This is a genomic window from Pseudanabaena biceps PCC 7429 (assembly GCF_000332215.1).
GTDB classification, from domain to species: domain Bacteria; phylum Cyanobacteriota; class Cyanobacteriia; order Pseudanabaenales; family Pseudanabaenaceae; genus Pseudanabaena; species Pseudanabaena biceps.
The window spans coordinates 1-50,485 of sequence record NZ_ALWB01000011.1; the positions used below are offsets into that span (position 1 = coordinate 1).

General features: G+C 44.0%; 49 protein-coding genes. 18 read left to right on the forward strand and 31 right to left on the reverse strand.

Going from position 1 to position 50,485, the window contains the following annotated elements:
- Positions 1 to 402: 402 nt before the first annotated feature.
- The gene (locus PSE7429_RS02355) at positions 403 to 1,650 is read left to right on the forward strand and encodes a GGDEF/EAL domain-containing response regulator (protein ID WP_009625443.1); all 1,248 of its coding nucleotides are present in this window, start codon (positions 403 to 405) and stop codon (positions 1,648 to 1,650) included.
- An 11-nt stretch (positions 1,651 to 1,661) separates the two neighbouring features.
- Here the strand turns inward: PSE7429_RS02355 and PSE7429_RS02360 are convergent, their stop codons facing one another.
- Positions 1,662 to 2,915 (reverse strand): methionine gamma-lyase family protein, encoded by a 1,254-nt coding sequence (locus PSE7429_RS02360; protein WP_009625444.1) that lies wholly within the window; start codon positions 2,913 to 2,915, stop codon positions 1,662 to 1,664.
- A 192-nt stretch (positions 2,916 to 3,107) separates the two neighbouring features.
- On the opposite strand from PSE7429_RS02360, the gene PSE7429_RS02365 reads away from it, so the two are divergent.
- From PSE7429_RS02365 to gloA2, 9 genes are all read left to right on the forward strand, one after another.
- A complete protein-coding gene (locus PSE7429_RS02365) occupies positions 3,108 to 3,824 on the forward strand; it encodes a pyridoxine 5'-phosphate synthase (protein WP_009625445.1) in 717 nt (238 codons plus the stop codon).
- Between the two features lie 334 nt (positions 3,825 to 4,158).
- On the forward strand, positions 4,159 to 4,602 hold the full coding sequence (locus PSE7429_RS02370; RefSeq protein ID WP_009625446.1) for a GPW/gp25 family protein: 444 nt from the start codon (positions 4,159 to 4,161) through the stop codon (positions 4,600 to 4,602).
- A 127-nt stretch (positions 4,603 to 4,729) separates the two neighbouring features.
- Positions 4,730 to 5,923, forward strand: a complete 1,194-nt coding sequence (locus tag PSE7429_RS02375; RefSeq protein ID WP_009625447.1) for a hypothetical protein — start codon at positions 4,730 to 4,732, stop codon at positions 5,921 to 5,923.
- Positions 5,924 to 6,216: 293 nt separating this feature from the next.
- A complete protein-coding gene (locus tag PSE7429_RS02380) occupies positions 6,217 to 8,424 on the forward strand; it encodes a putative baseplate assembly protein (protein ID WP_009625448.1) in 2,208 nt (735 codons plus the stop codon).
- Between the two features lie 29 nt (positions 8,425 to 8,453).
- Positions 8,454 to 9,524: a phage tail protein gene (locus tag PSE7429_RS02385; RefSeq protein WP_009625449.1), complete on the forward strand. Its 1,071-nt coding sequence runs from the start codon at positions 8,454 to 8,456 to the stop codon at positions 9,522 to 9,524.
- Positions 9,521 to 10,972 carry a DUF4159 domain-containing protein gene (locus PSE7429_RS23250; RefSeq protein WP_009625450.1) on the forward strand — a complete coding sequence of 484 codons (1,452 nt, stop codon included), beginning with the start codon at positions 9,521 to 9,523 and terminating at the stop codon, positions 10,970 to 10,972. Before PSE7429_RS02385 ends, PSE7429_RS23250 begins: the two co-directional genes overlap by 4 nt.
- Positions 10,973 to 11,062: 90 nt before the next feature.
- A complete protein-coding gene (locus PSE7429_RS02395; RefSeq protein ID WP_009625451.1) occupies positions 11,063 to 12,433 on the forward strand; it encodes a HAMP domain-containing protein in 1,371 nt (456 codons plus the stop codon).
- Positions 12,434 to 12,456: 23 nt separating this feature from the next.
- A complete protein-coding gene (locus tag PSE7429_RS02400; protein WP_009625452.1) occupies positions 12,457 to 14,622 on the forward strand; it encodes a WD40 repeat domain-containing protein in 2,166 nt (721 codons plus the stop codon).
- Between the two features lie 113 nt (positions 14,623 to 14,735).
- Positions 14,736 to 15,119, forward strand: a complete 384-nt coding sequence (gene gloA2, locus PSE7429_RS02405) for an SMU1112c/YaeR family gloxylase I-like metalloprotein (protein ID WP_009625453.1) — start codon at positions 14,736 to 14,738, stop codon at positions 15,117 to 15,119.
- 332 nt (positions 15,120 to 15,451) lie between these two features.
- Here gloA2 and PSE7429_RS02410 read toward each other — a convergent pair whose 3' ends face one another.
- The 5 genes from PSE7429_RS02410 to PSE7429_RS02430 all read right to left on the reverse strand — a co-directional run bounded on the left by PSE7429_RS02410 (position 15,452) and on the right by PSE7429_RS02430 (position 23,713).
- Positions 15,452 to 15,697, reverse strand: coding sequence for a hypothetical protein (locus PSE7429_RS02410; protein ID WP_009625454.1), 246 nt, complete (start codon positions 15,695 to 15,697; stop codon positions 15,452 to 15,454).
- A 267-nt stretch (positions 15,698 to 15,964) separates the two neighbouring features.
- Positions 15,965 to 18,478, reverse strand: coding sequence for a glycoside hydrolase family 15 protein (locus PSE7429_RS02415; RefSeq protein ID WP_009625455.1), 2,514 nt, complete (start codon positions 18,476 to 18,478; stop codon positions 15,965 to 15,967).
- A 309-nt stretch (positions 18,479 to 18,787) separates the two neighbouring features.
- Positions 18,788 to 20,104 (reverse strand): CO2 hydration protein, encoded by a 1,317-nt coding sequence (locus PSE7429_RS02420; RefSeq protein ID WP_009625456.1) that lies wholly within the window; start codon positions 20,102 to 20,104, stop codon positions 18,788 to 18,790.
- A gap of 211 nt (positions 20,105 to 20,315) precedes the next feature.
- Positions 20,316 to 21,848 carry an NADH-quinone oxidoreductase subunit M gene (locus tag PSE7429_RS02425; protein WP_009625457.1) on the reverse strand — a complete coding sequence of 511 codons (1,533 nt, stop codon included), beginning with the start codon at positions 21,846 to 21,848 and terminating at the stop codon, positions 20,316 to 20,318.
- A 29-nt stretch (positions 21,849 to 21,877) separates the two neighbouring features.
- Positions 21,878 to 23,713 carry an NAD(P)H-quinone oxidoreductase subunit F gene (locus tag PSE7429_RS02430; RefSeq protein ID WP_009625458.1) on the reverse strand — a complete coding sequence of 612 codons (1,836 nt, stop codon included), beginning with the start codon at positions 23,711 to 23,713 and terminating at the stop codon, positions 21,878 to 21,880.
- 557 nt (positions 23,714 to 24,270) lie between these two features.
- Between PSE7429_RS02430 and PSE7429_RS02435 the strand changes: the two genes are divergently transcribed.
- From PSE7429_RS02435 to PSE7429_RS02450, 4 genes are all read left to right on the forward strand, one after another.
- Positions 24,271 to 25,266 carry a Light dependent period protein LdpA domain-containing protein gene (locus PSE7429_RS02435; protein ID WP_009625459.1) on the forward strand — a complete coding sequence of 332 codons (996 nt, stop codon included), beginning with the start codon at positions 24,271 to 24,273 and terminating at the stop codon, positions 25,264 to 25,266.
- Between the two features lie 238 nt (positions 25,267 to 25,504).
- On the forward strand, positions 25,505 to 27,280 hold the full coding sequence (locus tag PSE7429_RS02440) for a R3H domain-containing nucleic acid-binding protein (protein ID WP_009625460.1): 1,776 nt from the start codon (positions 25,505 to 25,507) through the stop codon (positions 27,278 to 27,280).
- 224 nt (positions 27,281 to 27,504) lie between these two features.
- Positions 27,505 to 29,022: a response regulator transcription factor gene (locus PSE7429_RS02445; protein ID WP_009625461.1), complete on the forward strand. Its 1,518-nt coding sequence runs from the start codon at positions 27,505 to 27,507 to the stop codon at positions 29,020 to 29,022.
- A 267-nt stretch (positions 29,023 to 29,289) separates the two neighbouring features.
- Positions 29,290 to 30,033: a phycocyanobilin:ferredoxin oxidoreductase gene (locus tag PSE7429_RS02450; protein WP_009625462.1), complete on the forward strand. Its 744-nt coding sequence runs from the start codon at positions 29,290 to 29,292 to the stop codon at positions 30,031 to 30,033.
- Between the two features lie 776 nt (positions 30,034 to 30,809).
- Here PSE7429_RS02450 and PSE7429_RS02455 read toward each other — a convergent pair.
- Positions 30,810 to 31,082, reverse strand: a complete 273-nt coding sequence (locus PSE7429_RS02455; RefSeq protein ID WP_009625463.1) for a hypothetical protein — start codon at positions 31,080 to 31,082, stop codon at positions 30,810 to 30,812.
- 148 nt (positions 31,083 to 31,230) lie between these two features.
- Here PSE7429_RS02455 and queA point away from each other — a divergent pair, with 148 nt between their 5' ends.
- Positions 31,231 to 32,286 carry a tRNA preQ1(34) S-adenosylmethionine ribosyltransferase-isomerase QueA gene (gene queA / locus PSE7429_RS02460; RefSeq protein ID WP_009625464.1) on the forward strand — a complete coding sequence of 352 codons (1,056 nt, stop codon included), beginning with the start codon at positions 31,231 to 31,233 and terminating at the stop codon, positions 32,284 to 32,286.
- Between the two features lie 268 nt (positions 32,287 to 32,554).
- Here queA and PSE7429_RS02465 read toward each other — a convergent pair whose 3' ends face one another.
- Together PSE7429_RS02465 and PSE7429_RS02470 are read right to left on the reverse strand one after the other, a co-directional pair.
- The gene (locus PSE7429_RS02465) at positions 32,555 to 33,394 is read right to left on the reverse strand and encodes a DALR anticodon-binding domain-containing protein (protein ID WP_009625465.1); all 840 of its coding nucleotides are present in this window, start codon (positions 33,392 to 33,394) and stop codon (positions 32,555 to 32,557) included.
- Positions 33,395 to 33,512: 118 nt separating this feature from the next.
- Positions 33,513 to 34,616: a potassium channel family protein gene (locus PSE7429_RS02470; protein WP_009625466.1), complete on the reverse strand. Its 1,104-nt coding sequence runs from the start codon at positions 34,614 to 34,616 to the stop codon at positions 33,513 to 33,515.
- 388 nt (positions 34,617 to 35,004) lie between these two features.
- On the opposite strand from PSE7429_RS02470, the gene PSE7429_RS02475 reads away from it, so the two are divergent.
- From PSE7429_RS02475 to PSE7429_RS02485, 3 genes are all read left to right on the forward strand, one after another.
- On the forward strand, positions 35,005 to 35,547 hold the full coding sequence (locus tag PSE7429_RS02475; protein ID WP_009625467.1) for a hypothetical protein: 543 nt from the start codon (positions 35,005 to 35,007) through the stop codon (positions 35,545 to 35,547).
- Positions 35,548 to 35,649: 102 nt separating this feature from the next.
- Positions 35,650 to 36,195 (forward strand): 16S rRNA (guanine(966)-N(2))-methyltransferase RsmD, encoded by a 546-nt coding sequence (gene rsmD / locus PSE7429_RS02480; RefSeq protein ID WP_009625468.1) that lies wholly within the window; start codon positions 35,650 to 35,652, stop codon positions 36,193 to 36,195.
- Positions 36,196 to 36,224: 29 nt separating this feature from the next.
- Complete coding sequence (locus tag PSE7429_RS02485) at positions 36,225 to 37,145, forward strand: alpha/beta fold hydrolase (protein WP_009625469.1); 921 nt, start codon at positions 36,225 to 36,227, stop codon at positions 37,143 to 37,145.
- Between the two features lie 79 nt (positions 37,146 to 37,224).
- Here PSE7429_RS02485 and infA read toward each other — a convergent pair whose 3' ends face one another.
- The 22 genes from infA to PSE7429_RS02600 all read right to left on the reverse strand — a co-directional run bounded on the left by infA (position 37,225) and on the right by PSE7429_RS02600 (position 50,394).
- Positions 37,225 to 37,464, reverse strand: a complete 240-nt coding sequence (gene infA, locus PSE7429_RS02490; protein ID WP_009625470.1) for a translation initiation factor IF-1 — start codon at positions 37,462 to 37,464, stop codon at positions 37,225 to 37,227.
- Positions 37,465 to 37,567: 103 nt separating this feature from the next.
- Positions 37,568 to 38,125: an adenylate kinase gene (locus tag PSE7429_RS02495; protein ID WP_009625471.1), complete on the reverse strand. Its 558-nt coding sequence runs from the start codon at positions 38,123 to 38,125 to the stop codon at positions 37,568 to 37,570.
- Positions 38,125 to 39,465 (reverse strand): preprotein translocase subunit SecY, encoded by a 1,341-nt coding sequence (gene secY, locus PSE7429_RS02500; RefSeq protein WP_009625472.1) that lies wholly within the window; start codon positions 39,463 to 39,465, stop codon positions 38,125 to 38,127. Before secY ends, PSE7429_RS02495 begins: the two co-directional genes overlap by 1 nt.
- Positions 39,466 to 39,649: 184 nt before the next feature.
- Positions 39,650 to 40,096 (reverse strand): 50S ribosomal protein L15, encoded by a 447-nt coding sequence (gene rplO, locus PSE7429_RS02505; protein WP_009625473.1) that lies wholly within the window; start codon positions 40,094 to 40,096, stop codon positions 39,650 to 39,652.
- Positions 40,097 to 40,159: 63 nt separating this feature from the next.
- Positions 40,160 to 40,777, reverse strand: coding sequence for a 30S ribosomal protein S5 (gene rpsE, locus PSE7429_RS02510; protein WP_009625474.1), 618 nt, complete (start codon positions 40,775 to 40,777; stop codon positions 40,160 to 40,162).
- A 56-nt stretch (positions 40,778 to 40,833) separates the two neighbouring features.
- The gene (gene rplR / locus PSE7429_RS02515) at positions 40,834 to 41,196 is read right to left on the reverse strand and encodes a 50S ribosomal protein L18 (protein ID WP_009625475.1); all 363 of its coding nucleotides are present in this window, start codon (positions 41,194 to 41,196) and stop codon (positions 40,834 to 40,836) included.
- Between the two features lie 92 nt (positions 41,197 to 41,288).
- Positions 41,289 to 41,852: a 50S ribosomal protein L6 gene (gene rplF / locus PSE7429_RS02520; RefSeq protein WP_009625476.1), complete on the reverse strand. Its 564-nt coding sequence runs from the start codon at positions 41,850 to 41,852 to the stop codon at positions 41,289 to 41,291.
- A gap of 86 nt (positions 41,853 to 41,938) precedes the next feature.
- Positions 41,939 to 42,340, reverse strand: coding sequence for a 30S ribosomal protein S8 (gene rpsH / locus PSE7429_RS02525; protein ID WP_009625477.1), 402 nt, complete (start codon positions 42,338 to 42,340; stop codon positions 41,939 to 41,941).
- A 23-nt stretch (positions 42,341 to 42,363) separates the two neighbouring features.
- Positions 42,364 to 42,909 carry a 50S ribosomal protein L5 gene (rplE, locus tag PSE7429_RS02530; protein WP_009625478.1) on the reverse strand — a complete coding sequence of 182 codons (546 nt, stop codon included), beginning with the start codon at positions 42,907 to 42,909 and terminating at the stop codon, positions 42,364 to 42,366.
- 48 nt (positions 42,910 to 42,957) lie between these two features.
- On the reverse strand, positions 42,958 to 43,341 hold the full coding sequence (gene rplX / locus PSE7429_RS02535) for a 50S ribosomal protein L24 (RefSeq protein WP_009625479.1): 384 nt from the start codon (positions 43,339 to 43,341) through the stop codon (positions 42,958 to 42,960).
- Positions 43,341 to 43,709, reverse strand: a complete 369-nt coding sequence (gene rplN / locus PSE7429_RS02540) for a 50S ribosomal protein L14 (protein ID WP_009625480.1) — start codon at positions 43,707 to 43,709, stop codon at positions 43,341 to 43,343. The genes rplX and rplN overlap by 1 nt, the downstream gene beginning before the upstream one ends.
- Before the next feature lie 3 nt (positions 43,710 to 43,712).
- A complete protein-coding gene (gene rpsQ, locus PSE7429_RS02545; RefSeq protein WP_009625481.1) occupies positions 43,713 to 43,964 on the reverse strand; it encodes a 30S ribosomal protein S17 in 252 nt (83 codons plus the stop codon).
- A 55-nt stretch (positions 43,965 to 44,019) separates the two neighbouring features.
- Positions 44,020 to 44,223 (reverse strand): 50S ribosomal protein L29, encoded by a 204-nt coding sequence (gene rpmC, locus PSE7429_RS02550; protein WP_009625482.1) that lies wholly within the window; start codon positions 44,221 to 44,223, stop codon positions 44,020 to 44,022.
- A 5-nt stretch (positions 44,224 to 44,228) separates the two neighbouring features.
- Positions 44,229 to 44,642 (reverse strand): 50S ribosomal protein L16, encoded by a 414-nt coding sequence (gene rplP / locus PSE7429_RS02555; protein ID WP_009625483.1) that lies wholly within the window; start codon positions 44,640 to 44,642, stop codon positions 44,229 to 44,231.
- 26 nt (positions 44,643 to 44,668) lie between these two features.
- Positions 44,669 to 45,415, reverse strand: coding sequence for a 30S ribosomal protein S3 (gene rpsC, locus PSE7429_RS02560; RefSeq protein WP_009625484.1), 747 nt, complete (start codon positions 45,413 to 45,415; stop codon positions 44,669 to 44,671).
- Between the two features lie 2 nt (positions 45,416 to 45,417).
- Positions 45,418 to 45,774 (reverse strand): 50S ribosomal protein L22, encoded by a 357-nt coding sequence (rplV, locus tag PSE7429_RS02565; protein ID WP_009625485.1) that lies wholly within the window; start codon positions 45,772 to 45,774, stop codon positions 45,418 to 45,420.
- A gap of 18 nt (positions 45,775 to 45,792) precedes the next feature.
- Entirely contained in the window at positions 45,793 to 46,071 is a 279-nt protein-coding gene (gene rpsS, locus PSE7429_RS02570; RefSeq protein ID WP_009625486.1) for a 30S ribosomal protein S19, read from the reverse strand.
- A gap of 62 nt (positions 46,072 to 46,133) precedes the next feature.
- A complete protein-coding gene (gene rplB, locus PSE7429_RS02575; protein WP_009625487.1) occupies positions 46,134 to 47,000 on the reverse strand; it encodes a 50S ribosomal protein L2 in 867 nt (288 codons plus the stop codon).
- An 83-nt stretch (positions 47,001 to 47,083) separates the two neighbouring features.
- A complete protein-coding gene (locus tag PSE7429_RS02580) occupies positions 47,084 to 47,398 on the reverse strand; it encodes a 50S ribosomal protein L23 (RefSeq protein ID WP_009625488.1) in 315 nt (104 codons plus the stop codon).
- Between the two features lie 28 nt (positions 47,399 to 47,426).
- Positions 47,427 to 48,101, reverse strand: a complete 675-nt coding sequence (rplD, locus tag PSE7429_RS02585) for a 50S ribosomal protein L4 (protein ID WP_009625489.1) — start codon at positions 48,099 to 48,101, stop codon at positions 47,427 to 47,429.
- A gap of 30 nt (positions 48,102 to 48,131) precedes the next feature.
- Positions 48,132 to 48,773, reverse strand: a complete 642-nt coding sequence (gene rplC, locus PSE7429_RS02590; protein WP_009625490.1) for a 50S ribosomal protein L3 — start codon at positions 48,771 to 48,773, stop codon at positions 48,132 to 48,134.
- A gap of 523 nt (positions 48,774 to 49,296) precedes the next feature.
- A complete protein-coding gene (locus PSE7429_RS02600) occupies positions 49,297 to 50,394 on the reverse strand; it encodes an acyltransferase (RefSeq protein WP_009625491.1) in 1,098 nt (365 codons plus the stop codon).
- Positions 50,395 to 50,485: the final 91 nt, after the last annotated feature.

Genomic DNA, 50,485 nt, shown 5'->3' on the forward strand with positions numbered 1-50,485 from the left:
AGATGTTCTTTCAGAACTTTGCTTTCTTCGGGTGTCATCTTTTTAACCTCATTTTTTATTCATTTTCTCATATGTCATCTATAAGTAGAAATACTCATTGCATTAGTGAGATGCTCCCGATCGCTACTTCCACTCTTGTTGTCTCTAATTAACGATGCGGTGATTTAGTATTAATTTAGCTAAACAGAAATAAATGCAAAATCTGAATACCTGTAACGCCTACTGAGCAAGTAGTGCAGACGCTGATTTTATTGTTTAACTATGCTGATGGACATACCATATAATGTTACTAAAGCTTGCAAGAAAGATTTAGTGGGAGTAAAGCTATTGCAGGAGATTCTCTCACATATTATTTGGAATTCTTACGATTCCTACTTTGTTTACTAAATCACCCTATGTCTGATGAATACAAAAGTTAAGATTCTTTTAGTTGATGACACTCGTTACAATCTGCAAATCCTATCAATTATGCTTGTAAACCAGGGGTATGTTGTCTTAGAAGCTACAAATGGAATTAAAGCAATTGAACTAGCTAAAAAATACGTACCAAGCCTGATTTTATTGGATATTAAGATGCCGCAAATGGATGGCTATCAGGTTTGTGCAATTCTTAAAAATAATCCCATTACACAAAATATTCCAATTATTTTTATTAGTGCTATTGAGAATGTAGAAGAAAAAGTTGAGGCATTTGCGATAGGGGGAATTGATTTTATTAATAAACCATTTCATTTGATAGAGGTTTTGGCAAGGGTAGAAACTCATTTAAGGGTGAGCTCATTGCAAGCGCAGTTATTAGAACAAACTAAACTTTTGGAAAACCAAAATATTAGTCTACAAAAGGAGATTTCTAACCTAACAGGATTTAACTGGGATTTATATACAGAGTTAAAAGATGCTATTGAAGCTCGACAAATGCGGTTGTTTTATCAACCTCTGGTTAGTTTAGAGACCAATCTCATCACTGGATTTGAAGCTCTTATTCGTTGGCAGCATCCGCAAAAGGGCATGATTTATCCTGTGGAATTTATTGATATTATCGAAACGACAGATTTAGTATATTTGATTGGAAGATGGGTGATCGAGACTGCCTGTAAACAATTAAAAGAATGGCAGAAAGATTTCCCTAAATATGCTGATTTGACGATGAGTGTAAATGTATCTACGAGACAACTGGCTGAGTTTAACTTAGTAGAATATATCCGCGATATTTTGATGCAATATCAGGTTAATCCCCATTGCCTAAAGTTAGAAATTACGGAATGTACGGTCATGGGCGATCGCGATCGCACTCTCCAGATTCTCCATCAATTAAGAGAACTAAACATTCAGTTTTGCATTGATGATTTTGGTACTGGCTATTCATCCCTAAGAAGGTTAACAGACTTTCCGATTGATATCCTCAAAATTGATCGTTCGTTTATTCAAAACAGGGAATGGATTATTGTCAAGGCAATTGGCACTTTAGCTTTTGCCCTAGGGAAAATCATTGTTGTTGAGGGAATTGAAACCACTACGCAACTAGCAATGTTGAAAAAATTATTTAGTTCTTCTTTGCATGGATGTTATGGGCAAGGATATCTATTCTCTCAACCGCTAGATGCGGATTCTGGCTCCGAATTTCTGGCAAGCGAGCAAGTTTTTGAATAGTTTTTGAATAGTTATAGATTCTCAATCTGGAAATTTTCGATCGCGATCGCTACATGCGTCCAATGGGTTCCGCCTTGGAGAAACACGGTATAGGGTTCTCGTAAAGGACCATCGGCTGAGAGTTCCAATGTACTCCCATCAATAAAAGTTCCGCCAGCCATGACTAGTTGACTAACATAGCCAGGCATTTCTCCAGGTACAGGATCGACGTAGGAATCAATCGGGGAGAAGCGCTGAAGATTGCGGCAGAACTCAATCAACTTTTGGGGACTTCCCAGTTGAATCGCCTGAATGATATCGCATCTCGTCTCGTAGGGGAGTGGTTTGACTTTGTATCCTAACTTGTCAAATACGTAGGCAGCAAGGTGGCTACTTTTCATCGCTTCACCGACCATTTGCGGCGCAAGGAATAAACCTTGAAAGAGCAACCGATTCAGATCGAAGGTTGCACCTCCTTCTCGACCAATCCCTGGTGCAGTGAGGCGTTGGGCGGCTAGTTCTACATATTCGGCTTTACCTGCCACATAGCCACCTGCGGTAGCAATCGTTCCTCCAGGATTTTTGATCAAGGAACCTGCGATAATATCCGCGCCAACCGCAGTTGGTTCGCGATCGCTAATAAATTCGCCATAGCAGTTATCCACAAAGCACACTGTATTGGGATTTTGCTGCTTGACTAATTTGATGATTTTCTCAATATCCTCGATAGAAAGGCTCTGCCGCCATGCATAGCCACAGGATCGCTGAATTAAAACCATTTTAGTTTGTGGTTTCACCGCCTTTGCCAAAGCTTCCCAATTGACATTGCCCTCCGCTGTAAGTTCTACTTGACGATAGGTGATGCCAAAATCCTTGAGCGAACCAGCATAGGCATTTCCTTTACTATCAGAGGTAAGGGGATAGCCGATCACTTCTTCAAGGGTATCGTAGGGGGCTCCGACTACGGATAATAGTTCGTCAAGGGGGCGCAAAATACCGAACAAACAGCAGGCGATCGCATGGGTTCCTGAAACAAATTGCACGCGGACGGCAGCGGCTTCGGCTCCCATCACCTGCGCGAAAACCTCATCGAGAACATCACGTCCCATATCACCATGTCCGTAGCCTGACACGCTGGCAAAATGATGGGCTCCCACTCGGCAATCGCGAAAAGCTTTTAAAACTCGTTCGAGATTGTTTTTTACATGGAGATCAATTTGGGTAAATGTTGGTGCAAGATTGGTAACGGCTTCTGCAACCAGCAGTTTCATTTTGTCAGAGGTCATTGAGCTTTAAGATTTTTTGGCGGTTTAAGATCGTACGCGAATATGAAGGGTTTTGTCTATAGATTCGACAAACTAAAAACAGCCTTAAATCACTGCTTTTGCTCCTTAGACTTGAATTTGTTCTAATATCATAAAGTAAGGAATATAAATACTTTGTAAAATTCACTTTGTAAAATTCTTGAGGACAAAGCTTTGCCTACACTCGGAGTAAATATCGATCATATTGCTACCATTCGCCAAGCTCGTCGAGGTACGGAACCTGATCCCGTAGCTGCGGCCGTAATTGCGGAGTTAGCGGGGGCTGATGGGATCACCGTCCATTTACGTGAAGATCGTCGCCATATCCAAGAACGGGATGTGCGGTTATTGCGGCAAACTGTGCGAACTCGCCTCAATTTGGAAATGGCAGCAACTCCTGAAATGGTAGCGATCGCTCTAGATGTGAAACCCGACTATATTACCCTCGTACCCGAACGCCGTGAAGAAATCACGACGGAAGGTGGCTTAAATGTTAAGGCTCAATGCGATCGGCTAGGTAAATTTGTACATCAATTACAAGGTGCAGGTATTCCTGTAAGTTTATTTGTCGATGCAGAAACCGACCAGATTCAAGCTTCGGCAAGGACTGGCGCAAAATTTGTGGAATTACATACTGGAACTTATGCTAACGCCAAAAATGAAGAAGAGCTTAAACAGGAGTTAGCGGTATTAACTAAGGGAGGAGCCTTAGCAATTGAATTAGGGATAAGGCTGAATTCGGGACATGGTTTAACCTATTGGAATACTAGAGCCATTGCCCAAATTGCAGGAATGGAAGAGTTAAATATAGGTCATAGCATCATTAGTCGGGCGGTACTTGTCGGTTTAGATCGAGCAGTTCGAGAAATGAAAGACTTGATAAATTCATAAACTTGATATAAACATGTCAGCCTTGCTTATACCAATTCCCAAAATGGCAACGCCATTTTGGGAATCTCAAAACTTTACTGGGTTTGTTTTTTACAGCGCTTTGCGCTCAAACCCAAACCAAGGAAATTTTTGAAAGCGTTGCTTTGCAACACTTTCAAAAATTTCCTTGTGGTTCGTTTGATCGATAATTGCTGTAAGTGACTGGCTATAGGTATAAAACCTGAGGCGCACGCTGCACCTCAGGTTTTAGGATTTTATATTTAATTAAGTCCACCTATTTACTTATACATACCCTTTAGATATCCGCTAGACACTAGTAAGATCTTGATCATTAATGATCAACAAATTAGCCGAACAAAGCCAAACGAATATGAGCAATTTAGGACGAGATTATTTAGGCAGGGGGATTTCATTTCCCTTACGGATTAACGTGCAAGGTGAGTTAAAGACCGATAGTGGCGATCGCAACCTTGAGGAGTCCATCAGTACAATTCTAAACACGAAGTTAGGAGAGCGGGTATATCGTCCCAATTTTGGTAGTCGTCTATCGGATCTAACCTTTGCCCCCATGAATCCCCAGACGATTTTACTTGCCCGAATTTATGTTGAAGAAGCCTTGAACCGATGGGAGCCCCGAATTAGGGTCACAGGAGTTTATGCAGAGCCAGATCCGCTAAAAGGACGCTTAGACATGAAAATTTTATATGAGATCAAGGAAACTCATGACAGCCGCAGTATGGTTTATCCCTTCTATTTAATGCCACCTAGCGATACTTAATATTAAGTTTGATATTATTTTTTTAGTTGATTTTAATTTAAAAACCAGAAAAATATCTAAGACATAAAAAAGAAACAATTAAGAGTTAAAATTCTTTCGTTAACCTAGGATTAAATGGGTACTAAGCATGAAGTACACCAATAAAAAACCTCTTAAATCTAGTTTGTCTATATCTCCGACAGAGAAATATCTACAAACTAGACCTTTTGCGCCCCCAGTGAATAACACTTCTCAAGATGATTTGTCACCTAAAGGGTTTGAGGATAATTCCCAACGGCATGGGCAAGAGCATAGATCAGAAAATTTATTAGCAAAGCTCGTCAATATGCCCGAGTCACCTAATGCCCCAACCAATACCCAAATTCAACGAAAGCTTAAAGCCCCTCAGCTCAAATTGCGATCGCCCCAATACCAAACTCCCCCTCATTTCAGCCGCCATAAATCCCCGCCCCTCACCCTAGATAGCAGAGATCGGATGGTGAACCACACAGAATCGGTAATTCAAAGGAAGAGGAGCATAAATCAAGTCCAGACTACTAATCCCAATAAAGAAGATCTAGGATCTAAAGAACAAGACTACAAAAATAGTCTAACTAGGGGAAAAGCACTCCAAGACAAGGGACTAGCTTGGTTTAATAAAAGCCCTGATGCAACGAAACCTGTGACAACAAATACTACCAATGAGAAAATCGAGGCAGCGGGATACAAAACCTTCTGGAAAAAGGGCAAGAAAGGCAAATTTAGAATAGCCACCTCAAGGGGAGCAGAAGTTGAGGGTAAAAAGTCAAGTAAGGTAAAGGATTTCGGGCAAATCTTTAAAGGTTTTGAAGATCTAGGAACTGATGTCATGTATGGAAATACCTTTAATCCTACTACGGGCGAATTTTCGGCAATGGGAAATTGGGGAGACTGGGACGAAGAGATTATGGAAAAAGAAAATCTCCCACCAAGGCTGTCTAATTCTGAAATAATCTGGCATCAGCAAGATGTAGTAAGAAATGCATATAAGAAGAAAATGGGGCAAGAGGCAAAAACTCTAAAATCGATCAAAAGAAGTCAAATAAGTAATAAGCCAACTCTCAATACCTTACTTTTTTGTGACCATTGGAAAACTGCTGAAGATGGTGGTAAAGTTGAGCTTGACGATCCCAGAAAAGATGATGTCTGGGCATTGCTCGGCTCCCCTAATGGGAACTCATCGGTTTACATCCTAATGGAGCATGGGGAAGAGTTTGGCGGAGTTGACATCACCAGCGTATCTTATGAAACTAGCGGTGACGGAGCCCCTCCCGATATGACTATTTCATACAAGACAGAATAGTTTAAGAATAAAAAAGACTTTACCTTGCCGTAACTTTAGTTTTTATAGCTGCTGTCAACTGTTACAGTTGACGGCATAATTTGAAGAGGGCTTTGAGAAAGGGTTTGCATAGTAAACCCTTTCTCAAAGCCCAAAAGTAAAAGCCTTGCGTAGCAAGGCTTTTACTTTTGGGCTTTGAGAATTTGCCAGCTTAACCAGAACTGACGTTAAAATAATTTGATATTTAATCCCGTAAGACAAAGATACCTAGTAAAATCTGAACAATCGCCAAGTTCACCTAAGAGCGCTGTGTAATGACGAAAGAATTTGATTTTCTGCCCAATTTGCCAAAATCAGATCTTGACGATCGCACCTTTGCCGAATTGGTGAATGAATGCCTTCTCAGAATTCCTCGTTACTGTCCAGAATGGACAAACTATAACCCTAGCGATCCTGGGGTTACATTGATCGAGTTATTTGCTTGGCTCACCGATCAGATGTTGATGCGGTTTAACCAAGTGCCCCGTCGCAACTATATTGCGTTTCTAGAATTACTCGGCATTCGCCTCCAGCCCCCTGCCCCAGCGCAAACCGAGGTGACTTTTTATCTAAGTGCTTCTTTGCCAGAAGTCTACACGATTCCTGCGGGGAGCGAAGTTGCAACCGTAAGGACGGAAACGGAAGAAGCAATTATCTTCAGCACCGATCGCCCCTTAGTAATTGGTAAGCCAAGAATTTTAAACCTATTAGCCGCACCTACAGCGGAGACAAATCCTGAATTTTTGCGAGATTTACTCTTAGATGTATGGACAGAAGATCGCGAGGAGGGATGGTCGGGACAAGAAATTGCGTTATTTAGTGATCCTCCTGAACCCAGTAATTGTTTTTATCTAGTTTTTGATGGCGAACAACCTATTAATGGGAACGTAATTGCGCTCAACTTAAAAGGGGAATCCGCTACTGCCACAGGAATTAATCCTAATAATCCCCCGCGTTTTTGGGAAGCATGGGATGGTCATGCGTGGCAATCGGTACTGTTAAAGGAGAGTGACGATCATACTAGGGGATTTAGTTTTAGTGAGCTAGCCGAAGCAGGGATTAATCCCTTGCAGGGGGCTGAGGTAGTTTTTCATCTCCCCATAACATGGGAGGTAGCTCAGTTTTCTACCTATCGAGGTCGATGGTTACGCTGTAGCTACGTCGAGCCAATCGGTAACCAAGCAGGTTACAGCCGATCGCCCCGAATTATTGGGATGGGGGCAAGAGCGATCGGTGGCACTGTCAAAGCAACTCAATGTCATGCCTTGATGAATGAGGTTTTAGGCGAAAGTAATGGGAAATCAGGACAGGTCTTTCAGCTATTACATAGCCCCATCTTGCCCCGACAAGATGATGAATACTTACTGATCACCCCACCCGTAGGACTACCCCAAATCTGGCAGGAGGTTGAAGACTTTTCTGAATCTACCGCTAACGATCTGCATTATGTCATCGATTCCACATCTGGCAACGTACAATTTGGTCCCTTTGTCCAACCACCCAGCTATCAGAGCCAGCATACCTTACAGCGCTTGCGCATTCAGGGGGAACCCATGAAAAGGGTGATACCTGAAGCCTCAAAAGCAAGCGCTGCTATCAAAACCACTGGCACTCAGTATGGCGCAGTCCCCCCCAAAGGCGCAATTATTCAAATGGTGAAATATCGCACGGGGGGAGGTTTTCGCGGCAATGTCCAACGCGGCAGTTTACGGATCGCGAAAAGCGCGATTCCCTACGTGGCGAGTTTAACCAATCACATTTCCGCCAGTAATGGAGCCGATGCCGAATCCCTTGATGATGTTGCCATAAGAGTGCCGAAGATGTTACGTACTCGCGATCGCGCCATCACCCAAACAGATTTTGAATATCTGACCCTGCTCGCAGGCGATGGCGGTGTCGCCCGTGTCATGTGCGCCCCCACCCGTAGGAAAGAGGACGCAGGCATAGTCAAACTACTAGTAGTACCGAAGGTACTCACAGAAAGTATTGATCAAGGGCAGGGGATTGCCCCCGATCGGTTTATTTTGAAGGAACCCTTAAGAGATCGCGTCTTAAACTATCTTGATGAGCGAAAAATGTTAGGAGTCCAGATTCAACTGGAGCAACCTGAGTATGTGGGAGTATGTGTGCAAACGGAAGTCGCCCTTGAGACTGCCTATAGCAACCCACAGGTACAGCAGGACATTATCCAGAAGCTCAAGGTAATGCTCTACCGCTTTCTCAACCCAATCACGGGTGGAGTCAACGGCGAGGGATGGGAGTTTGGTCGTCCTGTCTATCCTTCGGACATCGTCAAACTATTACAAAACTTTCAAGGTGTACGTTTTTTGGGTACAGTACAACTATTCGAGTTGCGTTACGAAAATGGCGAATGGATCAGAAGACTTGCACCCCAACCCACGATCGACCCTGGCGCTTTGGGTTTGATTTGCTCTTGGCGCAGTCCGAGACTGCGTTCTAGCCATGTCATTAATATCGTCTAGTTATTGTTAAGGCAGTATTAAACCCTCCTATGACTCCAAAAAGCAAGCTGCAAGCGCTAAGCATTCGCCTAACATCAATGAAGCATCCTGATGCCAATGCCGAGTCACTGACTAGTGCGGATAGCTTGGTCAACTCGCAGAGTCATCGTTCGTCATCAAATATCGTTAATAATCAGCGATCGCCCAATAATTGCAAACTCCTCATCCATCCTAACGAACCTAGCGAAATTCTCGTTAACCTCAAAAATTCCAGCAACCGAACCCTCTTGACCAATTTGCGAGTGGAGGGAGACTTTCCCACTCAATGGCTTCAAATTGGGATGGAAGGAAACGAGCTGCCTCCCTATGCCGAAATGGAGGCTTTCCTTTATTTTCAAATTCCTGCCGATTTTTTTGAGAATCAAGAAGCGATCGTTAACAATCAACCTCTCACTATTAATTACAATGGACAGTTACAAATCTATGGAGGTTACGCAGGCGCTAACTCCGAAACATCTCCGAAATTAGAACTATTTGATATTGCTTCTTTTCAACTTTACGTCCGCCCACCTAGTCTATACCTAGATTTCTTACCCGATGCTTATCGTGAAGTTGACTTTGTAGGTCGCCTATTAAAGATTTTTGAAGAATGTCTAGAACCCGATGTCCAGATCTTAGATGCACTCTGGGCCTATCTCGACCCCATGCTAGCACCTGAAACAATGTTACCGTTCCTTGCCCATTGGGTAGGCTGGGAAGATACCTCCTCCCTCGGCATTGAGCGTCAGCGGTTCCTGATCAAAAAAGCGATCCAGATCTATCGTTGGCGCGGAACACGCCGAGGACTGCGCTTCTATATCCATCTATTCACAGGAATCCCCCTCGACGATCACCTACCTGAAGCCGAAAAACATATTAGCATTTTTGAAATTAGTGGGCGAGGCTTTGTCCTCGGTGAGGCAATCATTGGTCAAAATGCATCAACAGGGGGCGGGAAACCATTTCATTTTGTGGTCAGGATTCGTAACGATTTACAAAATCAACTTGATTTGCCCCTGATTCATCGGATTATCGAACGTGAAAAACCTGTTGTCTGCACCTACGAGCTAGAAACTATATGAACGAATTTCCCTATCCCGAAGTCCAGCCCTTTGAGCGGTTACAAGTATCTGACGGCTTGATGATTAACAGCCAGCGTTGGCAACTCGCCCATGAATATCACCAGCATCGCCAAAATGTACTGTATCAGTCACTTTTTTTACCTGGAATTATCTGTGGCTTGGGGGTTGCGCCCATTGAGGCTCCTCAAGACCTACCCGCCCAATTTCGCGATGGTCGTTGGGTACAGATTCAACCTGGGCTAGCCATCGATCTACAAGGCAACTTTATTGTCGTACCTACCCCCATCAACTTTCGGATCGCCACGATCGCTTACAACAGGGCAATCGAAATGGTTTATCTAGTGCTGAGCTATGTCGATCCCACGAAACTAAGACAAACCAATAGCAATGAGATCCTTGTAGAGACCTTTCGCATCAATGAAAAAACTGACTTACCCCTGAGTACAGACATTGAGATCTGCCGCCTTGCGATCGCTGAAGGCAAATTAGAAATCCAAAAACCTGTAGATGTCTTTGCTCCTAAAGCATGTCAACTGGATATGCGCTATCGCTTAGCAGCGCAAATTCGCCCCCAAAACTCAATCCGCATCGCCTGCCTGCAATCTCAACTAGGTCAGCCGTCCCCCATTCAACAAAGGTTCCATTTTCTCGGCAGAGCCATGTCTAGTATTGCTCCTAGCCTTTCTATAATTGAGCCGATCGCAAATTTAGATATTCATGCCGAACTAACGATCAAGCATCTCAGTCCCTATACGCTCATCTATCTCACTAACGATCAAGCCATAGAGATCAATGATTCGACCGAACTGGCTTTACGCGAATATATCGCCAAGGGGGGATTAATTCTGATCGAAGCTTCAATCCGCCAGACAAAGTTAGAAAATCTATTGGAAATTCAGCAAGAACTCGAAAATGCCCATCATAATTTGCTTAAAAATACCCAATCTAATACTCAACAAGCTGATCGAGCGCTAATTCAAGCAGAGCTTCAGTCAGAGTTAGAGGCGATCAAGATCGAAACAAATAACACAATTCAAGACTTGCTTAACACATTTAGTAGTCATATCCCGATGGAAACGCCAATGCAGCCTTTTTCTGACTTAGAGCCCGATCATCCCCTACGAAGTCAACCTTTTTTATTTTCCCACCTATCGGCGATCGCCAATTCTCCCATTCAAATACTCACTAATGGTAGTGTCATTATTTTATTAGGTGAATTATCACAGGTCTGGAGCGGACAGTCCGATCTATTCCTACCAAGAGAAAGTATTCGGAACTGTCAAGAATTAGGCATTAACATTCTTAACTATGCCGCCCAACGCTATAGTATCCACCAATCTATGCAGGTCAATGCGCAATATCAAAGCAACACTGCTCTTCCCGATGAAAGCGACCAGCGTCGAATTACAAATATGGTTGATAAACTTGTGGTTGATAAACTTGCATAAAGCATCTAACAGGTATTCACAAATAGAAATAAATAAAAATACAAGTAGAAATTACAAGTAGAAATTACAGGCAATTCCAAGGATCCCTATATGTTTTCAATCCAAAATGTTATTCAGATCGTACTCACTATGCAAATTACCGTAGCAGTGGGAGTCACAAGCTGGGTTTCCTTTCATGGCAGCGAACGAGCAGTACAAAGACTAACTCTCCAACTATGTGAAAACCTGAACTACCGCGTCGAACAGGAAATCAAGAGCTATTTGCAAGAATCGATTCAGATCAATCAAGCCGTAACCATCGCTCTTAGTAATGGAACGGTCAATCCTAATAATATCAGTCAAGTACAGCAGGATATATTTGATAAGGCTAGGGAACTAAATATAAAAAATATCCTATTTTATGGCAATGACAATGGGACAATGGTTGGCATAGAACATATGGGGAACTCAAAATTCCTCCTCCGCATTCGTGAGGATGGCAATAGTCCTAACCGTCCTACCTACGAACTCAATGGTAATGGAGTGAGAGGGAAAATGATCATGAATGAAGTCTATGACCATCGCTCTCGACCTTGGTATATGGGAGCTAAGGAAGCGGGCAAATCCATCTGGAGTTCAGTTTTTGTAAGTACAACTGATGGCGAACTAACAACGACCAGAGCTACCCCCATTTACAATAATAGTGGCGAGTTTCAGGGGGTAGTGGGCATTAACGTCTCGCTCAATCAAATCAAACAATTTATGCTGCGCACCCGTCCTACGGATCAATGGAATGTGTTCTTAGTAGAAAGTGATGGCAGCCTAATGGCATCTACATCTGAATCACCAATATTTGAAAAAGATGGAAACGTTATCAAACGATTTGAAGCTTCTAAAAGCAAAGACATTAGACTCCAAAGTGCTGGGCTAGCAATTCAAAAAAGGTTTGGAGGGTTTGATAAAATTCAGGATTCCCAAGTCGTGGAATTTGATTTTAACGGTCAAACCTATATTGTGAGTACACATAAGTTAAATAAAACAGTGGAATTAGATTGGACGGTGGGCATCATCGTCCCCAAGGCAATTTTTATGCAATATATTGATGCCAACAATCGAGCTACCATTATGATTACCGTTGCAATGTTGAGCGTAAATATCCTCATTGGATTGGCAGTTTCCGCATGGCTATTGCGTCCGATCAAAAACTTAATGACTGCCGCTAAGGAAATTGAAGAAGAATCTTTTAACTCCGATAAATTAGAATCCGTAGCACATCGTAAGGATGAGATCGGGCAAATGGCAAGGGTATTCCAAGAGATGGGTAGTACCATTGTCGAACGCCAAAATGGGATGAAAACTCAACTCAAGCAGCTTAGAGAAGAAAAGGATGAAGCGAAGAAAGCCGCGATCGCTTCACAAATGGGACACAATAATTCTATACAATCAATCCTGAGCCGTTCTCGAGCTGCTCGTGGCAAATAAGATAACAGGAGAAACATACAGCGATGTCAGTAAATCAGATCGGTTTAGAAATCCCCAAAAAGGAACTAAATTTCAAAATTGGTTCGGAGAAGAATTCATTCCCTGTAGTTGTTATTAATAACAGCAATCAATTCTCCAGTTTTCAAATTGAACTAATTGCCGCAGGAGCAGATATTCAAGGAGCTGACTATGAGTGGTATACGATTTCCCCCGACGTGAGTGTCAAAATTCCTCCAGGAGATTTAGTAGAGTTCGTGGTTTCAATTATTGAGCCACCGATCTCAGGTTTCTCAGGGATTATGAATATTACCGTTCGGGCTTTTTCTATTGAACTGCGTGAAGAGAATCGCGAAGTACTCCGCGTTAATATCCAAGAGGGCTCAAGGGGATCTATCTTAAAAGCAGAAATACCTACCCAGAAGATCCAAGCAATACCTCTAGACAATCTAGAAATCACAGTCTTGATTGGTAATCCCAGTCAACAAAATACTAATGTGACCTTAAGTTGCCTCGGTTTACCCGATACATGGTTTCCCACAGGAAACATGCAACAGTTTACTGTCAAAGGAGGATCGCAATATATAGCGACATTTTTATGTACTTTACCATTCGATCTCGATGCGATCGCTAAATCCTATGAATTTACGATCGACATTAGCCATACAAATGGATTGCCATCTCAATTAAAATCTAGCTTAGATGTATTACCTAAAGGATCCCTAGCAGTCGTTTGTTCACCGAAAGCGCAAACCATTCCCGCAAGGCGATCGTGGAAGTTATGGTGGAAATTATGGGCTTCATCTCCCGCCAGATTTGATTTAATTGCCGACAATGCCAGCAATCTTATCCAAAAAATAGATTTTGAGCTAGAAAACGTACGTTCTAGCGATTATAAAGATTTTACCTTTGAAGTATCTCCTAACGATATTGAAATCCCCCCATTTAGCCAACGTGATTTCACTCTACAAATTGATAAAGCGCGCCCTTGGATAGGGAGAGAGAAACGGTTAAACTTACTAATCAAAGCAAATTGGCAAGATATCAGGGTAAACACGATTGATGAAGTGCAACCCATCGAAGTTATCGTTAAACCGATAGTTCCGCTTGCCCCCCTAATCTTACTCTCAATCATTTTTCTCTTGATCTTGTGGTGGTTTTCTCCCTTCAATCCAATTAATCCATTTCCTCCCCATAGAAATACTGTAACCTCAGTCCAATATGATGGCGCTGGTATTCATGCTATTAGTAGCTCTAATGATCGAACGATTCAAACTTGGGATGTATCGGGTTTTGAGAATCCTTTTGTAAACCAAAATTTAGGGATTTTAACGGAAGCCCAAAAAGCAATTCGGACTGTGAGATATCGACCTGTTAACAATGATTTAATTGCAGCAGGATTGGAAAATGGCGAAATTCAGATCTTGGACGCTCAAGGAAAAAAGAAACAGCCGATCGCCACATTCATCTATCAAACTGATGATCGCGTTTTTGGGCTAGATTACACGCTTGATTCGCGGAATTTATTTAGCGGGCATGGGAGTGGAAATCTGCTGCGGTGGGATCTTCAAAATCTATTTACAAACCCACCAAACCAGCCCAGCCAAATTAAAAAGTTTGACTTTGCCATTAATGCGATCGCCCTAGTTGGCAAGGATGACAGCACCTTAGCGATCGCTGGTCGATATAATCAATTAGTGCTTTGGAATTGGGTCACCAACACTGTCAAACCAATTACCTATCCCAATGTCGGCGGGCAAGATGACTACATTCAAAGTATTGCTGTACCCAATAATCAACGCAATTTCTTAGCAACAGCGGATAATCAAGGATTTATTTCAATTTGGGATCTCAACACCTGCTTGCAAAGCGATCGTCCCTGCCAAATAATTGAAGGTTGGAAAGATGCCCACAATGGCAAACCCGTACGCTCAGTCGCATTTAGTGCCGAGGGTTGCTATTTAGTCAGTGGCGGAGACGATGGAGAAACTAAACTATGGACTTTAACCCCGCGAGGGAAACGCACTGGCGATCTTAAGGGCAAAGTCTTAGGAACAAACAGCTATGCTGTGAGTGCTGTTGATACCCACTTAAATTCTCAAGATATCTTAGCCATCAGTGGAACAACCGAAGGAAGAGTAATTAGTCACAAAACAGAACGGCAATTCAGACTAGGATGCGATCAAAAATAATCGTAATCGATAATTACGCCCAAAACTAGGATCATTGCCTAAAAAGACAGCATATTCTAACTCCCAAGTTTTACTTTTACTATCTAGAGAAAAACCTATCCATCAAGAATCCCATGAAAATAGCCAAAATCCACCATATTGCCATTATTTGCTCTAATTATGAAAGATCTAAAGACTTTTACACAAAAAAACTTGGTTTTGCAATAATTAGAGAAACCTTCAGAGAACAAAGAAATTCCTATAAACTAGACTTAAGAGTGGGAAACAACGATTCGATCGAGCTTTTTTCTTTTCCTTCTCCTGCACCAAGAGCGAACCCTGAGAACTGTGGATTAAGACATCTAGCTTTTGAAGTAGAAAATATAGAAGAAACCGTTTCCTATTTAGAGATGAATGGGATCGAGGTTGAAGCCATAAGAACTGATGAATTAACAGACAAACGTTTTACTTTTTTTAAAGATCCTGACGGTCTACCTCTAGAAATCTACGAGCAATAAAAAGCCCAAAGATGAGTGGCGGCGCAAAGCACCACCACTCATCTTTAGGCTTTATTTTTGTCATAATGCAAACAACTACGCATCAATGATAAGAATAGATATTACAGCAATTATCGATCAAACAAACCACAAGGAAATTTTTGAAAGCGTTGCTTCGCAACACTTTCAAAAATTTCCTTGGTTTGGGTTTGAGAGCGAAGCGCTGTAATTTGTGCAGCCGATCCTTATACCAATTCACGAAAGTGTTGTCATACTTTCGTGAATTAAAAAACAAACCCAGTAAGGGTTCTCAAAGCTCAAAATGGCTACGCCATTTTGAGCTTTGGTATTAGCTACTTGGCACTAGCAGAATTCTTACTATTATCTTCAACATATTTTTGGGTTACTTTAGCGCTTAGAATGCCTAAAATAATTCCCACAACAGAGATATCTGGCGTAAATGGTTGATTCCTAATAATATGTGAAATCCAATCTCCACAGAAGCATAGAATAACTAACCATGTCTGGGCTCTGATGGAAGAAAATTCACCATCTCTACCTGTTAAAAACTGGGATATCTTTGGATTTTCATCGGACATATTTTTTTATTAGTTAGGTGGTTGAAATTAAATTGATTACAGAAAATCATAATCAAAACCTAAGGAAAGAAAGTTAGAGAGGAGCTTCAAATTTCTCTCCTTAGGTTTTATATACTAATATCCTTGGCGACAGCTATAAAATCAGTCAGAAAGATTCAATAATTGTTAAGTAGCTAGGCATAAGTAAACTTAAAACCTAGAAGAGCGTACCGCCCGCTTAGCGGGCGGTACGCTCTCTGGTTTTGGTTTTTAATTATGCTTAACTGCTTAACTAAAGGTATCGCTAAGCGTAGTATTTCCACTGGATGGAGTGGTAAAAGTATGATTCTGTCCGCTTTGCCAAACCGTATTTCCTTGGGAATCCAGCTTAACAAACTTATATTCAAAAGCAGTCGAAGCAGGTAAAGAAACCGTCACACTCCAAATGGGATAATTTGAAGAAGAAAGCTTAATTCCTGAAGATGGCTCCCAATTACTCAATAATGGACTATTACCCACGAGATAAATATTCTCACCTAGATTAGTATTAGCATTAACATTAAAGGTCACATTAGTTTGAGCCTTATCGCAAGCATAGCGCTGACAAACTACATTAGGAGCATCTCCTTTGCCTTCGTTCATCGCTACCACCAAATTAATATACTCACCCATCGCCCAACTGAGAGGACGCATAGACCGAGTAGCCGTACCAACTTGATAATTAGATGGTGTTGTTGTGTTCCAACCTGTGATGTCCACGTCCTGATTCCAAATCTGTTCTGGAATGAATCCAGCCTCAGATGAAAAGGCTTTGAGTGCTTGGTCATAACTTTTTCCGACAGAACCATCACCCGACTTCGCAATTTCATAAATACCACGCTCAGCAGTAAATATGGGCCAAAGACGACCGCGAGTCAAACGATCCTGATTACTATTCTTATCGTTAAACACATCGCCACTATTTGTCTCTCCATAACCATCAAAGTTATAACGGAACCAAGCATCACCTTTATTTGATAGAGTTTGTTTGAGAATAGCATCGTATTCAGGAATAGTTTCGAGAATTGTCCAATCGTTCGGACTCATAGTTCCCATACGCACTAATTCAAGAAATCCACCATCAATAACATCACGCTGATCATGCTTACCACCACCATTACCAAAAGTAAGCTGATCGCCATCGTTAGGATTTTTGTTGTCTGTAAGGCGCACATAATACTTCTTATTACCAAAAGATCCATTGGTCGTAAATGTCCAGTTAGCAACATTATTACGCCATCCATCGGCTATTTTGAGATAATACTTAGCAGCCTCTGGATCGTTTGCTTTAGTAGCTAAATCAGCCGCAGTTACTAAACCAGCAATCTCAGCAGCAATTGTGGAAGGAGAATATCCTGCCATTTCTTCCCATCGTTCTTGTCCAGTATAAGGACCATTGTGAGCCAAGAATTCGGCTGCCAACTTGATTTTTGACCAAAGATCAGTACGGTTGAGCTTCCAAGCCAAGATAATGGGCATGGCAGTTTCATCCATCTGACTACCATTCCACCAAATTTTGCCACTTACAAAGGTGTTTTGAGGAAATCTTCCAGCACGAGCATAGGGATTATCGCTATTGGTGGTTTGCATTTGCACGTTGAATAGATAATCTACGGCTTGATTAGCAGATGCTGTATCACCTGCCGCAATCAACGAGCTAGCAAATTTGAATAAATCCCGCGACCAAACCAGATGATATCCACCTTGATTAGCATCGCCATTTCCCTCGCCCCATGGTGTTCCTAGCCCAGCAATCATCGCTCCATTACTCTTGTCTTGGATCGTCTTGAGAGTCATAGCTGCAAGATAGTACTGATCGTCTGCTCGACCACCTTGATTCTTCAACCCTTGAGTATAGGTGAGCCAACCCTGAGTATAGGCGATCTCAGATTTCCCTAAATCACTCGTCAGAGTGGCATTAGCAACATTCATCGCATCAGTTTCACTACTACCAAAACCTAGTACGACATCAAAGGAAATGCTACTGGCATTACTATTACTAAAATCAACCCAACCCATTTGGGCAACGTTACCTTGATATGCGCCATCATATTGCCAACTCATGGTCTTATCATTGCTACCACCAAAAAGATCCGTATATCCATCAGTTGTACCAACGAACCCATTAGATACCATTGCCACACCATTAACAGACTTCCAAGGTAAGGAAATACCTAATGCCGAAGCTGTTGAGTTAGGCTGAGAGGCAGCTAAAAAAGTACGCCCGTTAGCTGAAAGAGTTCTTGAGTTATCAGGTCCCGTTGAGGGATTGATATTACAGGCTAACGGTTGATTGGAAGGGGTACCACTGCCACTGTTATTAATAGCAGGGTTATTCAGAAGATAGACATTGTAGTCTTTAACAGTTTTTCCAGCCTCCAAGGTCTCGAAGGTAACACGTTGAATAACGGTTGGGCGATCGGGATCGGTAAAGAACTTTTTCGTAATCTTCCATCGTTTATCGTCGTCGGTCGTGACTGCCTGCCATACCATCGATCGCTTATTAACTTGGGTAATTTGATGTTGCTTTTGCTTGCGTTCTTCATCTCCCCAAGTTTTCGCTGCATCGGTGATCAGGAATTGGAGATCGACATTCTGCACTGTATCTACAGTTGGATAAAAAACCTCCGTCAGAATACCCTCCCCACCAGTGAAATAAACATTGGATGTTTTACTTAAGGAAGTGCCTAGAAAATCCTTAGCTGAGGGAGCCCAAATAGAGGAAACTCCAGGAGCACAGGGGGAATTAGCCGCATTAGCCATACCCGTTCCTAAGAAAAGGAAAGAGCATAGACAGATAAAACTAGCTAGTAGCCAGTATTTCATTTTCGGTTTGCTATTCATAAGTCACATTACTAATTGATAAATTTGATGTGAATACCTGATCGAAACTACAGGGCAAAGCGCTGAAAACGCGGCATCACAGGGAGAATCAAAGTTGGAATTGCTGCGCCAAGGGCTTTAATACCAATTCACGAAAGTGTGACAACACTTTTGTGAATTAAAAACCAAACCCAGTAAGGGTTTTCAGAGATCAAAATGGCGTAGCCATTTTGATTTTTGGTATAACAATTATCGATAATCCTGACTTTGGATCGCGTTGATTCTGGCTGCTTGATCCATTCCATATTTAGGATTGCAAAAACGATTTAGTTGTCCTTCAAAATAATGACGATTGGCTAAGAGGTGTTTGGGGTTAGGATCGTCTAGAGGATAGAGAAAAGCGGCTCGACCTGCCTGAATTACTGCTGAGGTGACATTGTACATCGATCGCTGAAAACTCACCGCCAATTGAATCAACATATCGTCTTCGCCCCGACAATATTGTTTGTAATAGTCCACTAGATATTGGGGGAGGAAGTGGTACATATCTTGGTGTAGTAGCGTGGGGGGAATGCCTGCGGAACCTACGGGAAATTTATCCGCATACAAGATACCGAAGTGGAAGTCCTGCTGATCGGTAGGAATTTCATGGGCTTGGGCATTGTAGGATTTAGTGCCTCGGAAAGGTGAAGTGCGATAAAACACGGCTTCGACATAGGGGAAAGCTGCCTCATAGAGCCAAGTAAAACCCTTAGATTTGGGAACGATATCTAACCATTCACCACCGATGTTTACGCGGTGATAGATGGGGCGACCTGCGATCGCAAAAATACCATTTACTAGGAAATCCATCGCATCGGGAACGCCCTTAAACCCGCCTTCATCGTAGATATCAGACATCTCGAAAAAGACGGGAGCCATAATTTCCCAAAATAGCCCAAGGACTGATGTCATTGTGGATTGACGACATTGCTCCATGAACATTTCAGGGAAAAGCTTGTATAGTCCCAGCATGACGGGATTATTTTTAAAGAAGGCTTTAATGGCGCGATCGGCATTCTGGCGATATTCCTCTGAATCCATATAGGGCTCTAGCTCGCCGCCCATACCACGATGCCAGAGCATGGCGCGCATACATTCTTCGGCAAACTCCATGTTGATGCGATCGTGGTAGAGATGGTGAAATAGCTTCGGAATTTTTGCCTTTAGTTCGCCCCTACTCATAAATTCTAGTAGTTCGGGATGGGCTGTGGCTTCACCACGCCAGAATTTGAGATCGGCATTGTCGCCTGCATAGTGATTTGGCAGATCGAGATATTCTTGGGTTGGGAAGTATTTGAAGGCGGGAAGGGGGTCTAAAAATACTTGCTCAGCTATGTACAGTAAGTCTCGCCAATAGAAGTCCATTGGTACGGCATAGGCTTTGTAAAGTCCGATAATCTGCATGAGATTTTCGGGCGTATCGGGAAGCATTGAGCCACCTGCTTCTAGGCGATGGATGATCTCAGCGAGCGGATGGTTGGAAGGCGGTAGTTTCGTAGTGGGTTCGAGTAAGGTGCTGGTCATAATTTTTCCCTATTTTTTTCTTAATATTAAGCATTTAAATTAAGCATTTAAATTAAGCATTTAAATTCAGTAGTTAAGTAGCTGGACATAATTAAAACCCAGAGTCAAAAGCTGTATCCTATGCTGTGCGTGCACTACAGCTTTTGGGGCTTTATATTTAATTGCATCAAGATACTTAAAGATAAATAAACTTCAAAGTTCTTTTGGTGCTTTAGTCTTTCCGAAAAGCTAAAAATATTTGCTCGTAGAGGGATGACTTGAGATTTGCACTAGCGACAACCGCTGTTTCGGGAACTCTGGCGATGATTTGGATGGCACTTACTTCGCTCCAGCGTACTAACCATGATGGCTGAACTCCCAGAATGACAATTAAGGCGGTAAGAATTAGAGCTGGTAATTGTTCTAGTCCACTCACCTTAGGATAGTAAGCCGTATGATTGTCTAACTTGCCGAAACAGGTGCGATTAAGCAAAATTACGAAATATACGGCGGTAAGTCCCGTGCCGATGATCGAAAAGAGTGTGGGAATAGGGAATTTACTAAAGCTACCTTGGAAAATTAGGAATTCGGAAATGAATCCTACCAGTCCCGGAATACCCGCACTTGCCATACCTCCAAGGATTAACAAGGCGCTAGTTGAAGGCAAGCCTCTCAAGGGGTTTAACAATCCATTTAAAACATCTAAATCCCTTGTACCGACTTTTTCTTCGATCACACCGACGAGATAGAAAAGTAGTGCTAGCACTAGACCATGACTGACCATTTGAATGATGCCGCCAACCATACTTAAGGGAGTAGCTGCTGCTGCTGCCAAAAGAATATAGCTCATGTGACCGATGGAACTGTAGGCAACCATTCTCTTGATATCCTTTTGGGCGATCGCGGTCATGGCTCCGTACAGAATACCTAACCCAGCCCATAGCGCGATCCAAGGCGAGAGCAAAGCCCAAGCTTCAGGAAATAGTCCGACACAGAACCGAAACAAACCATAGGTTCCTAGCTTGGCGACGATACCACCCAGCATCATCACGGTTGGTGTTGTCGATTCGACATAGGCATCGGGTAACCAAGTATGGAAGGGGACAAAGGGGGCTTTGATCGTAAAGCCCAGTAGTAACACAACGAGGAGGGTAACTTGAATTTCAATGGGTAAGCTGAGCTCCTGTAAGGTCGTGTAGTCGAAAATTGGAGTAGGACTGGCGGAGAGCCAACCCAGAGCCAAAAATCCTACTAAAACCAGAATTCCTGAAATAGCAGTGAAGATTAAGAACTTCATTGCGGCATAGCTGCGCTGTGTCCCGCCCCAGACCGCAATAACTAGATAAAGAGGTATTAACTCAATTTCATAGAAGAGAACGAATAGTAGGGTGTTGGTGGAGAGGATTGCGCCGCTTACTCCCGCATGAATTAAGAGCATTAAGACATGGAAGAGGGTATTCCTTTCTTTGATTTCCCGATCGCAAAAACAGACGATCAACCAAGTGAGCAATCCATTTAGAACTACGAGGGGCAGCGATAGTCCGTCAATGCCAAGGCTGTAGTTTAATCCGAGGTTTTCGAGCCAAGGTAAATTTTCAGAAAATTGGAAGTTAGAAATCTTGATATCAAATTTATAAAGTAGAAGAAAATCAAGAATGAGAATGGCGGTGGCGACGATCGCGGAGCCTTTTTTGACTTGATTTTGCGGTAGGAAAGCGATCGCTAAAGCCCCGATGACTGGCAACCAGATTAAAGCACTGAGCATAGTTTGATTCCTAATTTAGAGATCTAGTTTTAGAGAGTGCGATTGAATAGTAATAAAAGTAGAACTCCAATGCCGACTACGATTGTCAGGGTATAGAGTTGTAATTGCCCAAAGGTGCTGTAGCGAAGATTCTGACCGCTAAATAGGGTTGCCAAACCAAAGAAATTACCGACACCATCGACAAAGAAGCGATCGAACCAGTACATTTTCTGAGATATGCCATCGACTAATCCCACAATCGTGACTTTATAGAGTTTGGGGGTATAGAAATCGTTGGCTAAGAAGTTTTGCAAACCTTTCCATCCCAGTTGAATTGGCTTGGCAATGCCATCATTGAGATAGAGATATGCTCCTGTGGTTAGCCCTGCTATGTTTGCGCCTAATAACAGAAGGGCATCGGGACTGGTAACGATTGACCAGTCAGTAATGATTGCCAAAGAACTAAGAACCTGAGGGGTATGGAGTACAAAACCCGCTAGTAATGTCATTGGTAGGACAATTAGCCATAGAGGTTCGACGGATCTTTCGGTCATCTGTTTGGGTTTCCCGCCCCAAATTAGTCCGAATACACGTATTAAGCTCAAAGCCATCAAGCCATTAATTAGCAATATTAGTTCCGCTAAAGCAGGGTAGCTCTGCCATAGGTGCGAAATTAAATCGAGCATGGCCCAGAATCCGCCAAGGGGAGGACAGCCGATCAAGCCGATCGCTCCAACTAAAAAGCACAATCCTGAAATCGGACGACGCTGCCATAATCCGCCCATTTGGGTGAGATCTTGGGTGATATTGTTGGAAATAATGCTGCCTACTGACATTAGTAATAGGGCGATCGCTAAGGCATGGGACAACATCAAGAGATAGGCACTATGGATTTCTCCAGTCCCAACCGCAATAAAGATTAGTCCCATGAAGGCGCTGGTCAAGTAGGAGAGCGATCGCTTTACATCAATTTGGGCGATCGAGATTAATACCGTTCCTAAGGCTGTCGCCGCACCAACGGCGATCACTACCTGTTGGGTAAGAGGGGATAGAGCCAAGAGAGGGTAGAGCTTTACTAGAACCCAAGCTCCTGTCGCAACGATCACGGAGTTACGCAAAATCGTACTGGGTAGGGGTCCTTCCATCGCCTCATCTAGCCAGAGATGCAATGGGAATTGAGCGCATTTGCCCATAGGACCTACCATGAGGGCTAGGGTTACTAGGGTAATCGCGAGTGGATCAACGTTTGCCTTGCTAGCCCATTGGGTGAGTTCACTAAAGTTCCAAGTGCCAGTTAGGGGTAATAAGCCTACTACGCCCATTAATAGAATTAGGTCGCCTACCCGTTTGGTTAAGAAAGCATCCCTTGCACCTGTGACGACAAGAGACTGGTTGTACCAAATCCCTACGAGAAGGTAAGTACCTAAGGTGAGAACTTCAAGAATAACGTAACTAAAAAAGAGGGAGTCGCATAGAACTAAGGAACACATGCCAGCTTCAAAAAGTGCTAGCAAGGCAAAAAATCTGCCCCAGCCCCAATCCATTTCCATATAGCCTACGGCGTAAATTTCGGCGAGAAGGCTTAACCCTGTGATTAAGACGATCGCGCCAACGTTAATTGCCGAAATCTGTAAATCAAGGTTGAAGTGCAATCCCCCCACAGTTAACCAAGGAAAGGACAACGAGTATTCTGGCTGTCCCCAAGCTACGGTCAATGCGGCGATTGCATGAATCAGGGAGACAAAGGTCATCAGGATATTGATGTAGCCTGCTGGTCTTGGCCCTGTTTTGCGGGTAATACTAGGAAACCAGACGATCGATAGCATTGCACCTACTAAGGAGTAGCAGGGAATTAGCCAGATCGTGTCCAGCCAGTTATTTATCATATAAACTCTATTGACTTATAGAAAATCATAATTAATTGTCTATGATTATTGCAAAGATATATCTAAATGAAAATAGGTTGATATATTGCTTTTTATCTATGGTTACGATTACTAAAGACTATTAATGTCACCCACTCCCTTCCCCGCCGAGGATTGGTGGGGTGGGTAAAGTTCCCTTATCCCTAATTCTTGGCTTTGAGCGGTTTATGTCCTATAGCTATTTTTGATCAAAAAAACCACAAGGAAATTTTTGAAAGCGTTGCGAAGCAACGCTTCCAAAAATTTCCTTGGTTTGGGTTTGAGCGCAAAGTGCTCTTAAGATGGCGAGGCGAGGTCAATTAAGTGAATTGTTGAGTGAATTATTGGGTGAATTATTGGGTGAATTGGCGATCGCGTCTTAACCTCTCTGAGGTTACAATCGATAACATCCCTAGCTATGAGGTTTTTCAGCGCTTAAATTACTGAGAGTTAATTGGGGCTTTGAGTTAGCTTGCTTCAAGCTATATTTGCCAAGCTACATTTGCTTTGAGCTACTTTGAGTAGATAGCGTTGAAATTATGGAACTTGCAACTCTTCGATCGCACCAGTGGTTTAAACTCATCTGTGGTGCTAGTTATCAGGATTTACCTGCCATTCGCAATTTGGCTCTGATCTACACCCTCGCAGGCGCAGATTGTATAGATATGGCTCCCGAGCCTGCCACGATTCGGGCTGCACGGGAGGGCGTAGCGGTGGCATTAGAGTTAGACCTACAGGCGATCGCTCCTTTAATAATGGTTAGCTTCAACGATGGAGAAGACCCCCATTTTCGGAAAGCGGTCTTTGATCCTCAGTTATGTCCGCACGACTGCCCAAGACCTTGCGAAAAGGTATGCCCCACCACAGCAATCAAGTTTAGTAATGATTACAATGGGATCATGCCAAATCTTTGTTATGGGTGCGGTCGTTGTCTACCCCTATGTCCAGTGAAGATAATCCATACTCGCGAACAGGTCTATGTCCCTGAAGATATCTTTGATGAAGTACTTAATCAGTCCATTAATGCGATCGAAATTCATACTCAGCCCCATCGCACTCAAGAATTTGCCTCATTTTGGCGGCGATTAAGTCCGATTATCCCTCAACTCAAGCTGGTGGCAGTTAGTTTCCCAGACTGTGATGATTTGCGTGAATATCTCATGTCTTTACTAAGGGTGATGCAGCCCCAGCCGCGATCGCTGATCTGGCAAACCGATGGTAGACCCATGAGTGGTGATATCGGTGATGGGGCTACCCGAGCTGCCTTGCAATTAGGACAAAAAGTTTTGGATTTTCAGTTACCCATTGGTTTTGTGCAATTGGCTGGTGGTACAAATGCAAGTACTGTTCCGAAGCTACGCCAAGCTGATATTCCCGTGGCTGGAGTTGCCTACGGTAGCTATGCTCGCAAGATTGTAATGAATTTTCTTGAAGGTTTGGAGGAGCCTATCCCCGATCGCCTTGAAGATCGCCCCGATTTGCTCAGACAAGCTGTGGCGATCGCCCGCAATCTAGTTTCACAAATCAAATCTTGAAAGTCAAACTTGAAATTCAAACCTGAACTTCAAACTTAAAATCCAATTCTAAAATCCCATCTTAAAAAGTCTTAATAACTATGCACGACAACGAAATTAAACAACTAGGCAAAAACTAGGCAAAAACTAGGCAGAGATGAACATTTCGTCGCCCATCTTGTCCCGCATCTTTTAATTGTTAAACATTAATTGTTAAACATTAATTTTAAAAAATTAACCATAAAAAACTAAAAGCCTAATGGAATCAATCCGCAAGCAAGTTACAGATAATCTCGATCAACTTCTCGATATTTTGCCACCGCGTATCAAAAATAGCCTCGAACTATGTGGTGGTTTAGAACAACTTGTCGAAATTGTGATGGACTTAGGTAGGTTGCCCGAAGCCCGTTATTTTGACACGACTAAATACTTAACCGATGATCCGATTACCAAAGAGGATTTGGCGATCTGTGTCCAGCAAGTTGGCGAATTTGGAGGCGATAATCGGGCAGGAATCGAGCGCACCCTACACCGTATCAGTGCCATTCGCAACCGCAAAGGCGAAATTATCGGATTAACCTGTCGCGTTGGCAGAGCCGTCTACGGTACGATCGCCATGATTCGCGACTTGGTAGAAACAGGTAAATCAATTTTGCTCTTGGGTAAGCCTGGAATGGGCAAAACTACTGCCCTGCGCGAAATTGCCCGCGTCCTTGCCGACGATCTCAATAAGCGGGTTGTGATTATCGATTCTTCCAATGAGATTGCGGGCGATGGGGATATTCCTCACCCTGCGATCGGTCGGGCGCGAAGAATGCAGGTCTCTCAACCCGAACTGCAACACCAAGTTATGATCGAGGCTGTGGAAAATCACATGCCTGAAGTCATTGTGATTGATGAAATTGGTACAGAGTTAGAAGCCCTTGCCGCTAGAACGATCGCCGAACGAGGAGTGCAACTGGTTGGCACAGCCCACGGCAATCAATTGGCTAATCTCATTAAAAATCCTACCCTCTCCGATCTGATCGGTGGCATTCAGTCCGTTACCCTCGGTGACGAAGAAATGCGCCGCAGGGGCTTGCCCCAAAAAAGCATCCTCGAACGCAAGGCTCAGCCTACCTTTGATATTGCCGTAGAAATGTGGGAACGCTACCGCTGGGCAGTCCATACCGATGTCGCAGGTACGATCGATATGCTCCTGCGCGATCGCGATCCTGGTCGTCAAATTCGGGCAGTCAGCGATGCGGGTGAAGTTACGACCACGGAGGAGAAGCCTAAAAATCCTGAAGTGATGCGCAATCCTGCGGTCAAGGGTTGGCGGGCGACGGGCAAAATCAAACCCTTGCCCATCGATCCACAGGTGCAAATGCGTTCCGAGGTTGCCGATCTGACGAGTAAGATTGATCGCAATATCGATCGCAATATCGATCGCATTGATCGCAATACGGTAGCCGAACTAAATGAATCCATTGTTGAGGAAGAGGAAGAATTTGGCGATCTTGCCTCTTACGATACGATGCGGGAGCGGTTTGGCACTCTCAATGTTTATCTCTACGGAGTTAGCCGCCATCAAACCGAGCAGGTAGTGCAATCGATCAATTTGCCGATTGAAATTACCAAAGATCTTGATGAAGCTGATATTGTGCTTGCCCTGCGATCGCAGATTCGGACTAGCTCGAAAGTACGTCAAGTTGCCGAAGCAAGGCAAATTCCCATTCACGCGATCAAAACCAGTACCCTTCCGCAAATTACCCGTGCTTTGAGACGCATTTTACATATTGACGAAAGCCCAACCGATACGATTAGCGATCTGAATATGTTTGCCTATGGGGACTCTGAGGATGAAATCGAAGCCCTCGAAGAAACCCGTCTTGCCGTCGAACAGATTGTGATTCCCAAAGGTCAACCCGTGGAGTTGCTGCCCCGTTCGTCAATTATTCGGCGGATGCAACACGAGCTAGTCGAGCATTACCAATTGCGATCGGAAAGCTACGGCTCTGAACCCAACAGACGTTTGCGTATTTTTCCGAACTGACCTCAGTGAATTATAACTATATTCATTTACAGCAATTATCGCTCAAACCCAATAGAGAGTTGCGGCGCGAAGCTCCGCAACTCTCTATTGGGTTTGATGTCCTGACTTACCCAGTAATGTTTTGCGATTCCAAAAGTGGCAACGCCATTTTTGGAATTGGTATAACGTGAGTGGCGACAGCTATATGCCCTGATACACTTGGCGATAGCTATAGATAAAAAGTTATGAAGATATTGCTCGTTGAGGATGATGAATTACTAATTGCTGTTTTAACTAAAAGTTTGGCAGAACATCACTATATTGTGGATGTGGTCAAGGATGGCGAGATGGGATGGACCTATGGCTCTACCTTTGATTACGATTTGATTCTCTTAGATATAGTTTTGCCTAAGCTAGATGGTATTCATCTATGTCAACGATTGCGAGCAGAGGGCTATACTACACCAATTCTATTGCTGACCGCGCAAAATGCCAGTACGGCGAAGGTTAGTGGATTAGATGCAGGGGCGGATGATTATGTGGTGAAGCCCTTTGATTTACCTGAGTTAATTGCAAGAATTCGGGCATTATTGCGTCGGAGTAATGCCAGTTCTTTTCCTCTATTAGTTTGGGGAGATTTATTGTTAAATCCGAGTACCTGTGAGGTTTCTTACAATGGTCATCCCTTAACCCTAACTAATAAAGAATATGAGCTGTTGGAGCTATTACTGCGCGATAGCCAGCATTTGCTAAGCGCTGATGAAATTCTCGATCGCCTTTGGTCTTCCGATGAATTTCCTTCAGAGGCAACAGTGCGATCGCATATTCGGCGGTTACGGCATAAATTAGTATCCGTGGGCGCACCCTCGGATTTTATCGCGACCGTGCATGGACGCGGCTATTACCTGAAAGCGCCAGATCCTTTAGTCCAAAAAGATCTACCGACTCCCCCATTGCTTGGCGCTCAAGATTCTAGCAATCACTCGACTCGTCAGGAAATGTATTTGGCATTTTTAAATGAACAGTGGATTAATACTAAACCGAGGAGTTTGGAACAGGTCAAGAACATATTTCAAGTATTGCAGAAATTAAAATCTGGGGAATTAGATCCGCAATTGCAGACCCAAGCGTACCAAATTGCCCATAAATTGACTGGTACGTTAGGAACTTTGGGATTGACGATCGCTATGCAGTCGGCTAGTCAGTTAGAAAATCTGCTCAAAAGTCAAACATTACTCAAAAAAAATCAATTAGAAATATTAGAAGCTTTAGCTATTTCCTTAGAGAATTCCATTCAAAGCATAGACTCAATTTGTAATGCACCTGTGGCAGCGATTTCTGATTTTGCATTTTCGTTACTTGAACAAGATGCTTCGCAAATGGTTATAAAGGTGATGATTGTAGATGATGATATTGACTGCCTGCGATCGCTGCTGAGGTTGCTCAAGCCTTGGGGATTTAAAGTGACAACCTTAGCTGATCCTAAGGATTTTTGGACAGTGTTGCAATCCGTTTTGCCCGATGTTTTAGTCTTAGATGTGAATATGCCACAGGTTAACGGGATTGAAATCTGTCAGGCTCTAAGGAGCAACCTCGACTGGCGGCGCTTACCAGTGCTATTTCTCAGTGTGATGAATGATGCCAATACCCAAAATCTCGCTTTTAGCGTTGGGGCGGATGACTATTTATGTAAACCAGTCGTAGGCGTAGATCTAGTGAACAGGATTCACAATCGACTACAACGAATTAAGGCTTACCAGTAATACCAAAGCTCAAAATGGCTATGCCATTTTGAGCTTTGGTATAATTATCGTGAAGCACCACGTTCAAACCCTTTGATGATTTCTAAGTAGCTAGGCATAAGTAACCTTAAAACCTAGAAGAGCATACCGCCCGCGCAGCGGGCGGTATGCTCTCTAGTTTTGGTTTTTAATTCTGCCTAGCTCCTTACACGCATTTTGCACAAAAAATCAGTCATGGTCAAACAATAAATACTTTTTAAAAATTCATATACATTGAGATAAAATCGCATGACTCAAGCTACACAAGTGTCGCTGCGAGAGCAACAATATCCTTTAATTCATAACTTAGCTGATTGTATTGAAGCTGTCTGGAGAGAAAACTTAGATTTGTCCTCTTATCAAGTGCCCGAAGATTTGGGTTATGTCGAGGGTGCTTTAGAAGGCGAACGTCTAGTCATTGAAAATCACTGCTATAAAACTCCTCAGTTTCGGAAGTTACATTTAGAACTCGCGAGAGTTGGTAATGGTCTAGATATTCTCCACTGTGTGATGTTTCCCAATCCTGAATATGGGATTCCCATTTTTGGAGCCGATTTAGTAGGTGGTCGTGGAAGTATTAGTGCGGCGATCGTTGATTTATCCCCAGTGCATCCCGAACGTGCTTTACCTCGCAGTTATTACAATGCGCTATCTAATTTGCCAGCGCTGCAATTCGAGCAGACCCGTGAGTTACCACAATGGGGCGATATTTTTTCAGATTTTTGTTTGTTTGTGCGTCCCATGGGCGATCGTGAAGAGGCTGATTTCTTAAAAAGAGTGAGGGAATATCTGACCCTGCATTGTCAGCTAGCAGTAGCGACAGAGCCATTAACAACTTCCCTTGAAATCGAGCAAGTTCTAGCTGGGCAGCGTTATTATTGCGAAAAACAACAACAAAATGATAAAACGAGACGCGTTCTCGAAAAGTCCTTTGGCACTGAATGGACAGAACGATACATGACCACAATGCTGTTTGATCTTGCCACTGTTTGATCTTGCTTAAGGGATAGCTAAGTAGCTGGGTACAATTAAATATAAAACCCCAAAAGCTGTAACGCACGCTGCACGTAAATTACGGCTTTTGGGGTTTTGATTTTACCCTAAAGCCCTTGTGGATTAAAATGCTCAGTCTAGTCAAAGGTAGCTGAGGGGAGTCGAAGCTACCTTTAGGTGAGTTCGGGATAATTTGAAACTGGCTTTGAGAAAGGGTTTGCGTAGCAAACCCTTTCTCACAGCCCGTTTCAAATTATCCCGAACTCACGTTTATTAGGTTTGTTTTTCAATTCCCAAAAATGTTGTCACACTTTCGTGAATTGGTATTATAGCTATATTCACTTAAATCAGGACATCAAACCCAATAGAGATTTGCGGCGCAACGCGCCACAAATCCCTATTGGGTTTGATTTTTTCCTAACATTACTGACTATAGCTATACTTAATAAAAAGCAGCGCAATACGCTGCTTTTTATTACTATTTATTAACGATCGCTATATCTGAAAAGAACAAAGAAATACTCGTTTATATCAATGTATTGTCAATAGCTTCCATAAGTCTTTCAGATTGCGTTCGATGCTTCCCTAGAATTACTTTTCAATGTTTCGGAATAGTGTTTCAGAATAGTGTTTCAGAATATTTTTAGCCAATATCCTTGACTGGGGCGATCGATATCAATCAATGACGGATAGATAAATTAACGGTCAAATTAATGATCAAATTAATGCTCAAATTAACGGTCAAGAACAACTACTAGACATTTGCTAGAGATTTGCTAGGCATTTACAGTTTCACGGACGGGAATTACGGTTACTGACTTAACATCTTTACTCTTATCGCGAGTATCGTTAATACTGACAACCGTATAAGTTTTGGTGTTGTCGGCTCGAAATACGTCACCCACGGCAAGGGGCTTGTTGTAGTTCAATGCACCAATAAAGCGTTGGTGAAGATCGGTCATTAAATACTGCATAAACTCCTCGTTCAATATGGAAAGGCTGAGAAACAATTTACGCCCCATACCCAAAGTGTATGTTGCTACTGCCATCTGTATACCACTGTTTTGCCAATTGGTATATAAAATTTCTTATATTTTTTTGTCACTTAGTCACTTTTTGACAAACACTTAGAGGAGTGCTGCATATTTTGCTGCATATTTTTAAGTAGTGCCCATATCCCAAAATGTAACTTCATCTATGACCTCATCGCCTGCTGAACTTGCGCCTGATTTCGCGTTAAGTGCCTATGATTATGAATTGCCAAGCGATCGCATTGCTCAAGATCCAGTTACACCGAGGGATTCATCGCGACTACTGGTGATTGAGCGCGATCGCAATTTGCGACATCATCACTTTTACGATCTGCCAGATTTTTTGCAGGCAGGGGATTTGCTAGTTTTTAATAACACCAAGGTTATTCCCGCTCGAATGTACGGACAGAAGCTATCGGGGGTTCCTGTGGAGATTTTGTTAATGGAGCCAGTAGGTCACAATCGCTGGTTGGCGTTGGTCAAACCAGGGAAGCGATTGCCAGTAGGTAGCACGATCGTTTTTGCTGAGCGGGTCAAAGCGACGGTCGAAGGGATTGAAACCTCGACAAGGGCAAGGGAATTGCAATTTCACATCCCTGAGGATGCTGACCTCGACAAAATTATTGATCAATTAGGTAAGGTTCCTTTGCCTCCCTATGTCACCGATTCCCATACTGATGCAGAGCGCTATCAAACGATCTATGCTGAGGTGTCTGGAGCGATCGCTGCACCAACGGCGGGGTTACATTTTACGGAGTCCCTGTTTCAAACGCTGTCCGATCGCGGTATTGATAAATCCTTTGTGACTTTGCATGTGGGGATTGGTACTTTTCGTCCTGTGGAGACTGAGGACATCACTCAGCATGTGATGCATAACGAGTGGTGTGAAGTGCCAGAGGAAACGATCGCCAAAATCAAGGAAACCAAGGCAAAAGGCGGGCGCGTAATTGGTGTGGGCAGTACGGTGGCGCGATCGCTGGAAAATGCTAATTATGAAGCTTTTCGGGGTAAAACGAATCTCATGATTTATCCAGGTTATGAATGGAAAGTATTAGATGGCATGATCACTAATTTTCATTTGCCCAAGTCCACGTTATTAATGATGGTGGCTTCTTTTTTGGGAGAGTCGGGACGGGAATTTTTAATGTCGGTATACCAAGAAGCGATCGCCAAAGACTATCGTTTTTATTCCTTTGGCGATGCCATGTTAATTCTTCGATAATCCCCAAAGGATTGGCGCACGCGCAGCGTGCGCCAATCCTTTTATATCAAAGCTGAAAATGGCGTAGCCATTTTCAGCTTTGAAAACCCTTACTGGGTTTGGTTTTTAATTCACAAAAATGTTGTCACACTTTCGTGAATTGGTATTAGCTCTTGCTATATAGCTGCCGCCAACTGTATCAGGACATAAAACCCCAAAGAGGGTTGCCGCGCTCCGCGCGGCAACCCTCTTTGGGGTTTGGATCTTATCCTAACAAAACTGGCGGCAGCTATAGATACATTGCGTAATTAATTTCAGGTGGAGCGATCGCGACCAAAAACTTTTGGGTAATTTGCAGTAGTAATGATCGCCTCTGCCATGCATAGCGATCCACGCCAAAAATTCGACAGCGATCGTAAAACTGTAAAAAAGCTTCGGCTAGCGATCGGGATAATTTCTCTCTATCTAAAGGCAAAATATTTTCATTTTCTAAATAATCGGCGATCGCCATATTTCGCAATAACAAACTAACTTCCTCAGGTTCTATCGGTTCTATTTTGTGGATTTTGTTAATAGTTGCGGCGCGGGCTGAATATTGGGAATCTTGATTGGTTCTATCGATTAATCGGATTAGGGCACAGCAGCGAGCATGGGCATATTGCTGCATTGGTTCGGAAGCTTGTTGAGAAGGATTTAGAGAAGGATTTAGAGAAATATTACGCTTTTGCCATAATGGATGATCGCCACTTATTTCAAAAGATGCTGCGTCAAGTTTCCAACTCATCAGAGCATGGAGGCTGTCCCCTAGATATCGCTCGCTTAGATAAATATTTAACAAGCCCTTATTGCAGGATTTGATTTTCCATTCTGCAAATATTTGGGGGTTTTGCGAACGGGTTTCCGCGATCGCCTCAGTAACTTTTTCCGCTATTTTTTCCGCAATTTGGCTCGCTTCTATACCTAATTGATGGGAAATTGCCAAAGCGATCGCCAATGTGTAATGCGCTTCATATTTGGGATAGCAAATCTTCAGAGCAATTTCTCTAGGGGCTAGCAAAATCTTAAATTCGGAATTAATCGCTAAGGCGATCGCCATTTGAATGGGGCGAGATGGCGAAATAAACTTCATGATAATTTAGGTTTAGTTTTTAATTCACAAAAGTGTTGTCACACTTTCGTGAATTGGTATAAGCCCAGAAGATGAGTAGCGGCGCGAAGCGCCGCTACTCATCTTCTGGGCTTTGGTATTATTTCATGCGGGGTAATCGTAACAAATTTGTCTTTTGAGACAGCGGACTCAGGATTTGATTCAGCGCTCGCAATTGTTCGGGAGTTCCCATAGAGATTAAGACATCGCCTTGTAAAATTTCTGTATTGCCATCGGGACCAGCAATCACATTGCCATCTTCTCGCCGAATCGCTAATACGAGAACTCCCGTCTGCGATCGCAAACTCGCCTGCTTTAGGGAAATGCCGATAAAACTAGGTTCATCAATGCGATATTCCTCGATATAAAAGGAACGATTTTTGCCCGCAATAATGCCATCCACAAAATCCATCACCTGTGGACGCAGGGCAACTGCTGCTATACGCTTGCCACCTGTGATGTAGGGCGAAATCACTTCGTCGGCTCCGCCTCGGCGCAGCTTCTGCATGGCTTCTTCCGTACTCGCTCTAGCGATCGCCCGAATTTCTGTATTTAAGGTTTTGGCGGATAAAACCGTATAGAGATTTTCGGCATCCGAAGGCAAGGCGGCAACGATGCACACCGCTCGTTCGATTCCCGCAAAAAGTAGGGTTTGATCAAGGGCGGCATCGCCTTGCACTGCTAAATATCCCGCCTGTTCAGCCTGTGCGATCATGACGGGATCGCTATCAATGACTACAAAGGAAATACTGCCCTCGGCAGTAAATTCAGCGGTAACTTGCCTGCCTGTCCGCCCAAAGCCGCAAACTATATAGTGTTTATTTAAGGAGTTCATAAATTTTCGCTGTCGCCTCGCCTGAAAAATATCGTAAATATGACCATTGGCGATCGCTGTTGTAAATTGGGCGGCGATGTAGCTGATGCTCACAACTCCCATGACGATCAAAATAATCGTGAAGATCCTTCCTTCAAAATGTAAAGGATTGGTCTCTCCATAGCCAATTGTGGCGAGGGTAATGATCGTCATATAAAGGGAATCAAACCAACTCCATCCTTCGAGTAAGCGGTAGCCCAGAGTTCCAATTACGACTAAACCGACTAAAATCGAGGCATTGGTAAGTAAAGTTCGCTGATATTGCAGCAACTCCCGCTGTAAGAAATCTGGCTGTAGCTGATGGTAATTTAGCGAACTTTTAGAAGGCATACATTTTTTTAATGTTGTGACCTATAGGCAATAGTTTCCCACGGCTTGAAGCGATCATCTATGTCAATTACACCCTTCATATATAAACGTAAGGTTTGCTTAGGGCATAAAAGCCCAAAGATGAGTGGCACTCATCTTTGGGCTTTTATGCCCTATCACGAATCACTTAGAATTGCTATATATTTGAGGCGATGGACGGGAAGACATTAAAAAGCGATCGCATTTTTGGCGATCGCTTTAAAAATTAGATAAAAGTTCTAGAGTGGATGTTAAGCTGCTTATAGGAATATCCGTTCAGCTTTTTCGGCATTTTTAGTAAGATTGTTTTTTGCATCAATCTATTTTTCGCAAATACTCGCACATAAATGCTGTCACTTACGAGACAAGTATGCCACCAGAGCCACCTTCAGACGAAACACGAATTAACCGTGCTGTCTCTTCTCCCTACCGTTCGGCAGTTGATATTAATGACGATAATTTAGAGAAGTTTCATGCTTGGACGGGGTATAACACCCATACAGATATGAGTAGTAACACGAAATTCCAAATGCGTGACTTTCATATCGATTTGGGCATGGCAGTTATTGGCTTTGGGGTTTTGTGTGGATGGGAAGTGCGATCGCGCAAAATCGACTTCAAGGGTAAGACGCATATTATCTACGAACTCAGGGGAGAAACCGATCCGCAGGTCGTTCCGATGCTGCGTCAAAACTGTAGCGATGAAATGGCAACTTTTCTCCATAGCCGCTTAATCAGAACTTTAGATTTCCTCCGTTCTTGCTCGAAATTTTCTGGCATCCCTCACGTACATATCATCTCTATTCGTAATCATTATGTAATGAGTGCAGTATGGCGACCTTACCAAAATAAAATTTGGATGGTTCCCATCGATCAGATTGAGGGATTGTCTTTTTCCAGCCATTTGATCTAAGTAAGTGGGCTTAATTAAATATAAAACCCTAAAACCTGCGGCGTACGCGCAGCGTGCGCCGCAGGTTTTAGATCTGGATTTTAATTCTGCTGAGGTACTTAGATGTCTATTCGTATTAAAGGCGATCGTTCTATTAAAACCCCCACAGGGCTATCCACAAGACCAACGCCCAGTAAAGTTAGGGCGGCAGTTTTTAATATTTTGCAAAGTCGGATTAAAAATGCTAATTGGTTGGATATCTGTGCGGGGTCAGGGGCGATGGGCGCGGAAGCCCTAACCAGAGGCGCTAGTAAAGTCGTGGGGATCGAGTTATCGGCGATCGCCTGTCGGATCGTTCATGAAAATTGGCATAAGTTCGCGCAACCAGAGCAGCAGTTTCAAGTCATTAAGGGTGATGCGATCAAGATTTTGCCAAAATTACAACCTCAATTTTTCGATCTAGTCTATTTCGATCCGCCATACCAGAGCGATCTGTACGAACCAGTGCTAAAGGCGTTACCGCCCTTACTTGCCGAGAGCGCTTTAGCAATCGCTGAGTGCGATCGCCTCCGCCCTCTTCCCGATGAAATCGGAAATCTAATCTGTTACGATCGTCGTCAATACGGACAAACTGCCCTAGCCTTTTATCAACTCAAGTCTCCAGCATAAAATCCTATAAATCCCAAAGAGTCACCACCGTGCTAACTACAGAAAATATCGAAACACTTGATCACCAGAAACCTTCTTCCTTTCAAACATGGATATGGCGGGGATATCAGATCAAATATGCAGTCGCAGGTACGGGTACACCTCTTGTATTAATTCATGGCTTTGGAGCCTCAATTGGACATTGGAAAAAGAATATGTCCGTATGGGCGGCGGCAGGTTATCAAGTATATGCGATCGACTTATTGGGTTTTGGTGGCTCGGCTAAACCCGAACTCGATTATTCCTTAGAACTATGGGAGGAACTGCTCGGCGATTTTCATCAGGAATGGGTCAAGCAGCCTGCGGTCTGGATTGGTAACTCCATCGGCGCATTATTAGCCTTGATGTTAGTTACTAATTCTCCTGAGATAGCGATCGGGGCAGTCCTGCTCAATGCCGCAGGAGGCTTGAACCATCGTCCTGAAGAGTTAAACCTACCCTTAAGAATGGTGATGGGGGCATTTGCAAAGTTAGTTAGTTCTGAAACTACTGGTAAATTTGTCTTCGATCTCGTACGCCGAAAACAGAATATTCGTAATTCCCTCCGTCAGGTCTATCGCAATCATCGGGCGATCGATGATGCATTAGTGGATATGCTCTATCAACCTTCCTGTGACGCAGGAGCCCAAAAGGTATTTGCCTCGATTTTAACTGCTCCTGCGGGACCCTGCACCGCCGATCTTTTGGCTAAGGTGGAGAAGCCACTGCTAGTTCTCTGGGGCGATGCTGATCCTTGGACTCCGATTAATGGCGCAAAGATATACGAAGAAGCGGGCAGAACAAAAGACATTCAAGTAATCGCCATTCCCAATACGGGACATTGTCCCCATGACGATCGCCCTGAGATTGTCAATGCATTAGTAACTCATTGGCTAAGTACAACCTTAGGAAAAGAGTTGCAAGCCCAATAAGCTCAATAATAGAATGGCGGCGCTTTGCGCCGCCATTACTATTATTAAAAAAACAACGCTTAAGAGCGTTGTTTTTTGGTTATTTCTTGCCACCACCTTGGTTTTTGAGGCGATAGGTAATACGTCCCTTTGTAAGATCGTAGGGGGTTAGCTCTACCTTAACGCGATCGCCTGGCAAAATCTTGATGTAGTTCCGACGGATCTTGCCCGAAATGTGAGCAAGTACATTAAAGCCATTATCGAGGGCAACTCGAAACATAGCATTAGGAAGTGACTCAGTCACCGTCCCTTCCATTTCAATAGCATCTTCTTTTGACAAACAAACTCTCCGCAATTCAGTATTAAGTTCTCTAGGATCGAGACAATTTCATCACGTAAAACTCAATTTCCTTGAGCTTTGCTCGATGAAATTGCCTTTAAATCTATGCCAGAAAAGCTTTGATTGTCTCTGTTACCTCTGGCATAGAGGGCGTACCATCAATCTGCTTCACTTTATTTCCATAAAATTCTAGCAGAGGTCTGGTTTTGGCATTGTATTCTTCCAGCCGATTTTGGATTACCTCTTCAGTGTCATCGGTACGTCCTTGCTCGACCGCCCTTGCTTTGAGGCGATCAATCAAAAAGCGATCGGGCACATCAAGATTAATCACCGAATCATAGGGCTGATTGATTTCAGATAACAAAAGATCCAGTGCTTCAGCTTGGGCCACCGTGCGTGGAAAGCCGTCTAAAATCCAACCCGCTTGAGTATCAGGCTGTCTTAGGCGTGATTCGATCACTTCGATCACTACGGCATCGGGAACGAGACGACCCGAATCGCTGAAGGATTTCACCTTCAGTCCTAATTCGCTACCTTGCTTGATCTCCGCCCGAAAGATATCGCCAGGAGCGATCCTCGGTACTTGCCAAGATTCAGCTAAAATCTCGCCTTGAGTACCCTTACCAGCTCCAGGCGGTCCCATCAAAATTACTCTAGGCATTACTGTTTCACCATACCTTCATAACGTTGAGAGATCACATAGGTTTGGATTTGCTTTGAAGTTTCGATCGCTACCCCAACCAAAATCAATAGCGAAGTTGCACCAATGCCACTAAATGTCGATACCCCTGTAGCCTTTTCGAGGGCACTAGGAATAATCGCAATACCACAGAGAAATACAGAACCAAGCAGTGTCAATCGGTTAAGCACGCCACTGATGTAATCGGAAGTGGCAGTCCCTGGTCTCACGGTAGGGATACTACTACCCATCTTTTTGAGATTTTGAGATAACTCTACGGGATTTAAAACTAGGGTCGAATAAAAGAAACTAAACCCTAGAATTAAAAGCATATATACGGGGATATGTCCAGGTCCGCTCGGCGAGATCCAAGTAGCAATCGACACGAATACTTCATTATTAATGCTTTGGCTGAGGTAGGCAGGCAAAATCATCACCGACGAGGCAAAGATAATTGGCATCACCCCGCCTTGGTTTAGCCTTAGAGGCAGATAAGAAGCCTGTTCTCGATAGAGCTTCCGTCCTACTTGGCGACGAGCCGAAATAATCGGGATTCTTCGGGTTCCTTCCTGCACGAATACGATGCCGACAATCATGATCAAGAAGATGACCAGCAGCAAAATTACGCCACCTACACGGGAGCTATCTTTCTGTGCAAGGGAAATAGTGTCACCCAAGGATTTTGGCAAGTTAGCAACAATACTGATAAAGATTAGTAAGGAAGCTCCGTTGCCTACTCCTTTTTCGGTGATTAATTCACCAGCCCACATAACAAACATTGCACCTGCGGCAAGCGCCACAGTTGTCTGGAAAATAAAGCTAGAAAAAATCACACGACCATCGCCAATGGTAATCCAATTGGCGCTGGCATCCGATAGTACACCAGAGTTCTGCACCCATACACCCAAGCCCCAGCTTTGAATTATTCCCCAAACAAAAGCTACATAGCGTGTGTATTGAGAGATTTTTCTGCGTCCTGCTTCGCCTTCATTTTTTTGCAGGTTTTCTAAGCTTGGTAGTGCCGAGGTCATCAACTGCATAATGATCGAAGCGTTGATGAATGGCAAAATTCCTAGCGCAAATATGCCAAGCAGAGATAGTCCACCACCAGAAAAAATATCTAAGAAATTAACTACAGCGTTGTTTTTAACAATTTCTGTAAATCTTAGGCGATCGACTCCTGGTAATGGTAAGTAAATACCAAGTCTAACTAATATTAAAACTCCGACAGTGACTAATAAACGTCCACGCAAACCTGCGGCTTGAGCCATTTGCATAAAGGTTTCTTGTGCTGTCGGGTTCTTTCCTTTACTGACAACCATGACTAAACTTACCTCAAAGCATTTAGTACTTTAGGAAAGATAGCTTTTAATACTATCTTTCCTAAATTTAAGATCTTTAAATATTGTAGTTGCATGAAGAAATGCTTAACATGTCTTCCTTCCAAAACAACAAAAGAGAATATGTGGCGAAGCGTTAACCACTTCGCCACATATTCTCTTTTGTTTAGGCAGCAACTTCTACAGTGCCGCCTGCTGCTTCGATTTTAGCTTTTGCAGATGTGGTAATTGAATGGGCGCGAACGGTTAGCGCAACATTAATCTCACCTCTTCCTAAAACACGCAACACACCATCGTTTTGTGTAATAATCCCTGCGTCCATCAAAGACTCAAGAGTTACTACGGTATTACTAGGTAGATCGCTTAATTGATCGAGATTAACAATTGTGAAGTGTTTGGGATTAACAATTGTAAAGTGCTTAAGTTTTGGTACTCGTCTGTAAAGGGGGATTTGACCACCTTCAAAACCAGGTCTGGTGGGGCGACCCGAACGAGATTTTTGACCGCGCATACCAAATCCACCGCTAGCACCTTGCCCTGCGGCAATTCCACGTCCAATTCGACGCTTGCGATGCTGAGAGCCTTCTTGAGGCTGAAGATCGTCAATTCTCATAGTTTTTCCTAGCTGATTACTGTTTTTGAAAAATCCCTGCGAAGCAAGGATTTTTCAAAGTTATTAGTTGAATAACTGTTCCAATGTAATACCGCGAGTTCTGGCGACTTCGCCAAAGGTACGCAGGGTGGAAAGGGCATTAACTGCGGCACGAGCGTTATTGAGAGGGCTGCTAGAACCGAGTTGCTTTGCCAAGATGTTTTTGACCCCAGCAAGTTCTAGTACGGTTCTGACGGCTCCACCAGCAATTACCCCAGTACCAGGGGATGCAGGACGGATCATTACCTTAGCGCCACCACCGATACCATTGGTAGGATGAGGGATGGAATTGCTCTTGGTCAAAGGTACGTCGATCGCATGTTTTCTTGCATCGGCAACGCCTTTTTTGACGGCATTGATCACATCGGCAGCCTTGCCAACGCCAACGCCAACCTGTCCTTTCTCGTTACCGACGACGACGATCGCACGGAAACTGAGTTTTTTACCACCCTTAACAACCTTAGTTACGCGGCGGATTTGGACAACGCGTTCTTGCCATTCCGATTCTTTTTCAGTACGAGCGCGATCGTTTTTCTTACTATCACGCTTGCCTTTGCGCTTTTCATCGCGGTTGTTGTCGCCACTGTCGCCGCTGCCACTGTCGCGACCACCACCTGGTCTTGATTCTCTATTTTTAGCCATAATTCTTAGCCATATTAGTTTCTATCTACTGATTCACTGCTGGATGATTCGATGCGCTAGAAATCTAGACCTGCTTCGCGGGCAGCTTCAGCGAGAGCTTGGACTCTTCCATGATAGAGATTACCACCACGGTCGAACACAACTTTAGTAATTCCTTTGGCGATCGCTCTTTCCGCAATCAAAGCACCAACTTTAGCTGAAGCTTCGGAATTTGCAGTAGTGCTGAGGCTCTCACGCACATCTGCTTCGCGGGTCGATGCAGCAACGAGCGTATGTTGGGCTACATCATCAATCACTTGCGCCACAATGTGATTATTAGAGCGGTAAATTGCTAAGCGAGGACGTTCGGGCGTGCCTGACATACCTTTGCGAATTCGCTTGTGGCGGCTTACGGTTGCTTGTCTACGACTGACACTCATATTGTTCGTAACCTATCGATTTTTTGTCGATTCTATATAAAATGAAAATCAAATAAAGAGGTAGAAATAAAACAGGTATATTATTCCTAGTTCTATTTCTTACCAGTCTTACCAGCCTTACGTCTGACGAATTCACCGAGATAGCGGATGCCCTTACCTTTGTATACTTCAGGGGGACGTACAGCGCGAATTTTAGCGGCTAAGTTGCCGACGATTTCCTTGTCGATTCCTTCAACAACAATAAATGTGCCTTGAGGAACCTTCTTCCCTGACGCATCTTCCACACCTAAGGAAATACCTTCAGGAGGAACGATATCAACGGTATGGCTGTAACCAACCGTAAGGACGATATTGCTGCCGTTTAAGTTGGCACGATAACCAACCCCTTGAATTTCGAGCTTGCGCTTAAAGCCAGTGGATACACCTTCGACCATATTGGCAACGAGGGTGCGAAAGAGCCCGTGCTGTTGCCTTGCGGGGCGAGACTCGTTAGCGCGATTGACAATTAAGTTGCTCTCTTCTTGCAGGATTTCTACAGTCGGGGGCAACACACGCTTTAGTTCGCCTTTAGGTCCTTTGACGGTTACCTCTTGCCCTACGATGGAGACCGCAACTTTTGGGGGAAGAGGAATGGGACGTTTTCCAATACGAGACATGTCTGTTTTCCGTTGCTTGTGATTTTATTTGCTGAATTAACAGCCTGAATTACCAGATCGAGATTAAATAATCTTCAAGATCTGAATTACCAGATATAGCAAAGGACTTCACCGCCGACTCCCTGTTTACGGGCTTCGCGATCGGTCATGATCCCTTTAGAGGTGGAAATGATCGCAATGCCGATCCCACCTAATACACGGGGTAATTCTTTAGAGTTCGAGTAAACCCGTAAACCAGGTTTGCTCACACGCTTAAGGCGTTTGATAATTGATTGACGATTTTTGCCTTCGTACTTGAGGGCGACGACCAAGGCGCGGTCGATACTTTCGCCTGTTTCTTCAAAATCTGCGATAAAACCTTCTTGTTTCATCACTCGGGCAATGCTCAAAGTCATCTTAGTTGCAGGAATTGCAGTGGTCTGATGCTTTGCTAGTGTGGCATTGCGAATGCGGGTAAGCATATCCGAGATGGTGTCGTTGGTAGCCATCCTTATCTCCTAATTCGATCTACTTATGATTCTCTAAAGGGCATACCAACTGCTTTCAGGAGCGCACGTCCTTCTTCGTCCGTGTTGGCAGTGGTAATGATGGAAATATCAAGCCCCCGAATTTGCTCAATACTGTCGTAGCTGATTTCGGGGAAGATAAGTTGCTCGCGGACACCGAGGGTATAGTTACCACGTCCATCAAAGCTCTTGGGGCTAACACCGCGAAAGTCACGAATGCGAGGCAATGAGAAGTTGATCAGACGATCCAAGAAGTTATTCATCTTATCGCGGCGCAAGGTAACCATCATCCCGACGGGCATACCTTGACGCAATTTGAAACCAGCGATCGCTTTTTTCGCTCTGGTGACCACGGGCTTTTGACCTGCGATCGTGGCAATTTCATTTAAAGATGCTTCTAGGGACTTTGCGTTTTGAGCAGCTTCGCCCAGACCGCGATTGATTACCACCTTCTCAAATTTGGGAACTTGATGAATATTGGTGTACTTGAACTGTTCCATCAATTTGGGAACAGCCTGTTTGGCATAGACTTCGGCGAACGGTGTTAGCATTTTATCTTCCTCGATGATTTTTCCTGGGCTTGGTCAGGTTGTACAGAATTATTTCTTTTCAGTCTTGACGGAATCAACGATTTCGCCAGTCTTTTTCAACATTCTTACTTTCTTGCCATCGTCCGTAAAGGTGTAGCAAGAACGGCTAGCGGTCTTTTCCTTTTCGGAATACAACAATACTTTGGAACTGTGGATCGGAAATTCACGGGTAATGGTTTGTCCAGACTCGCCATCAGCTTGAGGCTTGACATGCTTAGTCTTGACATTGACACCTTCCACAAGGATGGTGCTGTCCTTAGGGAAAACCTGTAGCACTTTGGCAACGGTTCCCTTTGAACTTCCTGAAATTACTTGAACTACATCATCTTTTTTGACATGCATCTTAAAAGACTTGCGATTGCCACGATAGGCAGTCTTGGGCTTGAATGACATTACAGTACCTCTGGCGCTAGGGAGATAATTTTGGTGAAGTTTTTATCCCGCAACTCACGCGCAACTGGACCAAATACGCGGGTTCCTTTGGGGTTGCCGTCTTGGTTAATGATCACCGCCGCGTTGTCATCAAAGCGGATTCTCATCCCACTTTCACGGTTGATGGATGCCTTAGTGCGAACGATCACGGCGCGGACAACATCAGATTTCTTGACTGGCATATTTGGCGCAGCATCCTTGACCGTGGCGATAATGACATCACCAACTCCGCCAAAGGCACGGTTACCGCCAGCCAAAACGCGGATACATAGTAGCTTTTTCGCTCCACTATTATCTGCGACATTTAAATAAGACTCTTGTTGAATCATGGCTTATGCTTCCGAGCTAGATGAGAGAATCTCTACAACTTCCCATCGCTTTGTACGGCTGAGGGGACGGGTTTCCCGAATTTTGACGCGATCGCCTTCACGGGTTTTATCTTCTTCGTCGTGGGCTTTAAACTTAGTCGTTTTGACCACGATTTTTCCATATTTGGGGTGAGAGGAACGGTTTTCTACCGCTACAACCACCGTTTTTTGCATTTTATCGCTGACGACAACGCCAACTTTCTCTTTAACTGCCATTGCTAACTCCTATGTCTTTACTTTTCGGTTCTTTAAAATAAATTTTCTAAATCGACTAAGCTCTGGACTGGCGTTCGCGCTCGACAGTCATCAGTTGCGACAGACGATGCTTCGCATGTTTGAACTGATGCGGTTGGACGGGCTGTCTAGTTGCCTGCTTGAAGCGCAGATCGAATAGCTCTTTCTTGACAGACAAGACTTGAGCTTGCAACTCTTCATCAGATAGCTCTCTAGTTTCTTGGACTTTGGGGAGTGCCATATCTTTTACTCCTTCTCACGGATAACGAATCTGGTTTTGATTGGCATCTTGGCTGCGGCAAGACGAATTGCCTCTCTTGCGGTCTCTTCACTTACACCAGCCACTTCAAACATAATGCGACCGGGCTTAACTACCGATACCCAAAATTCTGGAGCACCTTTACCTGAACCCATGCGGGTTTCAGCAGGACGCATCGTTACGGGCTTGTCTGGGAAAATACGGATCCAAATCTTGCCACCGCGACGGATGTAGCGGTTCATAGCACGACGGGCAGCTTCGATTTGACGAGATGTAATCCAAGAAGGCTCTAGAGCCTGCATGGCGTAATCTCCAAAGTTGATTTCAGCGCCTCTGGTAGCGGGACCCGCCATCCGACCGCGTTGCTGCTTACGAAATTTTGTACGTTTGGGACTTAACATGGTTCAAAACTCAAGGGTGACAGAATTTATCCTTCAGCGCTGGAACGATCCTCAAATTGAGGGCGACGTTGCTGGCGACGACGGGGTTGAGCGGCAGGAGCGGGGGCTTCTTCGCCTTGAATGATTTCGCCTTTAAAGATCCAGACCTTGATGCCAATCACACCATAAATAGTTCTGGAAGTCTTGTAGCTATAGTCAATATCGGCACGCAATGTATGCAGAGGAACGCGACCTTCACGAACCCACTCAGTTCTAGCAATTTCAGCACCGTTGAGACGACCACTGATTTGAACCTTGATACCTTCAATGCCTGCACGTTGAGCTCTTTGAATGGCTTGACGTACGACGCGACGGAAGGAAACGCGACGTTCGATTTGTTGAGCGATGTATTCAGCAATGAGAGGGGCTTCCGCATCGACTCTGGTTACTTCGGTAACGTTAATCCGAACTTGACTAGTACCAGTCTTTTTAAGGGAACCGTCTAGTTCGAGGTGCTTGACTAGTCCGACACGCAATTGCTCGATACCAGCGCCACCACGACCGACGACAACTCCAGGTCTGGCGGTACGGATTTCGAGATCGACCTGATCGGCTTTGCGATCGATCAAGATGTCAGCAATACCTGCATTACTCAGGGTTTTTTCAATAAACTTACGGATTTTGCTGTCTTCTTCAGCCAAAATACCGTAGCGATTGACATCAGCGTACCAACGAGAAAGGTGGGACTTGGTGATGCCGAGGCGTAACCCTGTTGGGTGAATCTTCTGACCCATACCTATTCTTCCTCCGATGGTTTGACGGTGATCGTAATGTGGCACGTTGGCTTACGAATTTGGTAAGCACGACCTTGAGCGCGGGGACGGAAGCGCTTGAGGCTAGGTCCCATATCGGCAAAGGCTTGGTTAACTACTAGGGATGCGGGATCTAGTCCTGCATTATGTTCTGCATTTGCTACTGCCGAACGCAATACTTTCGTAATTGGCTCGCAGGAGCGGTAAGGCATGAACTCAAGAATCATCAATGCTTCGCGGTAGCTACGACCACGGATTTGGTCGAGTACTCGACGCACCTTGTGAGGTGACATCCGAATATATTTGGCTACAGCAGGGATTTCGTTTTGGGCGAGGATCATTTTTAACTACCTGTCTACCTATCTCTTGGCCTTTTTATCGCTCTTGGCATGACCTCGGAAGGTGCGAGTAGGGGCAAACTCTCCGAGTTTGTGTCCTACCATTTGCTCCGTGACATATACAGGAACGTGCTGTTTTCCGTTGTGACAAGCAATTGTATGCCCGATCATTTGAGGAAGAATGGTGGAAGCGCGAGACCATGTTTTGACAACTTGCTTTTCACCCTTGGCGTTAAGCTTTTCAATTTTGGTCAGTAAGTGATCGGCAACAAAGGGACCTTTTTTTAGCGATCGCGTCATAATTTGTACTCTCTGTAAAAACTTTGAATATATATTTTCCCGCGTAGCGGGAAAATATATGATTAGGCGTTACGTCCGCCCTTACCGCGCTTCGAGGACTTGCGGCGGCGACGAACGATCAAGGCATCGCTGAGCTTTTTCTTCTTGCGAGTCTTATAACCCAAGGTTGGTTTACCCCAAGGAGTAACTGGGCCACTGCGTCCAATGGGGGCGCAACCTTCTCCACCACCATGGGGGTGATCGACGGGGTTCATGACCATACCACGAACTTTAGGACGACGGTTCAACCAGCGGCTGCGTCCTGCCTTACCAAGGCTGACGTTGCTGTGATCGAGGTTTCCTACCTGTCCAATGGTTGCAAAGCATTCTTTCCGAATCATGCGAACTTCGCTAGAAGGAAGCTTGAGAGTAACAAAATCACCCTCTTTAGCAGCGATCTGAGCGCCAGCACCAGCCGAGCGTACGATTTGACCACCCTTGCCAGGAGTCATTTCGACGTTATGCACGATCGTACCTAGAGGAATATTCACCAAGGGCATCGCATTGCCAATTTCAAAAGGTACATTGCTAGTACCAGCTTGAATCTTGTTGCCAACGGCAATGCCTTTAGGGGCGAGGATATAACGCTTTTCGCCATCTTCGTATTGCAAAAGCGCAATCCGAGCAGTGCGGTTGGGATCGTACTCGATCGCAATTACTTCGGCGATGATATCGCGCTTGCTACGCTTGAAATCGATGATCCGATAGAGACGTTTGTGACCGCCGCCACGTCTGCGGCTAGTGATTACACCACGATTGTTACGTCCTCTTTTACGATGAACGTGGGTGGTTAAAGACTTTTCGGGTTCTGATTTAGTGATTTCCGCAAAGTCCGAGACAACGGTCTGTCTGGTACTAGCGGTATAAGGTTTATATGCACGAACGCCCATAATTGTCTGATGTTGTTAAAGAACAGTTCTCTGGTTTTGTTTTCCGCGATCGAAATTGCCCTTGGCAATTTTGATGGGGGAGGTTACACATCTGGGAACAAATTGATTTTGCTGCCTTCTGCAAGAGTAACGATCGCTCTTTTGATTTGAGCGCGTTTGCCTGCGAATTTACCAATACGACGCGCTGATGCGGGTGGGTTATGGGTATTTACTTTCTTGACCGTAACCGAGAAAAGACTCTCGATCGCAGCTTTAATTTCAGGCTTGGTGGCATCTTGGAAAACATCAAAGGTATATTTGTTGTCTTCTAGTTGTCGAGTTGCCTTTTCGTTGAGCAGGGGGCGACGAATGATATCGGGCAAACGACGGGGATCGAATTCGGTAGGGATCTTAGCCATGTTGTTTCTTTCTTCTACTTAGATTCCGTTATTCTGCGTCTTCGACCGTTGTGACGATCTCGGTTGCCAACTTTGCATCGCCACCATATACTTCATGAATCTTGGCGATCGCCGAGCGAGTTGCCACAATCTTTTCAGAGTTAAGAATGTCGAACATATTGAGCTGATCGGCTGCAATAAGTTGCAAGTTTTGAATATTACGCGCAGACAAAATAATATTTTCTTCTTTGCGATCGGTAATGATCAGGGTCTTTTGCCCTACGGTCACACCCCAACGCTCAAGCGCCTGACACAATTCCTTGGTCTTAGGTTGAGCTAGATTTACGGCAAAATCTTCAACAATGATCAAATCAGCGGAACGACCGATGAAAGCAGTACGCAAAGCGAGACGGCGCTCTTTGCGGTTCATCTTCGTTTCGTAATCTCTGGGCTTAGGACCAAAAATAGCACCACCACCACGGGTGAGCGGGGATCTGGTCGAACCCGCACGAGCGCGACCGGTTCCCTTTTGTCTAAAAGGCTTGCGACCACCACCACGGACTTCAGCGCGAGTCTTGCTGCTGGCTGTGCCTTGACGGGCATTTGCTAACTGTCTGACGAGGGCGCGGTGAACTAAACCCTTTGCACTTGCTTCTTTAGCAACACGCAAATCAAGGCTTATTTCCCCAACTTCATTCCCTGTCCAATCTATTACTGTAGGCATAACTTAAATTCTCTCGATCTCACGAACAAACTACTTAGCCTTGCCGATAATTACGGTAGGAATAACGTTAAGCAACGCTCCAGCTTTACCAGGAACTGCTCCTTTAATTAGCAGCACATTGTTCGCTGCATCGACTTTGACTATAGTTAGCTTCTTCACGGTGATTTGCTTACCGCCAAGACGACCAGCCATGCGCTTACCAGGATATACACGTCCTGGGGTGGTACCAGCTCCAGTCGAACCAGGCTGCCTGTGGTTTTTAGAACCGTGAGCCATCGGACCGCGACCAAAGTTGTGGCGCTTTTGATAACCAGCGAAACCTTTACCAATGCTAGTTCCAATCACATCAACGATGTCGCCATCTTTGAATTGACTTACATCTAGAGTCTGACCGATCGTGAAATCGCTAACGTTTTCGAGGCGATATTCACGCAGATGCTTTACAGGTTCTGCACCTGATGTTTTCAAATGTCCTAGTTCTGGCTTACTGAGAAGCTTTTCACGAGTTTTGCCGTATCCAACTTGAATGGCTTTGTAGCCTTCTTTGGTTTCGGTCTTTACCTGTGTGACAGTTACAGGTCCTGCATGAACAACGGTTACAGGAACAGCGTTGCCATCCGAATCGAATACTTGGGTCATCCCAAGTTTTGTGCCGAGAATACCGACAGTCATTAAAATTAGCTCCGCTTGCTTGACTTTCAAATTTTCGCGCAGATATTTCTGCCGATTTTTGACAGGCTCAAAAGAGATCGGTTCCGATCTTAGTAAGAAGTATTGGTTTTGAAGGCTGTTTAACGGACTTCGAGACGACTTACAGAAGATGTCTAGACAAACTACTAGACGTGAGAAACACAATCTCTTGGGTTGGTTGTTATATTGAGTGAAAACATTTAAACGTAATTTCTAAATGTATTTCATCTCGCCATACCAATGCATGACTCAGACTTAAGTAAACTAAGGCTTGCTTGTTTCGGCTTGCTTATTTTACTCAGTTTCTGTTTTTAGTCACGATTAACAATCATAACTTGACATTAGCTGTTTTGTCTAGGGGCTTTGCCAAAAAAGTCCAAAAATTTGTTTGATTTTGTTTGATTAAGTGTTTGCGCAAAATAAATTATCAAAACCCATAAAGTTGCAGCCCTACGGGGCGCAACTTTATGGGTTTTGGTTGGTAAATAACTATGCCTAGCCACAGTTATTTTGGCAGCAGTCGCCATAGGGTAATCCCACCCAGCCAAGATAGGGCGATCGCTAAGGGGAGAAATAAAATTCCACCTACTATTTCCAGAGGGGCAATTGCCCGTAGTACCCAGACATGAATTAGATAGGTCGTAAAACTTGCCTTAGAAAATATTTGAATCTGGGTTTTCATCCGTGGTTGGAGCGATCGCCATAGTTGAGGAATGGGCTTAAAAATAGTCTTAAAAATAGGCGAAATGGGGAACACAGGGGATTTGATTTCCCAATTTCGCCAAGAGATCGACCAAAGTAAGAAGGTTAGAGTCAAAAGCACTACAGTTGGACGGGTGTAATGCCCAACCGCCTCGGCGGAATTCTTGAGTATGGCACTGCCATAAAATTCGCTTAACTCTATAACAGTAGCGATCGCGAATAGATATCCCCATCTGGGCGATCGCCATGCGGATACGGTTTCATTTGTCCAGCCTCGATCCTTTGACAACCAAATTCCCAATTGAAAATAGGGTAGCCAGTAGATGACATGGTTGCCATCGGGGAGCAGGTTGATGAGAGATGGCAGCCATCCAAAGGTTGCCGATAACCATCGCAAACTAAATAGAGCGAAAGTAATGAGTAACAGGGCGACGAGTTTATGAGGTGAAAAGTTAATGCGGCGCAGGAATGGATAGGCTACATAGCATTGAAAAATAATTCCTAAAAAATAGAGATGATAATCGCCCATCCCTGAGGCAAGAGCCTGCCCGATCTGCTGCCCACGATCTAGCCAATTACCTGAAAGAAACTGCGATCGACCAACAGTATTTAACAGAGTAAATAAAACGTAAGGGGGAACGATCCGCCAGATTCGGCGTTGGATAAAAATCGGTAACTCAAAAGGGCGCTTCTCTTCCGATTTGGCTAGGGCAAAGCCCGACAAAATTACAAATATCGGTACGGTAAAGCGTCCGACTTGGTTGACGGCAGTATCAATAAAGATTTCGGGATCGAGGTAGTTTGTCCCATGTACGCCAAACCACCAAGGATGGGAGGCATGAATGCCAATGACAATAGTTGTGGCGATCGCTCTAAGCAGATCTGAGAGTTCCCAAGTCATGCAATATTCCGATAAGCTTCACTCTAAGTAGCTGGGCATAAATAAACCCCCAAAAAACTTTAGCGCACGCTGCGCGTGCGCTAAAGTTTTT

Excerpts from the sequence above, each read along its gene's own strand:
- PSE7429_RS02450 (WP_009625462.1), top strand. The coding sequence starts at position 29,290 with ATGACTCAAGCTACACAAGTGTCGCTGCGAGAGCAACAATATCCTTTA.
- PSE7429_RS02410 (WP_009625454.1), bottom strand. The coding sequence starts at position 15,697 with ATGTCCGATGAAAATCCAAAGATATCCCAGTTTTTAACAGGTAGAGAT.
- PSE7429_RS02355 (WP_009625443.1), top strand. The coding sequence starts at position 403 with ATGAATACAAAAGTTAAGATTCTTTTAGTTGATGACACTCGTTACAAT.
- PSE7429_RS02400 (WP_009625452.1), top strand. The coding sequence starts at position 12,457 with ATGTCAGTAAATCAGATCGGTTTAGAAATCCCCAAAAAGGAACTAAAT.
- rpsS (WP_009625486.1), bottom strand. The coding sequence starts at position 46,071 with ATGACGCGATCGCTAAAAAAAGGTCCCTTTGTTGCCGATCACTTACTG.
- rplN (WP_009625480.1), bottom strand. The coding sequence starts at position 43,709 with ATGATTCAACAAGAGTCTTATTTAAATGTCGCAGATAATAGTGGAGCG.
- PSE7429_RS02385 (WP_009625449.1), top strand. The coding sequence starts at position 8,454 with ATGACTCCAAAAAGCAAGCTGCAAGCGCTAAGCATTCGCCTAACATCA.
- rsmD (WP_009625468.1), top strand. The coding sequence starts at position 35,650 with ATGTCTATTCGTATTAAAGGCGATCGTTCTATTAAAACCCCCACAGGG.
- rplO (WP_009625473.1), bottom strand. The coding sequence starts at position 40,096 with ATGAGAATTGACGATCTTCAGCCTCAAGAAGGCTCTCAGCATCGCAAG.
- rplR (WP_009625475.1), bottom strand. The coding sequence starts at position 41,196 with ATGAGTGTCAGTCGTAGACAAGCAACCGTAAGCCGCCACAAGCGAATT.
- rplC (WP_009625490.1), bottom strand. The coding sequence starts at position 48,773 with ATGACTGTCGGTATTCTCGGCACAAAACTTGGGATGACCCAAGTATTC.
- rplF (WP_009625476.1), bottom strand. The coding sequence starts at position 41,852 with ATGTCTCGTATTGGAAAACGTCCCATTCCTCTTCCCCCAAAAGTTGCG.
- rplX (WP_009625479.1), bottom strand. The coding sequence starts at position 43,341 with ATGTCATTCAAGCCCAAGACTGCCTATCGTGGCAATCGCAAGTCTTTT.
- queA (WP_009625464.1), top strand. The coding sequence starts at position 31,231 with ATGACCTCATCGCCTGCTGAACTTGCGCCTGATTTCGCGTTAAGTGCC.
- rplE (WP_009625478.1), bottom strand. The coding sequence starts at position 42,909 with ATGCTAACACCGTTCGCCGAAGTCTATGCCAAACAGGCTGTTCCCAAA.
- PSE7429_RS02440 (WP_009625460.1), top strand. The coding sequence starts at position 25,505 with ATGGAATCAATCCGCAAGCAAGTTACAGATAATCTCGATCAACTTCTC.
- PSE7429_RS02455 (WP_009625463.1), bottom strand. The coding sequence starts at position 31,082 with ATGGCAGTAGCAACATACACTTTGGGTATGGGGCGTAAATTGTTTCTC.
- PSE7429_RS02420 (WP_009625456.1), bottom strand. The coding sequence starts at position 20,104 with ATGACCAGCACCTTACTCGAACCCACTACGAAACTACCGCCTTCCAAC.
- rplV (WP_009625485.1), bottom strand. The coding sequence starts at position 45,774 with ATGATCCTCGCCCAAAACGAAATCCCTGCTGTAGCCAAATATATTCGG.
- PSE7429_RS02415 (WP_009625455.1), bottom strand. The coding sequence starts at position 18,478 with ATGGCTAATGCGGCTAATTCCCCCTGTGCTCCTGGAGTTTCCTCTATT.
- rpsH (WP_009625477.1), bottom strand. The coding sequence starts at position 42,340 with ATGGCTACCAACGACACCATCTCGGATATGCTTACCCGCATTCGCAAT.
- PSE7429_RS23250 (WP_009625450.1), top strand. The coding sequence starts at position 9,521 with ATGAACGAATTTCCCTATCCCGAAGTCCAGCCCTTTGAGCGGTTACAA.
- PSE7429_RS02445 (WP_009625461.1), top strand. The coding sequence starts at position 27,505 with ATGAAGATATTGCTCGTTGAGGATGATGAATTACTAATTGCTGTTTTA.
- secY (WP_009625472.1), bottom strand. The coding sequence starts at position 39,465 with ATGGTTGTCAGTAAAGGAAAGAACCCGACAGCACAAGAAACCTTTATG.
- PSE7429_RS02475 (WP_009625467.1), top strand. The coding sequence starts at position 35,005 with ATGCCACCAGAGCCACCTTCAGACGAAACACGAATTAACCGTGCTGTC.
- rplD (WP_009625489.1), bottom strand. The coding sequence starts at position 48,101 with ATGCCTACAGTAATAGATTGGACAGGGAATGAAGTTGGGGAAATAAGC.
- PSE7429_RS02600 (WP_009625491.1), bottom strand. The coding sequence starts at position 50,394 with ATGACTTGGGAACTCTCAGATCTGCTTAGAGCGATCGCCACAACTATT.
- rpsE (WP_009625474.1), bottom strand. The coding sequence starts at position 40,777 with ATGGCTAAAAATAGAGAATCAAGACCAGGTGGTGGTCGCGACAGTGGC.
- PSE7429_RS02430 (WP_009625458.1), bottom strand. The coding sequence starts at position 23,713 with ATGATAAATAACTGGCTGGACACGATCTGGCTAATTCCCTGCTACTCC.
- gloA2 (WP_009625453.1), top strand. The coding sequence starts at position 14,736 with ATGAAAATAGCCAAAATCCACCATATTGCCATTATTTGCTCTAATTAT.
- PSE7429_RS02495 (WP_009625471.1), bottom strand. The coding sequence starts at position 38,125 with ATGCCTAGAGTAATTTTGATGGGACCGCCTGGAGCTGGTAAGGGTACT.
- PSE7429_RS02395 (WP_009625451.1), top strand. The coding sequence starts at position 11,063 with ATGTTTTCAATCCAAAATGTTATTCAGATCGTACTCACTATGCAAATT.
- PSE7429_RS02380 (WP_009625448.1), top strand. The coding sequence starts at position 6,217 with ATGACGAAAGAATTTGATTTTCTGCCCAATTTGCCAAAATCAGATCTT.
- rpsC (WP_009625484.1), bottom strand. The coding sequence starts at position 45,415 with ATGGGTCAGAAGATTCACCCAACAGGGTTACGCCTCGGCATCACCAAG.
- PSE7429_RS02465 (WP_009625465.1), bottom strand. The coding sequence starts at position 33,394 with ATGAAGTTTATTTCGCCATCTCGCCCCATTCAAATGGCGATCGCCTTA.
- PSE7429_RS02425 (WP_009625457.1), bottom strand. The coding sequence starts at position 21,848 with ATGCTCAGTGCTTTAATCTGGTTGCCAGTCATCGGGGCTTTAGCGATC.
- rpsQ (WP_009625481.1), bottom strand. The coding sequence starts at position 43,964 with ATGGCAGTTAAAGAGAAAGTTGGCGTTGTCGTCAGCGATAAAATGCAA.
- PSE7429_RS02370 (WP_009625446.1), top strand. The coding sequence starts at position 4,159 with ATGATCAACAAATTAGCCGAACAAAGCCAAACGAATATGAGCAATTTA.
- rplB (WP_009625487.1), bottom strand. The coding sequence starts at position 47,000 with ATGGGCGTTCGTGCATATAAACCTTATACCGCTAGTACCAGACAGACC.
- PSE7429_RS02470 (WP_009625466.1), bottom strand. The coding sequence starts at position 34,616 with ATGCCTTCTAAAAGTTCGCTAAATTACCATCAGCTACAGCCAGATTTC.
- PSE7429_RS02375 (WP_009625447.1), top strand. The coding sequence starts at position 4,730 with ATGAAGTACACCAATAAAAAACCTCTTAAATCTAGTTTGTCTATATCT.
- rpmC (WP_009625482.1), bottom strand. The coding sequence starts at position 44,223 with ATGGCACTCCCCAAAGTCCAAGAAACTAGAGAGCTATCTGATGAAGAG.
- rplP (WP_009625483.1), bottom strand. The coding sequence starts at position 44,642 with ATGTTAAGTCCCAAACGTACAAAATTTCGTAAGCAGCAACGCGGTCGG.
- PSE7429_RS02435 (WP_009625459.1), top strand. The coding sequence starts at position 24,271 with ATGGAACTTGCAACTCTTCGATCGCACCAGTGGTTTAAACTCATCTGT.
- PSE7429_RS02360 (WP_009625444.1), bottom strand. The coding sequence starts at position 2,915 with ATGACCTCTGACAAAATGAAACTGCTGGTTGCAGAAGCCGTTACCAAT.
- PSE7429_RS02580 (WP_009625488.1), bottom strand. The coding sequence starts at position 47,398 with ATGGCTAAGATCCCTACCGAATTCGATCCCCGTCGTTTGCCCGATATC.